Origin of the sequence: Mesorhizobium sp. M1217 (assembly GCF_040318275.1) — a bacterium.
GTDB lineage: Bacteria > Pseudomonadota > Alphaproteobacteria > Rhizobiales > Rhizobiaceae > Mesorhizobium.
This window is the reverse complement of record NZ_JAMYMA010000011.1, coordinates 163,013-217,800: the sequence shown is the minus strand read 5'-3', so window position 1 is coordinate 217,800 and position 54,788 is coordinate 163,013. Positions and strand designations below refer to the sequence as shown.

At 62.1% G+C, this 54,788-nt stretch carries 60 protein-coding genes and 1 tRNA gene (2 of these 61 running past the window's edge); 39 read left to right on the top strand and 22 right to left on the bottom strand.

Annotated elements, in window-relative coordinates:
• Positions 1-285 carry the final stretch of a carbohydrate ABC transporter permease gene (locus NKH37_RS20320; RefSeq protein WP_352495346.1) on the top strand. It extends 540 nt beyond the left edge of the window, so only the last 285 of its 825 coding nucleotides appear in the window; its start codon lies beyond the left edge, outside the window; the stop codon is at positions 283-285.
• Between the two features lie 212 nt (positions 286-497).
• Positions 498-2,288 carry an aspartate--tRNA ligase gene (gene aspS, locus NKH37_RS20315; RefSeq protein WP_352495347.1) on the top strand — a complete coding sequence of 597 codons (1,791 nt, stop codon included), beginning with the start codon at positions 498-500 and terminating at the stop codon, positions 2,286-2,288.
• An 80-nt stretch (positions 2,289-2,368) separates the two neighbouring features.
• On the opposite strand, the gene NKH37_RS20310 is transcribed toward aspS, so the two are convergent.
• Entirely contained in the window at positions 2,369-3,562 is a 1,194-nt protein-coding gene (locus NKH37_RS20310; protein WP_023717248.1) for an aq_1923 C-terminal domain, read from the bottom strand.
• 364 nt (positions 3,563-3,926) lie between these two features.
• On the opposite strand from NKH37_RS20310, the gene parC reads away from it, so the two are divergent.
• Both parC and NKH37_RS20300 read left to right on the top strand, forming a co-directional pair.
• Positions 3,927-6,179 carry a DNA topoisomerase IV subunit A gene (gene parC, locus NKH37_RS20305; protein ID WP_352481243.1) on the top strand — a complete coding sequence of 751 codons (2,253 nt, stop codon included), beginning with the start codon at positions 3,927-3,929 and terminating at the stop codon, positions 6,177-6,179.
• A gap of 303 nt (positions 6,180-6,482) precedes the next feature.
• Positions 6,483-7,703 carry an AI-2E family transporter gene (locus NKH37_RS20300; RefSeq protein ID WP_023717250.1) on the top strand — a complete coding sequence of 407 codons (1,221 nt, stop codon included), beginning with the start codon at positions 6,483-6,485 and terminating at the stop codon, positions 7,701-7,703.
• Here NKH37_RS20300 and NKH37_RS20295 read toward each other — a convergent pair.
• The 3 genes from NKH37_RS20295 to NKH37_RS20285 all read right to left on the bottom strand — a co-directional run bounded on the left by NKH37_RS20295 (position 7,691) and on the right by NKH37_RS20285 (position 10,081).
• Positions 7,691-8,587, bottom strand: a complete 897-nt coding sequence (locus NKH37_RS20295; RefSeq protein ID WP_353005540.1) for a DMT family transporter — start codon at positions 8,585-8,587, stop codon at positions 7,691-7,693. The two genes, NKH37_RS20300 and NKH37_RS20295, sit on opposite strands and share 13 nt — an antisense overlap.
• Before the next feature lie 122 nt (positions 8,588-8,709).
• Positions 8,710-9,474 (bottom strand): arginyltransferase, encoded by a 765-nt coding sequence (locus tag NKH37_RS20290; RefSeq protein WP_023717252.1) that lies wholly within the window; start codon positions 9,472-9,474, stop codon positions 8,710-8,712.
• A gap of 136 nt (positions 9,475-9,610) precedes the next feature.
• Positions 9,611-10,081: an RDD family protein gene (locus NKH37_RS20285; RefSeq protein ID WP_353005539.1), complete on the bottom strand. Its 471-nt coding sequence runs from the start codon at positions 10,079-10,081 to the stop codon at positions 9,611-9,613.
• Between the two features lie 209 nt (positions 10,082-10,290).
• Here NKH37_RS20285 and sthA point away from each other — a divergent pair, with 209 nt between their 5' ends.
• A complete protein-coding gene (gene sthA / locus NKH37_RS20280; protein ID WP_023717254.1) occupies positions 10,291-11,679 on the top strand; it encodes a Si-specific NAD(P)(+) transhydrogenase in 1,389 nt (462 codons plus the stop codon).
• A gap of 9 nt (positions 11,680-11,688) precedes the next feature.
• On the opposite strand, the gene NKH37_RS20275 is transcribed toward sthA, so the two are convergent.
• Positions 11,689-12,540, bottom strand: a complete 852-nt coding sequence (locus NKH37_RS20275) for an alpha/beta hydrolase (RefSeq protein WP_353005538.1) — start codon at positions 12,538-12,540, stop codon at positions 11,689-11,691.
• A 28-nt stretch (positions 12,541-12,568) separates the two neighbouring features.
• Here NKH37_RS20275 and NKH37_RS20270 point away from each other — a divergent pair, with 28 nt between their 5' ends.
• Entirely contained in the window at positions 12,569-13,744 is a 1,176-nt protein-coding gene (locus NKH37_RS20270) for an OpgC family protein (protein WP_353005537.1), read from the top strand.
• 22 nt (positions 13,745-13,766) lie between these two features.
• Here the strand turns inward: NKH37_RS20270 and NKH37_RS20265 are convergent, their stop codons facing one another.
• The gene (locus NKH37_RS20265; RefSeq protein ID WP_353005536.1) at positions 13,767-14,849 is read right to left on the bottom strand and encodes a LacI family DNA-binding transcriptional regulator; all 1,083 of its coding nucleotides are present in this window, start codon (positions 14,847-14,849) and stop codon (positions 13,767-13,769) included.
• Positions 14,850-15,013: 164 nt separating this feature from the next.
• On the opposite strand from NKH37_RS20265, the gene NKH37_RS20260 reads away from it, so the two are divergent.
• Positions 15,014-15,157, top strand: coding sequence for a hypothetical protein (locus NKH37_RS20260; RefSeq protein ID WP_353005535.1), 144 nt, complete (start codon positions 15,014-15,016; stop codon positions 15,155-15,157).
• Positions 15,158-15,221: 64 nt separating this feature from the next.
• Complete coding sequence (locus tag NKH37_RS20255) at positions 15,222-15,365, top strand: hypothetical protein (protein ID WP_352481237.1); 144 nt, start codon at positions 15,222-15,224, stop codon at positions 15,363-15,365.
• Positions 15,366-15,415: 50 nt separating this feature from the next.
• Here the strand turns inward: NKH37_RS20255 and NKH37_RS20250 are convergent, their stop codons facing one another.
• Both NKH37_RS20250 and NKH37_RS20245 read right to left on the bottom strand, forming a co-directional pair.
• Complete coding sequence (locus tag NKH37_RS20250) at positions 15,416-15,787, bottom strand: DUF423 domain-containing protein (protein ID WP_352845125.1); 372 nt, start codon at positions 15,785-15,787, stop codon at positions 15,416-15,418.
• 53 nt (positions 15,788-15,840) lie between these two features.
• A complete protein-coding gene (locus NKH37_RS20245) occupies positions 15,841-17,100 on the bottom strand; it encodes a multidrug efflux MFS transporter (protein ID WP_353005534.1) in 1,260 nt (419 codons plus the stop codon).
• A 180-nt stretch (positions 17,101-17,280) separates the two neighbouring features.
• Between NKH37_RS20245 and NKH37_RS20240 the strand changes: the two genes are divergently transcribed.
• The gene (locus NKH37_RS20240; protein WP_023717262.1) at positions 17,281-17,943 is read left to right on the top strand and encodes a GntR family transcriptional regulator; all 663 of its coding nucleotides are present in this window, start codon (positions 17,281-17,283) and stop codon (positions 17,941-17,943) included.
• A 96-nt stretch (positions 17,944-18,039) separates the two neighbouring features.
• A complete protein-coding gene (locus tag NKH37_RS20235) occupies positions 18,040-18,297 on the top strand; it encodes a DUF982 domain-containing protein (protein WP_023674477.1) in 258 nt (85 codons plus the stop codon).
• A gap of 52 nt (positions 18,298-18,349) precedes the next feature.
• On the opposite strand, the gene NKH37_RS20230 is transcribed toward NKH37_RS20235, so the two are convergent.
• A complete protein-coding gene (locus tag NKH37_RS20230) occupies positions 18,350-18,508 on the bottom strand; it encodes a hypothetical protein (RefSeq protein ID WP_292656176.1) in 159 nt (52 codons plus the stop codon).
• Positions 18,509-18,631: 123 nt separating this feature from the next.
• Positions 18,632-19,675, bottom strand: a complete 1,044-nt coding sequence (locus tag NKH37_RS20225) for an aldo/keto reductase (RefSeq protein ID WP_353005533.1) — start codon at positions 19,673-19,675, stop codon at positions 18,632-18,634.
• A 280-nt stretch (positions 19,676-19,955) separates the two neighbouring features.
• Here NKH37_RS20225 and ppk2 point away from each other — a divergent pair, with 280 nt between their 5' ends.
• The gene (gene ppk2, locus NKH37_RS20220) at positions 19,956-20,876 is read left to right on the top strand and encodes a polyphosphate kinase 2 (protein ID WP_353005532.1); all 921 of its coding nucleotides are present in this window, start codon (positions 19,956-19,958) and stop codon (positions 20,874-20,876) included.
• A gap of 51 nt (positions 20,877-20,927) precedes the next feature.
• Here ppk2 and NKH37_RS20215 read toward each other — a convergent pair whose 3' ends face one another.
• From NKH37_RS20215 to NKH37_RS20205, 3 genes are all read right to left on the bottom strand, one after another.
• Positions 20,928-21,575: a dihydrofolate reductase family protein gene (locus NKH37_RS20215; RefSeq protein ID WP_353005531.1), complete on the bottom strand. Its 648-nt coding sequence runs from the start codon at positions 21,573-21,575 to the stop codon at positions 20,928-20,930.
• A gap of 398 nt (positions 21,576-21,973) precedes the next feature.
• Positions 21,974-23,005, bottom strand: a complete 1,032-nt coding sequence (gene hemB, locus NKH37_RS20210) for a porphobilinogen synthase (RefSeq protein WP_023717267.1) — start codon at positions 23,003-23,005, stop codon at positions 21,974-21,976.
• Positions 23,006-23,092: 87 nt separating this feature from the next.
• On the bottom strand, positions 23,093-23,914 hold the full coding sequence (locus tag NKH37_RS20205) for a DUF2066 domain-containing protein (protein WP_023717268.1): 822 nt from the start codon (positions 23,912-23,914) through the stop codon (positions 23,093-23,095).
• A 196-nt stretch (positions 23,915-24,110) separates the two neighbouring features.
• On the opposite strand from NKH37_RS20205, the gene NKH37_RS20200 reads away from it, so the two are divergent.
• The 16 genes from NKH37_RS20200 (at position 24,111) to NKH37_RS20125 (ending at position 38,893) form a co-directional block, all read left to right on the top strand.
• A complete protein-coding gene (locus NKH37_RS20200) occupies positions 24,111-25,154 on the top strand; it encodes an enoyl-CoA hydratase/isomerase family protein (RefSeq protein WP_353005530.1) in 1,044 nt (347 codons plus the stop codon).
• Positions 25,151-25,573 carry a DUF6163 family protein gene (locus NKH37_RS20195; RefSeq protein ID WP_352640059.1) on the top strand — a complete coding sequence of 141 codons (423 nt, stop codon included), beginning with the start codon at positions 25,151-25,153 and terminating at the stop codon, positions 25,571-25,573. The genes NKH37_RS20200 and NKH37_RS20195 overlap by 4 nt, the downstream gene beginning before the upstream one ends.
• Positions 25,574-25,776: 203 nt before the next feature.
• Positions 25,777-26,292 carry a transcriptional regulator LdtR gene (gene ldtR / locus NKH37_RS20190; protein ID WP_023674486.1) on the top strand — a complete coding sequence of 172 codons (516 nt, stop codon included), beginning with the start codon at positions 25,777-25,779 and terminating at the stop codon, positions 26,290-26,292.
• A 338-nt stretch (positions 26,293-26,630) separates the two neighbouring features.
• The gene (locus NKH37_RS20185; RefSeq protein WP_023717271.1) at positions 26,631-27,884 is read left to right on the top strand and encodes a L,D-transpeptidase family protein; all 1,254 of its coding nucleotides are present in this window, start codon (positions 26,631-26,633) and stop codon (positions 27,882-27,884) included.
• A gap of 295 nt (positions 27,885-28,179) precedes the next feature.
• Positions 28,180-29,493 (top strand): serine hydroxymethyltransferase, encoded by a 1,314-nt coding sequence (gene glyA / locus NKH37_RS20180; RefSeq protein WP_353005529.1) that lies wholly within the window; start codon positions 28,180-28,182, stop codon positions 29,491-29,493.
• Between the two features lie 69 nt (positions 29,494-29,562).
• A complete protein-coding gene (locus NKH37_RS20175) occupies positions 29,563-30,144 on the top strand; it encodes an invasion associated locus B family protein (protein WP_353005528.1) in 582 nt (193 codons plus the stop codon).
• 153 nt (positions 30,145-30,297) lie between these two features.
• Positions 30,298-30,807: a transcriptional regulator NrdR gene (nrdR, locus tag NKH37_RS20170; RefSeq protein WP_353005526.1), complete on the top strand. Its 510-nt coding sequence runs from the start codon at positions 30,298-30,300 to the stop codon at positions 30,805-30,807.
• Positions 30,808-30,809: 2 nt separating this feature from the next.
• The gene (gene ribD, locus NKH37_RS20165) at positions 30,810-31,940 is read left to right on the top strand and encodes a bifunctional diaminohydroxyphosphoribosylaminopyrimidine deaminase/5-amino-6-(5-phosphoribosylamino)uracil reductase RibD (RefSeq protein WP_352640061.1); all 1,131 of its coding nucleotides are present in this window, start codon (positions 30,810-30,812) and stop codon (positions 31,938-31,940) included.
• 30 nt (positions 31,941-31,970) lie between these two features.
• Entirely contained in the window at positions 31,971-32,588 is a 618-nt protein-coding gene (locus NKH37_RS20160) for a riboflavin synthase (protein ID WP_352449304.1), read from the top strand.
• A 130-nt stretch (positions 32,589-32,718) separates the two neighbouring features.
• Positions 32,719-33,213 (top strand): 6,7-dimethyl-8-ribityllumazine synthase, encoded by a 495-nt coding sequence (gene ribH, locus NKH37_RS20155; protein WP_023717278.1) that lies wholly within the window; start codon positions 32,719-32,721, stop codon positions 33,211-33,213.
• Entirely contained in the window at positions 33,210-33,710 is a 501-nt protein-coding gene (nusB, locus tag NKH37_RS20150; RefSeq protein WP_023717279.1) for a transcription antitermination factor NusB, read from the top strand. The genes ribH and nusB overlap by 4 nt, the downstream gene beginning before the upstream one ends.
• On the top strand, positions 33,707-34,924 hold the full coding sequence (locus tag NKH37_RS20145; protein WP_352845114.1) for an MFS transporter: 1,218 nt from the start codon (positions 33,707-33,709) through the stop codon (positions 34,922-34,924). The genes nusB and NKH37_RS20145 overlap by 4 nt, the downstream gene beginning before the upstream one ends.
• Positions 34,925-35,082: 158 nt before the next feature.
• Positions 35,083-35,994, top strand: a complete 912-nt coding sequence (gene osmF / locus NKH37_RS20140) for a glycine betaine ABC transporter substrate-binding protein OsmF (protein ID WP_352845113.1) — start codon at positions 35,083-35,085, stop codon at positions 35,992-35,994.
• A gap of 42 nt (positions 35,995-36,036) precedes the next feature.
• Positions 36,037-37,203, top strand: a complete 1,167-nt coding sequence (locus NKH37_RS20135; RefSeq protein WP_353005525.1) for an ABC transporter permease — start codon at positions 36,037-36,039, stop codon at positions 37,201-37,203.
• Between the two features lie 5 nt (positions 37,204-37,208).
• Entirely contained in the window at positions 37,209-38,147 is a 939-nt protein-coding gene (locus NKH37_RS20130) for an ABC transporter ATP-binding protein (protein ID WP_353005524.1), read from the top strand.
• Positions 38,144-38,893 (top strand): ABC transporter permease, encoded by a 750-nt coding sequence (locus NKH37_RS20125; RefSeq protein ID WP_352481227.1) that lies wholly within the window; start codon positions 38,144-38,146, stop codon positions 38,891-38,893. Before NKH37_RS20130 ends, NKH37_RS20125 begins: the two co-directional genes overlap by 4 nt.
• A 25-nt stretch (positions 38,894-38,918) precedes the next feature.
• Here the strand turns inward: NKH37_RS20125 and NKH37_RS20120 are convergent, their stop codons facing one another.
• Entirely contained in the window at positions 38,919-39,152 is a 234-nt protein-coding gene (locus tag NKH37_RS20120; RefSeq protein WP_353005523.1) for a hypothetical protein, read from the bottom strand.
• Positions 39,153-39,231: 79 nt separating this feature from the next.
• On the opposite strand from NKH37_RS20120, the gene NKH37_RS20115 reads away from it, so the two are divergent.
• Entirely contained in the window at positions 39,232-39,732 is a 501-nt protein-coding gene (locus NKH37_RS20115; protein WP_353005522.1) for a DUF2165 family protein, read from the top strand.
• A 253-nt stretch (positions 39,733-39,985) separates the two neighbouring features.
• Complete coding sequence (locus tag NKH37_RS20110; protein WP_023717286.1) at positions 39,986-42,127, top strand: sodium-translocating pyrophosphatase; 2,142 nt, start codon at positions 39,986-39,988, stop codon at positions 42,125-42,127.
• A gap of 121 nt (positions 42,128-42,248) precedes the next feature.
• Here the strand turns inward: NKH37_RS20110 and NKH37_RS20105 are convergent, their stop codons facing one another.
• Entirely contained in the window at positions 42,249-42,782 is a 534-nt protein-coding gene (locus NKH37_RS20105; RefSeq protein ID WP_023717287.1) for an outer membrane protein assembly factor BamE, read from the bottom strand.
• 114 nt (positions 42,783-42,896) lie between these two features.
• Here NKH37_RS20105 and NKH37_RS20100 point away from each other — a divergent pair, with 114 nt between their 5' ends.
• The 7 genes from NKH37_RS20100 to NKH37_RS20070 all read left to right on the top strand — a co-directional run bounded on the left by NKH37_RS20100 (position 42,897) and on the right by NKH37_RS20070 (position 47,824).
• Entirely contained in the window at positions 42,897-43,454 is a 558-nt protein-coding gene (locus NKH37_RS20100) for a ubiquinol-cytochrome C chaperone family protein (RefSeq protein WP_023717288.1), read from the top strand.
• Between the two features lie 22 nt (positions 43,455-43,476).
• On the top strand, positions 43,477-44,025 hold the full coding sequence (locus NKH37_RS20095) for a YceD family protein (protein WP_023717289.1): 549 nt from the start codon (positions 43,477-43,479) through the stop codon (positions 44,023-44,025).
• A 121-nt stretch (positions 44,026-44,146) separates the two neighbouring features.
• Positions 44,147-45,217, top strand: coding sequence for a phosphate acyltransferase PlsX (gene plsX / locus NKH37_RS20090; RefSeq protein WP_353041299.1), 1,071 nt, complete (start codon positions 44,147-44,149; stop codon positions 45,215-45,217).
• 9 nt (positions 45,218-45,226) lie between these two features.
• Positions 45,227-46,198 (top strand): beta-ketoacyl-ACP synthase III, encoded by a 972-nt coding sequence (locus NKH37_RS20085; protein WP_023717291.1) that lies wholly within the window; start codon positions 45,227-45,229, stop codon positions 46,196-46,198.
• 104 nt (positions 46,199-46,302) lie between these two features.
• On the top strand, positions 46,303-46,626 hold the full coding sequence (locus tag NKH37_RS20080) for an integration host factor subunit alpha (protein WP_023717292.1): 324 nt from the start codon (positions 46,303-46,305) through the stop codon (positions 46,624-46,626).
• Positions 46,627-46,873: 247 nt separating this feature from the next.
• The gene (locus tag NKH37_RS20075; RefSeq protein WP_023717293.1) at positions 46,874-47,416 is read left to right on the top strand and encodes a MerR family transcriptional regulator; all 543 of its coding nucleotides are present in this window, start codon (positions 46,874-46,876) and stop codon (positions 47,414-47,416) included.
• Between the two features lie 75 nt (positions 47,417-47,491).
• A complete protein-coding gene (locus NKH37_RS20070) occupies positions 47,492-47,824 on the top strand; it encodes a hypothetical protein (RefSeq protein ID WP_352815971.1) in 333 nt (110 codons plus the stop codon).
• Positions 47,825-47,945: 121 nt separating this feature from the next.
• Here the strand turns inward: NKH37_RS20070 and NKH37_RS20065 are convergent, their stop codons facing one another.
• Positions 47,946-48,137 (bottom strand): hypothetical protein, encoded by a 192-nt coding sequence (locus NKH37_RS20065; RefSeq protein ID WP_023717295.1) that lies wholly within the window; start codon positions 48,135-48,137, stop codon positions 47,946-47,948.
• Between the two features lie 317 nt (positions 48,138-48,454).
• Here NKH37_RS20065 and NKH37_RS20060 point away from each other — a divergent pair, with 317 nt between their 5' ends.
• Positions 48,455-48,733: a helix-turn-helix domain-containing protein gene (locus NKH37_RS20060; protein ID WP_023674515.1), complete on the top strand. Its 279-nt coding sequence runs from the start codon at positions 48,455-48,457 to the stop codon at positions 48,731-48,733.
• A 118-nt stretch (positions 48,734-48,851) separates the two neighbouring features.
• On the top strand, positions 48,852-49,310 hold the full coding sequence (locus tag NKH37_RS20055) for a YbaK/EbsC family protein (protein ID WP_353005521.1): 459 nt from the start codon (positions 48,852-48,854) through the stop codon (positions 49,308-49,310).
• A 38-nt stretch (positions 49,311-49,348) separates the two neighbouring features.
• Here the strand turns inward: NKH37_RS20055 and NKH37_RS20050 are convergent, their stop codons facing one another.
• Both NKH37_RS20050 and NKH37_RS20045 read right to left on the bottom strand, forming a co-directional pair.
• Complete coding sequence (locus tag NKH37_RS20050; RefSeq protein WP_353005519.1) at positions 49,349-49,543, bottom strand: hypothetical protein; 195 nt, start codon at positions 49,541-49,543, stop codon at positions 49,349-49,351.
• Positions 49,544-49,696: 153 nt separating this feature from the next.
• Complete coding sequence (locus tag NKH37_RS20045) at positions 49,697-49,930, bottom strand: hypothetical protein (protein WP_031193496.1); 234 nt, start codon at positions 49,928-49,930, stop codon at positions 49,697-49,699.
• A gap of 499 nt (positions 49,931-50,429) precedes the next feature.
• Between NKH37_RS20045 and NKH37_RS20040 the strand changes: the two genes are divergently transcribed.
• Complete coding sequence (locus NKH37_RS20040) at positions 50,430-50,729, top strand: DUF1236 domain-containing protein (RefSeq protein WP_023717301.1); 300 nt, start codon at positions 50,430-50,432, stop codon at positions 50,727-50,729.
• Positions 50,730-51,442: 713 nt separating this feature from the next.
• On the opposite strand, the gene NKH37_RS20035 is transcribed toward NKH37_RS20040, so the two are convergent.
• From NKH37_RS20035 to NKH37_RS20020, 4 genes are all read right to left on the bottom strand, one after another.
• Positions 51,443-51,519 (bottom strand) — tRNA-Pro (locus NKH37_RS20035).
• Complete coding sequence (locus NKH37_RS20030) at positions 51,510-52,844, bottom strand: O-antigen ligase family protein (protein ID WP_353005518.1); 1,335 nt, start codon at positions 52,842-52,844, stop codon at positions 51,510-51,512. Before NKH37_RS20030 ends, NKH37_RS20035 begins: the two co-directional genes overlap by 10 nt.
• Positions 52,841-54,376, bottom strand: coding sequence for an undecaprenyl-phosphate glucose phosphotransferase (locus tag NKH37_RS20025; protein WP_352481219.1), 1,536 nt, complete (start codon positions 54,374-54,376; stop codon positions 52,841-52,843). The genes NKH37_RS20030 and NKH37_RS20025 overlap by 4 nt, the downstream gene beginning before the upstream one ends.
• Positions 54,377-54,499: 123 nt before the next feature.
• Positions 54,500-54,788: the final stretch of a glycosyltransferase family 4 protein gene (locus NKH37_RS20020; protein ID WP_352640066.1), read on the bottom strand. It continues 836 nt past the right edge of the window; the window shows 289 of its 1,125 coding nt (coding positions 837-1,125); its start codon lies off the right edge, out of view; its stop codon occupies positions 54,500-54,502.

Here is a 54,788-nt window from a genome sequence, read left to right as displayed (position 1 = left end):
CGCGTTTTCCTGCCGCTGATGTGGCCGGCGCTGGCGACCACCGGGCTTCTCGCCTTCATCGGTGCGTGGAACGAATTTCTGTTCGCGCTTACGTTTACCTCCAACAACGAGCAGCGAACCGTGCCGGTCGCCATTGCGCTGCTCTCCGGCAGCTCGCAGTTCGAGATCCCGTGGGGCAACATCATGGCCGCATCGGTGATCGTCACCGTGCCGCTCGTCATCCTCGTCCTGATCTTCCAGCGCAAGATCATCTCCGGCCTCACCGCAGGCGGGGTCAAGGGATGAGGTGCATAATTGAACTGCTGGACAGAGCAGCGAACTCGGATTAACGCCTCTGGCATAAATTGATGCCGGTGGGACAGGGGCGGGAAGAACGCGAACTCGTCCCGGGCGCCGCTTGCCTTGACAAATGCACACTCTCATGTGCTTTTCGCGCAAATTTTCAGGCCGGGCCATCGTGCTTTGGCCGCAACCAACATCCGGACCTAGCAATGACAATGCATCGTTACCGCAGCCATACCTGTGCCCAGTTGAGAAAGAGCGACGTCGGCTCCGCCGTTCGCCTGTCGGGCTGGGTGCATCGCGTGCGCGACCATGGCGGCCTGCTGTTCATCGATTTGCGCGACCATTACGGCCTGACCCAGATCGTCGCCGATCCGGATTCGCCCGCCTTCAAGATTGCCGAGACCCTGCGCGGCGAATGGGTCGTCCGCGTCGACGGCGAGGTCAAGGCGCGCCTCGCCGACACCGTGAACCCTAATTTGCCGACCGGCGAGATCGAGATTTTCGCGCGCGAGATCGAGGTTCTGTCGGCGGCCAGGGAATTGCCGCTGCCGGTCTTCGGCGAGCCGGATTATCCGGAGGACATCCGCCTCAAATACCGCTTTCTCGATCTGCGGCGCGACACGCTGCACAAGAACATCGTCGCGCGGACGAAAATCATCGCCGAGATGCGCAAGCTGATGGGCGAGGTCGGCTTCACCGAATTCTCGACGCCGATCCTGACCGCCTCGTCGCCGGAAGGGGCGCGCGACTTTCTGGTGCCGTCGCGCATTCACCCCGGCACTTTCTACGCGCTGCCGCAGGCCCCCCAGCAGTACAAGCAGCTGATCATGGTGTCCGGCTTCGACCGCTATTTCCAGATTGCGCCGTGCTTTCGCGACGAGGACCCGCGCGCCGACCGTCTGCCGGGTGAATTCTACCAGCTCGACGTTGAGATGAGCTTCGTCGAGCAGGAGGACGTGTTCACCACCATGGAGCCGGTGATGCGGGGCGTGTTCGAGACCTTTGCCGCCGGCAAGCCGGTGACGCAGAAGTTTCCGCGCATCGCCTATGATGTCGCCATGCGCAAATACGGCACCGACAAGCCGGACCTGCGCAACCCGATCGAGATGCAAGCCGTCTCCGATCATTTTCGCGATTCCGGCTTCAAGGTATTTGCCAACATCCTTGCCAACGATCCGAAGGCCGAGGTCTGGGCCATTCCGGCCAAGACCGGCGGTTCGCGCGCCTTCTGCGACCGCATGAACTCATGGGCGCAAGGCGAGGGCCAGCCCGGGCTGGGCTACATCTTCTGGCGCAAGGAGGGCGAGAAGCTCGAAGGCGCCGGGCCGCTGGCCAAGAACATCGGCGAGGAGCGCACGGAGGCGATCCGCCAACAACTCGGCCTTGCCGATGGCGATGCCGCTTTCTTCGTCGCCGGCGACCCGAAGAAATTCGTCTCCTTCGCGGGTGCGGCGCGCACCCGCGCCGGCGAGGAGCTCAACCTTGTCGACCGTGATCGCTTCGAATTGTGCTGGATCGTCGACTTCCCGTTCTTCGAATGGAACGAGGAGGAGAAGAAGATCGACTTCGCGCACAATCCGTTCTCGATGCCGCAAGGTGGCATCGATGCGCTTAACGGCGAGGATCTGCTCGGCATCAAGGCGTTCCAGTACGACATGGTCTGCAACGGTTTCGAGATCGCCTCAGGCGGCATTCGCAACCATCTGCCGGAAACCATGGTCAAGGCGTTCGAAACGGTCGGGCTGGACCGCGCAACCGTCGAGGAACGCTTCGGCGGCCTTTACCGTGCCTTCCAGTATGGCGCGCCGCCGCATGGCGGCATGGCGGCCGGCATCGACCGTGTCGTCATGCTTCTGGTCGGTGCCAGGAACCTGCGCGAAGTGACCATGTTCCCGATGAACCAGCAGGCCTACGACCTGTTGATGAACGCCCCGTCGGAAGCCAGTCCGCAGCAGCTTCGCGAATTGTCGCTGCGCGTCGTGGCAACGAAGAAAGAGGTTTAGGAAACGCTCCGAACCGGTCCTGTGGATTCATAAAAAAGCCCGGCATCGCTGCCGGGCTTTTTGCTTGAAGGCTGTCTCGGTCAGTCTTCGTTCGCGGTAACCGTCACGCCAAGCGTTTTCGGCAGGTCGAGCGGGTTGGACATGGCGCCCGCCATGATCAGCGCGAACGGCACCGCTGCCGGCGGCTCGGCCGAGACCTCGATGCTCTGCGGATCGTCGAGGAACTTGTTGACCGCGGCCGAAACCTGCGCCGTCAGTTCCGGATTGTTGAGCTGCGCCATGCCGAATGGCACGATCGCCTTGGCCTGGTTGGCAATGTCCTTGCCGGACATGCCTTGCTGCTTGCCGGCATAATCGAGCACCTTCTTGGTCAGCGAATCGTCGTCGAAGCGGATCGAGGCGCTGTTGAACGATAGCTGCTGCAGCAGCCCGAGCATGGCCATGCCTTGCGCCGAATTGTCGGCGCCTTCAGGCTGAGCTGCCATCTTCTTCTGCATCTCCTGCATCGATTTGATGACATCCAGAGTGTAGCCGCCGAGATTGAAGGTCATACCGAATGTGCCGGCATTGTCGACCGAAATTTCGTATTTCGACAAATCCATCTTGCCGTCGGTAGGCTGCCAGGTGCCTTCCATCTCAAGATTGCCCGATATGTTCTGGTAGCCGAGTGCGTTGATGACTTCCTTGGACTTCGGATCTTCGACCAGCGTCAGGTCGGCAGTGAACTTTTCCGTGGTGCCGGAGAACGCCATGGCCTTGCCGTCGGCCGGCGGCGTGATTGCGATGGCAAGCCCGTCCATCGAGAAGGCAGGCTTGTCGGCGACCTTGACGGTCATGTTTTCGAGCTCGGCCGATTTGTACATCATCAGCGAGCCCAGCGGACCGCTTGCGCCTTCGGCCGGAACCGTCATGTCGTGGATGACGAAGGGGCTGAGATTGAGCGTGACGCCATCTTCGCTGTGTTCGAACGGCGAAGTCGATACGGTCGCGATTTGATAGCCGCCATTGGCTTCGGTCACGCCTTCGAGCTTGACGTCGCCGATCTTGAGCGCCTCCTTTTCGGCCGCCGGTCTGACCGCTACGCCTTGCAGAACCATGCTGGAGGTGTCGCCGGTTACTCCGGTCCAGGAGAGGTCGACGCCCTGGGCGGCGAGGGCAGCCTTCAGCCGGTCGGCGACCGCGGTATCCTGCGCGAACGCCGCATTCAGCGGCAGCGTCAGCAAAAAGGTCGAAAAAGCCAGTCTTTTAATAAGTGTCGAGTGTCTGATCGTCATCGAGAGCTCCCCTGAGAGTGTCCTGAAATTCTTTTCAATTCGTCGCGTCGTCACCATTCAGCGACGAACTGGACCGGAAAAAGGCGGGCCTCGGCACAATGGTCGAAAATCGCGGCCAAAGGCAAACCCGATCCATCAGGCTTGCGATAGAAGCCGGATGTAACGGATTGATGTTGGCCGGCGTCGCGACGCTTCCAATTCCTGTTGCACAATGCAGGTCGCGCAAAAGTGTGCAGCGGTTTTGCGCGACATGGATCAAAACAAGGACCTAAAGCGCGCGCATAAGGCCGGTCGAACGCGACGCGCTTTAGGAGGTATGCCGGCGCCTCTTGCCGCGAATCACCCGCTCGGCTAGTGCCAGCCCATGGGAAAAAGGCTTTTGCCGCCTGAAACTGGCGGCGGCGACAATATCGAGCCGGTCGATCTGAAGAAGGCGCTGGAAGAGCGCTATCTCGCCTACGCGCTGTCGACCATCATGCACCGGGCGCTGCCGGACGTGCGCGACGGGTTGAAGCCGGTGCATCGCCGCATAATGCATGCCATGCGCTTGTTGCGGCTCAACCCCGACCAGGGCTTTGCCAAATGCGCCCGCATCGTCGGCGAGGTGATGGGCAAGTTCCATCCACATGGCGACCAGTCGATCTACGACGCATTGGTGCGGTTGGCGCAGGATTTTTCGATGCGCTACCCGCTGGTCGACGGGCAGGGCAATTTCGGCAATATCGACGGCGATAACGCCGCCGCCATGCGCTACACCGAAGCGCGCATGACCGACGTGTCGACGCTGCTGCTGGAAGGCATCACCGAGGACGCGGTCGATTTCCGCCCGACCTACAACGAGGAAGACGAGGAGCCGGCCGTGCTGCCCGGCGCCTTCCCGAACCTGCTTGCCAACGGCTCGTCCGGCATCGCCGTCGGCATGGCGACCTCGATCCCGCCGCACAATGCGGCCGAGCTTTGCGACGCCGCGCTTCACCTGATCGATCATCCGGATGCGCCCGTCACCAAGCTGATGGACTTCGTGCAAGGTCCGGATTTCCCGACCGGCGGCATCATCGTCGACAGCCGAGCCTCGATCCTCGAAGCCTACGAAACGGGTCGCGGCGGCTTTCGCGTCAGGGCGAAATGGAGCCAGGAGGACCAGGGCAGGGGCACCTGGAACATAGTCGTCACCGAGATCCCCTACGGCGTCCAGAAGGCCAGGCTGATCGAAAAGATCGCCGAGCTCTTGATTGCGCGCAAGCTTCCGTTGCTCGAGGATATCCGCGACGAGAGCGCCGAGGACATCCGCGTCGTGCTGGTGCCGAAGAGCCGCTCGGTCGATCCCGGCATCATGATGGAATCGCTGTTCAAGCTGACCGAGCTCGAAAGCCGCTTTCCGCTCAACATGAACGTGTTGTCGCGCGGCAAGGTGCCGAACGTGCTGCCGCTGAAAGGCGTGCTCAAGGAGTGGCTTGAGCACCGCCGCGACGTCTTGATCCGCCGCTCCAAGCACCGTCTCGGCGAGATCGAGAGGCGGCTGGAGATCCTCGCCGGCTATCTGATCGCCTACCTCAACATCGACGAGGTGATCAGGATCATCCGCGAGGAGGACGAGCCCAAGCAGGTGATGATGGCCCGCTGGTCACTCACCGACACCCAGGCCGAAGCCATCCTCAACATGCGGCTGAGGGCGCTGCGCAAGCTCGAGGAATTCGAGATTCGTGAGGAATTCAACGGCCTGACCGGCGAGAAGAAGCAGATCGAGGCGCTACTTGCGTCCGACGCCAAGCAGTGGGCGACGATCAAGTGGGAAGTCGCCAATGTTCGCCAGAAATATGGGCCCGAGACCGAGATCGGCAAGCGCCGGACCGAGTTCGCAGATGCACCCGAACATGACCTGACCGATATCGCCCACGCCATGATCGAGCGCGAGCCGGTCACCGTCGTCGTATCGGAAAAGGGCTGGCTGAGGGCCATGAAAGGTCATCTGACCGATCACTCGGCCCTGACCTTCAAGGAAGGCGACAGCCTCAAGCTCGCCTTCCATGCCCAGACGACCGACAAGGTGCTGGTCTTCACCACCGGCGGCAAGTTCTACACGATCGGCGCCGACCGGCTGCCGGGTGGGCGTGGCCATGGTGAGCCGATCCGCATCATCGTCGACATGGACAACGACCAGGATATCGTCACCGCCTTCGTCCATGATCCCAAGCGCAAGCTGCTGCTGGTTTCGCATGACGGCAACGGTTTCATCGTGCAGGAAGAGGAGGTCGTCGCCAACACCCGCAAGGGCAAGCAGGTGATGAATGTCAAGGCGCCCGACGAGGCCCAGCGCTGCGTGACTGTCGCCGGCGACCATCTCGCCATTGTCGGCGAGAACCGCAAGATGCTGGTGTTCCCGCTGGCCGAGATCCCGGAGATGGGACGCGGCAAGGGCGTGCGCCTGCAGAAATACAAGGATGGCGGTGTCCTCGACCTCAAGACCTTCACGCTCGCAAGCGGTCTGTCCTGGCAGGATTCGGCAGATCGCACCTTCACCAAATCGCGTGACGAGCTTGCCGAATGGATCGGCGCCCGCGCCTCGGCCGGCCGCATGGTGCCAAAGGGCTTTCCGCGCACGGGCAAGTTCGGGTAGGCGCGCGAAGGAGCATGACCTTTCGGGGGGCGGTCAGGCGAGGTGGTGAAAGGGAATTCGTGTTTTCGTGCCCGGCGGCGCATTTTGTTCTTGCTTTGTGCCGGCAGCTATGCTACTAATTTCGCTATGGTGCTGATTCGCACCGACGACCCGCCTGCCAAGGCGGGTTTTTTGTTTCGGGCTCCTTTCGACCAAATTGGAATGCCGTCACGATTGCTGCACTATATCAGTGCATAAGCTTCGCCATGGGAAATCGCGGGGATAACGCATCTGGACGACACGGGGCGTTGGGGAGGTAGTCGCTTGAAGGAAGTCAGGATACAGAAGCCGGAGCGGCAGCAGCGCCTGTTTGGCCTGTCGACGCCGCTCAGGGCCGCTGTCATTCCGCCGCTGTCGGCGGCGCGCTGGCTCCTGGTGCTGATCGTCGCCGCCGGCGTTTATTTCTTCCACGGCTTCCTATTCCCGGTCCTTGCCGCCCTGGTGATCGCTTTCGCCAGCTGGCCGCTCTATCGGCGGCTGCTCGCCGGCGTCGGCGGCAACCGCACGATCGCCGCGACCCTTGCGATCCTGTTCATCCTGACCTTCCTGGTGGTGCCGATCGCGCTTGCCGGCACCTATGCCATCAACGAGGTGCGCGAATGGGTCGGCTGGGCGATCGAGACCAACCGCTACGGCGCGCCGACGCCGCACTGGATCGCCACGCTGCCTGTGGTAGGCGAATGGCTCAATGAACAATGGACGGTCAACGTTGGCCATCCAGGCGGTATCGGCGAACTGATCCAGCTGATCAGCGGCGCCAATATCGGCAGCATCTATCGCGGCGTGCTTGCCGCCGGCGGCAGCGCCTTCGGCCTTTTGCTGACGCTGCTGTTCATGATGATCGCGCTGTTCTTCGCCTATCGCGACGGCGAGCATTTCGCCGGGCAGGTCGATCGCCTCGGCGAACGCATCCTGCCGGCCAGATGGGAACGGATCTCACGCGTGGTGCCGGCGACGATCTCCTCGACCGTCACCGGCATGACGGTTATCGCCATCGGCGAAGGGCTGGTGCTGGGCATCGCTTACTGGTTGGCCGGCGTGCCGTCGCCGGTGACGCTCGGCGCACTGACCGGCATCATGGCGCTGATCCCCGGCGGCGCGCCGCTGTCGTTCACGCTGGTCTCGATTTATCTCGCCGCCAGCGGCTCGCCGATGGCCGGCCTGGCGCTGTTCATCTGGGGCGCCGTCGAACTCTTCGTCGTCGACAAGACATTGCGCCCGAAGCTGGTTGGCGGGCCGATAAAGCTGCCCTTCCTGCCGACTTTCTTCGGCCTGATCGGCGGCGTCAAGACAATGGGCTTTCTCGGCCTGTTCATCGGCCCGGTGCTGATGGCCCTGCTGGTCGCGATCTGGCGCGAATGGCTGCGCGAGGTGGAGCTGACCGATGAACTCGCTGCCGCCGAACCGGCGGAGCAGGAAGATGCACCGCCGCAGATCGAAATTGTCGCCGAACGCGCCGCCGCGAAAAAGAATCAGGCCGGGTGACTGACGGCGAGCGTGGCGCGGCGCTTACGCCCCTCGTGCAACTGCCAGAGCGAATGGCCGATCAAGGTGACGATGAGGATCGTGCCGCCGATCAGGCTGTTGCGCGACGGGGTCTCGGCGAAGATCATCCACACCCAGACCGGCGCCAGCACGGTTTCTAACAGGTAGAACATCGCCACTTCCGGCCCGGAAATGTATTTCGGACCGTTGGCGAGGCAGAAGAACGAGATCGGCATGATGACGGCGCCGTTGAAGACGATCCACCACGGTGCGTTGACGTGAAAACCCACCTTGGAAACCATCAGGGCGGCGATGGCCAGTGGCAGCACGACTCCGATCAGCGCGGTGAAGCCCATATCCTTGCCGCTGGCGCGCGAGATGGTGATGGCCGCGGCGATCATGAAGGCGGAGCATAGTGCCATCAGGTCGCCGAAGAGATGCCCGGTTCCGACGGAATCACCGACAATCATCACGACGCCGGCGATCATCAATGCCAGCGCTGCGACCGTCAGGGGCTGTGGCCTCTCCTTCAGGAATAGCCACGACAAAAGGGCCGCGAACATGGTGGTGAAGGCCAGGATGAAAACGAGGTTGGCGGTCGAGGTGTTGTAGACGCCGGTGGTGAAGGCGATCGAGCCGAGTCCGTAGAGGGCGGCAACGATGAGCCCTGACCAGCCCGGGATAAGCTGCGGTGCCTTTGCGCTCAGCGAGCGCCAGATGGCCCAGATGACGAGCGTGGCGACGAAGGTCGTGCCGGTGCGCAAGAGCAGGATCGTCCATGCCTCGCCGTCGGCGAGCCGGATCAGCGGAATGTCGACGGTCAGCGTCAACCCGCCGATGGCGGTGATCAGAAGGCCTCTCTGGTGGTCGTTGTGCGAAGACATGCAGCAATTCTCGCGATAGGCTTGGAGGCGCAAAATTGACCCGCCCGGTCTTCCGCCGATCGGCCGGAAGCCCAGCGGCATCCTCCTCGAAACAATTTAAGGGTGAATACCGAAAGCGGAAATCAGCGCGAAACCGCTTCGTGATTGTAGCGTTCCCAGCCTTTCGGGCCGAGATGCTCCTGCGGCTGGAAGCGCATCTTATAATTCATCTTGCGCGAGCCGTTGACCCAGTAGCCCAGGTAGACATGGGGCAGGCCCATCGCCCTGGCGCGGGCGATGTGGTCGAGGATCATGAAGGTGCCGAGGGAACGGTCCTCGAAATCCGGGTTGAAGTAGGAATAGACCATCGACAGGCCATCGGCCATCTTGTCGGTGAGCGCCACGGCGATCAGTTCGCCCTGACCCTTGCCGGTGATGAAGCTGTCAGGTCCGCGGCGACGGTATTCGATGACCTTGGTGTCGACATGGGTATCCTCGACCATCATGGCGTAGTCGAGCACGGTCATATCGGACATGCCGCCACGGCGGTGGCGGGCGTCGAGATAGCTGCGGAACAGCGAATACTGCTCGGTGGAGGGTTCGGCGTCGTGCATGGCGCCGACCAGATCCGAATTATGCTGTATGACGCGTTTCATGTTGCGGCTGGCGGTGAACTCCTGCGCCAGGATGCGCACCGACACGCAGGCGCGGCAGGTCTCGCAAGCCGGCCTGTAGGCGATGTTCTGCGACCGCCTGAACCCGCCCTGCGTCAACAGATCGTTCATCTCGGGGGCCTTGTCGCCGACCAGGTGGGTGAACACCTTGCGCTCGAACTGGCCCTCGAGATAGGGACACGGCGAGGGCGCGGTCAGAAAGAACTGTGGCGACTGGGTCGGGTGCTGCGTCATCGAGCCTTGGAAACACTCCTGCGAATCGCTCTACCTTTGGCGCGGACGCCGAAAAATTCAACAGGATTGTGAAAGCCTGTGTGAATGGACGTCTTCACTTTTGTGCGCAAAGGCTGCGGCCGCGCTTCAAAGCCGCTCAGCGGCCGCTGCGGCTGACGACCGTGCCGAGCAGCAGGTCGTGCAGCATGCGCTTGCGGTCGGAAAACAGGCTCACCAGCAGGACCAGCGGCGAGAGGATGACATTGCCGGCCCAAAACAACACCGAATGGACGACGGCAGTCAACCCGTCGATGCGGCTGCCGTCGAGCCGGTCGAGCCGGATGCCCATCATCTTCATGCCAGCGGTGGCCTGATCTTTACTGCCGAGCGTGTTCCAGATGTAGAGGATGGCGACGGCCGGCACGAGAATGGAAAACAGCATCCAGCCGAGGCCGAGCGTCAACAGCCCAAACAAGAACACCAGGATCGCGAAAGGAATGGTGAGCAGCGCGACGATGAAATAAACGATGACGAAGGCGAGAATGCGCCGCGTGCGCACGCCCTCATAGGCGCGGACGTCTTCGAGCCTGCTGGTGATGATTTCGCCGTCGAGAACGCGAGCGTTCATGTCATTTCCTCGTAATCGAACCCGGGTTAATGCACGGGCCGCGTATTGATGAAATGGTGAAGGTTCGCGGTGGAATCAAGATCGAACCATTCGCCACCGTAGATGGTGACGGAGTGCCCGGCGCCGTCTGACTTGTTGAATTCATGGCGCGGATAGCGTTAGCTTGCTGCGGCGCAACAAAAGGTGCCGAGCCGAGGGGACGGGGCGACATGGACTACGACATGCTGGTCATCGGCAGCGGCCCATCCGGGCGCCGCGCCGCGGTGCAGTCGGCCAAGCTCGGCAAGTCGGTGCTGGTGGTCGACAGGGGCCGGCGTCTCGGCGGCGTGTCGGTACACACTGGCACCATACCGTCGAAGACGTTGCGCGAGACGGTGCTCAACCTCTCCGGCTGGCGTGAGCGCGGCTTTTATGGACGCGGCTACCGGGTCAAGCAGGACATTTCGGTCGGCGATCTGGTCGAGCGCCTGCACAAGACGCTCGACCATGAGGTCGAGGTGCTGCAGCACCAGTTCATGCGCAACACGGTCAAGAGCGCTCGCGCCGCGGCAAAATTCCTCGGCCCCAATAAGGTCAGCCTGACCACCGACACCGGCGACTACAGCGAGGTTGGCTTCGCCCATGCACTGATCGCGGTCGGCACCCGGCCGCACCGGCCGCGCGACGTGCCGTTCGACAAAACACGGATTTTCGACAGCGACGAGATGCTGGAGCTCGACCGGCTGCCGCGCACGCTGACGGTGATCGGCGCCGGCGTCATCGGCGTCGAATATGCGACGATCTTTTCCGCGCTCGACGTTCCGGTGACGCTGGTCGAGCCGCGCAATACCATGTTGGATTTCGTCGACCGCGAGATCGTCGACGACTTCATCCATCAGATGCGCGACCGCGGCATGACCATCCGCTTGGGCAGCGCCGTCAAGGAGATCGCCTCCAAACCCGATTATGCCGAGGTGATGCTGGCAGACGGCCGCACCATACGTTCCGAGATGGTGCTTTATGCTGCCGGGCGTACCGGCAATGTCGGCAGCCTGGGCTTGGAAGCGGTCGGCATCGAGTCCGATTCCAGGGGCCGCATCAAGGTCGATCCGCAGACCTTCCAGACCAGCGCGCCCAACATCTATGCCGCCGGCGACGTCATCGGTTTTCCGAGCCTGGCCTCGACCTCGATGGAACAGGGCAGGGTGGCCGCCTGCCATGCGTTCGGCGTGCCCTTGCCGCCGCCGCCCGAAACCTTTCCCTACGGCATCTACGCCGTGCCGGAAATCTCCACCGTCGGCCAGTCGGAGGAGCAGGTGCGCGAGAGTGGTGCTGCCTACGAGGTCGGCGTGGCGCGGTTTCGCGAGACATCGCGCGGCCACATCATGGGCGTCAATACCGGCTTCCTGAAGCTTCTGTTCTCGATCGAAACACGCCGTCTGCTCGGCGCCCATATCGTCGGCGAGGGCGCGACCGAACTCATCCACATTGGCCAGGCGGTCATCAATCTCGGCGGCACCGTCGACTTCTTCGTCAACAACACCTTCAACTATCCGACGCTGGCCGAAGCCTACAAGATCGCCGGGCTGGACGCCTGGAACCGCATGGGGCGAGGATAGCTTCGAGGCTCATCGATCTGACGTTGCAACGGCGACCGCAGGATCCGCCAGCCATTGCCTGACGATCTCGGCGTCCGGATCGCCGATTTCATGGCCGGAGGCAATGGTTTGGGTCTCGACCTTGGCGCCATGCGAACTCAGCAGGGCGGCCAACACCGGCGCGAATGGCGCATAGGTCAGGTCGGCGGCGCCGGCGATGATCAACGCCCGCGCCTTCGACAGGTCGGCCGGCGGCACCTCGTCAAGCACCGGCATCGGACGCAGCAATGCGGCGCGCTCGATCAGGCCCGGATGCAGCAGCATGACGCTTGAGACCAGATTGGCGCCGTTCGAATAACCGACAAAGGTCGCGCGGCTGAGATCGAAGCGGTGGCGCTTCGCGATGCCGTCGACGAAGCCCGCGAATGCGTCCGCCTCCGCACGGATGCTCGCCTGTTCGAAACGCGTCGGGGTGATTCGCGTGAACCAGCGGAACCCGCCCTCCTGAGGGATGCGGCCACGGACCGCAACCAGCGCCGCATGCGGCGCGATTTGCCGACCAAGCGGCAGCAAGGTCGTCTCATCGACTCCCGATCCATGCTGCAGGAACAGCCAGTCACCGGGTAAATTGGCGGGTCGATGGAGCCGGTAGAAAAAGCCTGAATTTTCCTGCAAAATACCGTCTTCGAGGCTCTCCTCGGCCATAGTCACATCCTTTTGATTTCGCGTTACTTTCGTTAATTTGCCGGCTTCAAAACGAAATATTTTCAAGCTCCGCGAAAGTTGATTGAACCGGGCGCATTTCAGTCCGTTTCTTTGCCGATATAATCCCCGCGGGAGGGATCGAAGCAGTGTGCGCCGGGTGGTCGCATTGCCGCGCATGAACAACCAGCTTTAAGGCCTTTTATCGATGACGATGCCAGTTTCGCCGGAACGCGATACGCGTATTGACGTGTTCCGGGCTCTCGCCCTCCTGACCATATTCATCGACCATGTGCCGGGCACCGTTTTCGAAACCCTGACCTACAAGAATTTCGGGTTTTCGGATGCGGCCGAGGCCTTCGTGCTGATCTCCGGCATGTCCGTCGCTCTCGCCTACGGCACCAAATTCCAGCCGGGAAACCGGCTGATTGCGACGCTGAAAATGTGGCGCCGCGCCGGCGTGCTCTATGTCACCCACATCGTCACGACGATGGTGGTCATGGCTATCTTCTGCGCGGCGGCGGTGTTTGCGAAACGGCCGGACCTTCTGACGCTGATCAACATCGAGCCGCTCGTCAGAAACCCGCCACAAGTCCTGGTCGGCATCGTCACGCTCGGCCATCAGCTCGGTTACAACAACATACTGCCGGTCTATGCAGCGCTGCTGTTGATGGCGCCGGCCTTCCTACTGTTCATCAGCTATCGGCCACTGGCGGCGCTTGCCGTATCCGCAGCCCTTTGGCTGCTTGCCGGAATCTACCAGATCGCGCCACCGAACTACCCGGAGCCCGGGTTCTGGTTCCTCAATCCGCTGTCATGGCAATTGCTGTTCAATATCGGCATGGCCAGCGTGTTGCATGTGCGGCGCGGCGGCACCATCCCGGTCAATCGCTGGCTGGTCGGCGCGGCCGCCGCCTATGTGCTCACAGCGCTCGTCTGGGTGCACAGCCCGCTGTGGGGGCATGTGTCATGGCTCGACCTGCCGGTGGTGCTGACCGGTTTCGACAAGACGTTCCTGTCGTTACCGCGACTGCTGCACATTCTGGCGATGAGTTACCTGGTCGTCGCCTTGCCTTCCGTCTCGAACCTGTTCCGCACCGGTCGTGACAATCCGCTCGCCATATTGGGCAAACGTTCGTTGCCGGTTTTCATTGCCGGAACGGTGATTGCCATGGCGGCGCAAGTGATGAAGCTGATCAACCCGGGCGGCATTGCCTATGACAGTCTGCTGCTCGCCGCCGGCATCGCCATGCAGTTCGCGCTCGCCTTCTACCTGGAATGGCTGTCTGCCATCGGCTGGTCCGGCAAGGGCAAGCCGGTCCGCAACGAAGCGCCGCCTGTCCGTCCATCCTTTGGCATCGGTCCCATGGCGGCCAATAGATAAGATTTGGAGCCGATCTGCCCAGTCAGCCTGTACTTGGCGGCGGTCCGGACGATGCCCTGACGACAAGTTCGACGTCGAGCGTTTCTCGCCGCACTGTGCCGTCGAAGTCGAGGATTCTTCGCGCTGCCCGGCGGCCGATCTCGGCGATCGGCTGAGCGATGGTGGTGAGCGGAGGCTCGCAAATTGCGGCTTCAGGCACGCCGTCGAAGCCGACGACGGAAACATCGCGGGGAACCGCGATGCCCCGTGCGTTGAGCCATTCCAATGCCACCATCGCGATCCGGTCCGACATCGCCAGGATGGCGGTCGGCGGTTCCGCCGAGGCGAAGATGGTTTCGAGACCAGCCCTTGTGCTCGCCTTGTCGTTTTCGGTCTCGTAGACCGGCACCTTGGCGGTGTCGACACCAAATTGGGAAAGCTCTTCGAAATAGCCGAGGAGGCGGTCACGGGTCCCGGTGTAGGCCGCCGTCCGGACTTGCTCGGGCGAGACAAGACCGGTGCTGTCGTCGGCGAAGGCCAGCGACAATACGGCGAAGCGGCGATGTCCAAGTTCCGCCAGATGGCGCGCCGCGAGCCGGCCGCCGGCAACATTGTCGATACTGATCGCCGAGACCGTGTCGTCCTGCGAGCCGAGCTCGAGCGCGACGAAGGGGAGCTTTCGTTCGCGTGTCAGCTCGACGAGGCGCGGACCGCCCTCGATGCAGAACAGGATGAAGCCGTCGACCAGGGCGCTCTGGATGTTCCAGGCAAGTTTTTCCTCGTTGCCAGCCGACACTAGGGCAATTCCCGCGCCGGTGGCGTCGCATGCCTCCGAGATGCCGGCCATCATCACGCGGGCAAAGGGGTCGTCGAAGAAATAGGACAGCGGCTCGGTGGTGGCGACGCCGATCGCATTGACCTTGCCGGCGCGCAGCAGTCGGCCCTTGGGATCGGGGCCGGCGTAGCCCAGCGCCTCGGCCGCCGCCTTGACCCGCTCGCGGACTTCCTCGCGCACGATTTCGGGACGGCTGAAGACATTGGAGGCAGTGCCGTGTGATACGCCCGCGGCTTTGGCGATGTCGGCCAGCCGGATGGGCCTCTTGCTGCCTTCGGTGAGTGATGCCATTTGTTTGTCTCCGGGACTCCGGTCCAACAGTATCGCCGATTACCTAACACCTTCCTTGGATCGATTCAAATTTTTGCTTGACATTTATGGTGCGGCGCGTATTCTTTGAATCGATCCAAGCGCGCTTTCGTCCGCAGGTTGGATCGATACAAGAGGAGAGTGCCATGCACCCCGTCAATTATCTGTTCGAGGACATTTACCGGAACGACTGGAGCATCCGCGCCAGCGCGGAGGCCCGGAAGCGGCGCGACAGGACCGGTCCGTGGATTCGCGACCTGCGTTTCCTGACGCGACGCAAGCGGAGCTGATCGGCAGCGTATTTTTTGCGCCTGCTGATTGGATCGATTCAAATAAGCTAGAGGAGATTAAGCCATGCACCCGATCAAGCATCTGTTCGAAGACATCTATCGCAATTATTGGGGCATCTCGCCGGCCACCGAACGGCCGGAGCGACGGCGTGTGGTCAAGACGACCAAACGCGACGGCCAAGTTCGGCCCGAACGTCCGCGAGACTGAGCTGGCAAGACAGAGCTCGTGGATCGAGGGCGCCGCCATTGGTTGCCGCATCAATGGCGGCGCGGACGCACTAGCGCCGAGGCGGCCATCACCAGCCAGCCGCCGATCAGCAAGGTGCCGCCGATCGGCGCCGACATCGGGAACAGCCGCGAGCCAAGGAAGTCGCGAGCGAGGAGATCTCCCGAGAACAGCAGAAGCCCGACGAGGAGGATGAGGCTTCCGCTTCGCAGGATGATATTTCCTCCGAGCAGCCCGACGACAAGGAAGACCGGCGCATGCATAAGCAGGAAGGACGCGGCCGTGCCGACGAAAGCGCCGCCGAGATGTGCCGACGCCGCCGAAAGCACCACGCCGGTTGCGCCGCATAGGCCGCCGGCAAATATCAGAATGCGGCCGCCTGCCGCGTGTTCATCCGTGCTCATTTCCACGCCTCCGTAATTGCTGGCGACCGCCTGAGATAGCGCTGCGAACCGTGTCAGGATTTGCCGGCTTCCGCCAGCATGTCGCGTTCGCGGCGCGACTGGACCAGCCAGTTATAGGCCGCTCCGCCTGCCATCAGCACGGATGTGCCGAGAAACACCGCGCGCATGCCGAAATGGCCACCAACGAAGCCGCCGAGCAGCGGTCCGGCGACCTGACCGACATATTGCGCCGAGATCGACAAGCCCAGCACATTACCGCCGACGCCGTCGGGCACATTGTGGCGGATGACGCTGGTGATGCAGGGCAAAAGACCGCCAAGCGCCACGCCCATCAGGAAACGCAGGCCGACGAGCTGCCAGCCTTGCGTGACGAAGGCCTGCGGGATCAGGAGCAGCGCCGAGACTGCGAGCGCGGCAACGATGACGTTCCAGTGGCCGATACGGTCGGCGAGCTTGCCGAGCCGCGACGCCGACAGGATGGCGCCGAGCGCTGCCGCCGACATGACGATGCCGGAGACCAGCGTGACCTGGCTCGGATCTTCGATGAGCTGCTGGACATAGACGGTGATGATAGGCTCGATCGACATGGTGGCGAAACTCAACAGCGTCCCGGTCGCCAGCATGGCGACGACGGGGCGCTTGTCGGGAATTTGCGACCAGCCGCCTTTCGCCTTTTCTTCTGACGCGGCCTTGGCGGCAACCGGGCGAGGGGCCTCCTTGATCAGCAAGGTGGTTGCCAGAAAGGCCAGGAAAATGACGCCGCCGGCGAGCAGGAATGTGGCGCGGATGCCAATCAGCGGCGGCAGCGCGCCGCCGAGCAGCGGACCGACCAGGGCACCGGCCGTGATTCCGGCCGACAGCACGCCCAGCGCCCAGCCGGAGCAATCCTTCGGCGTCTGCATGGCAACCAGGATGGTCGAGCCCGAAGAATAGCCGCCGGCAAAGCCGATCAGCAGGCGCAAGAACACCAATTGCCAGACAGTCTGCACCATGCCGGTCAGCGACATGCACAGCGCCATGCCGAAACTGGCGCGCACCAGCATCAGTTTGCGGCCGTAGCGGTCGCCTAACCGCCCCCACAGGGGTGCGACCAGCGCGGCAGCAAGGAAGGTGGCGCCGTAGGCGATGCCCGACCACTGCACGATCGCCGCATGGCCCTCGGCGCCCAGCTGTTCGACGTAGAGCGGCAGGAACGGCAACAGCAGCGTCATCGCTGCGAGCGTGCTGAACGAGCCGGCAAAACACACGGCGAGATTGCGGCGCCAGTGGACGTTATGGGTGCCTTGCACGGCGAGGGTGGCGTCTTGCGGCATGTCCTGTCCTGTCCGGCCAGTTCGCATGAAAACTTGCTGCGGATACCATTTTGGGATACCAAGCTGGTGTCCGTCATGGACGCAAGACTGGTTGCTGTCAATGCGATCCCTGCAAAGTGATCGCCAGTAATGGCCGGTAAACAGAGGGCCAATGAACCGGCTCCAACAAACGGAACGCCAATGTCGCAGATGCAGAACGTCGAAAAGCAGCTTCGCGAGATGATCCTCGGGCTCGAGATCGGTCCCGGCGAGCGGCTGACGGAGCGCTGGGTCGAAAGCCGCTTCGGCGCCTCGCGCACGCCGGTCAGGGCGGCGTTACTGCGGCTCGAGACCGAAGGCCTGATCTGCCGCGACGGCCGCGGCTGGACGGTCTCGCCCATCAATCTTGCCGAGCTGGAGCAGATCGCCGTCTATCGCGAGGCGGTCGAGGTCGCGGCAGTCAGGCTGACTTGTGCCTTGCAGGACAGGGGTGCCGTCGAAATCATCGAGGCGATGCTCGATTCCTGCGACGACCAGACGCCGCGCGAGGAATGGCATCGTGTCGGCATGGATTTTCATATCGAGCTGGCGCGCCTGTCAGGCAACGAGTTCCTGTTCAGAGCGGTTCGTGATGCGATGACGCGCCTGTCGCGCGCCCGCTGGCTCGAGGTTCGCGACGAGGCAGCGCTTGGCCGTGCCTGGGCCGAACACCATGACATTCTGTCGGCGGTGCGGGCCGGCGATGCCGACGGGGCCGCCTGCCTGCTTTCATCTCATATCGACGGTAGCCGCGACCGGCTGGTGACGTCGTTGCGCAACGACCGGCGCGGCCTGCGCGCCAGGGGATTTGCCGTCGTCGCTTGAGTGAGGATCGGCGGCCATTGATCACGAAAAAGGCAGATGAGCGAAGAAAGCTACTTTCGGTCTCGCTTCGCAAATGCCGATGGCGTAAGAGCGGCGATGGAAAACAACCGATTTGACACACCCGTGACCGTCAAGGGCGCGGCGGGAAGCAATCAGCTCTTGCGTACGGCCCGCGAGGCTTCCGACTACCTCCTCAACAATTGGCCCGGCAAGCGCAGCCCCAAGCACCGCGAAGCGCTGCAAGCCTGTCATGATGCGCTGGCCGGCGACAAGCCGGCCATGAACGCAAGACGGGCCTTCATTGCCGCCGCCCGCGAAGTGAACGTCTTCGTCAGCGACAAGGCGCCGGCCTGAGGCATAGCGGGGACTTGATCGAGACCCGGGCCGCCTGACAGGCCTGATATCATCACTCGGCCGTTTCGGTGTTGGTTTGGGACTCGCTTTCGCCCTCGGGCTTCGAGCGCTCCTTGGCCGCGACCTTGGCAGCCTGCTTTTCCGCCTTCTTGGCAGCCTTCTGCCGGTCGCGTTCCTTGCGTTCCTGACCGTAGTTCGGTGCTCGTGCCATATCGTTTCCTTTCATTGTGCTTGGCCTTTGCCTAGGAGCATTGGGCCACAAACACAACACCGCAAGGCACGATCGGCTCCATATCTCGTCGCAGTCCGGGGAGCCCCGCTTCAGGGCGTTTTTTCAGGCGCCGTCCCGGTCGAGGACGAGATCGGCGGGCCCGAACCGGTCCTTTGCCGTGAATTGCTGGTGCCAGTAGGGATAGAGCACGGGCGGCCTGCTGACCACGTCGAGGCGTGTGCGCTCCTCATCGCCGAGCACCAGGCTTGCAGCAGCGATATTGTCCTTGAAATGCGCTTCGGTTCGTCCGCCGATCACCAGCGAACTGACGGCGGGCCGGCCAAGCAACCAGGCAAGCGCCACCTGCGCTGCCGACACGCCGTGGTTCTTGCCGATATCGATCAGCACGTCGACGATCCGCCACAGCCGGTCCTCGTCGCGGATCGGCGGTTCCGACCAGCCGCTGAGCTGGCGGGCGGTCGGCTGGTCACGGTGATATTTGCCGGACAGCAATCCGCCGGCGAGCGGGCTCCAGACCAGCACGCCGAGCCCCTGGTCGACCGAGATCGGCAACAATTCATACTCGGCCTCGCGGGCTTCCAGCGTGTAGTGGATCTGCTGGGTGACGAAGCGCGGCTGGTGATGACGGTCACTGATACCGAGCCCCTTCATCACCTGCCAGCCGGAATAATTGGAACAGCCGACATAGCGGACCTTGCCCTGCGCGATCAGCGTGTCGAGCGCGGCGATGGTTTCCTCGAGCGGTGTCAGGCCATCCCACTCGTGCAGGAAATAGATGTCGATGACATCGGTCCTGAGGCGCTTCAGGCTCCTCTCGCATTCGCGGATCAGATGATAGCGCGACAGGCCTTCATCATTGGGGCCTTTGCCGATCCGCATGCGCGCCTTGGAGGCGATCAGCACGTCGCCCTTGCGCTTGCCGCCGAGCGCCTCGCCGATGATCTCCTCCGACACCCCGTTCGAATAAACGTTGGCGGTGTCGATGACGTTGATGCCGGCATCGATGCAAAGGTCGATCATCCGGCGCGCCTCGTCGAGGTCGGTCTTGCCGACCGCCGAAAACGCGCCGCCGCCGCCGAACGTCATGGTGCCCATGGTCAGCGTCGAAACCTTCAGCCCGGAACGGCCGAGAGTGCGGTATTCCATGTCGTATCCTCATGATTTTATCGGGAAAGGGCGTTTCAAACGACAGCCCTGAATGAACCGGGCATTTGTAGGATAATTCGTTCCGCTTGTCGCCCGTGTTGCAGGGCAACATCGATCACATCTTACGGATTGGACGCGCAGCCAGCGCAACAGCGGCTGCAATAAAACCGTCATTGCCGGCCTATACTAACATCGGTTCAGCGCTTCGATTTCCGGCCGCCGGGCCGGGCGGCAGAGCGCCTGACAGCGGCCGACACGGCCTGTAAGCGGAGCAGCGCAAATGACCGAGATAAAACAGAATTCCCCGGCCAGGGACTGGCTGGAAGCGGAACTCGCCGACACGCTCGACGAAGATTATGAGCTGGAAATCTCTGAGCCGGCGCTGTCGATGGAGATCGCCAAGATCTATAAGAATGCGCATCCGCCATCGATCGACCGCCTGCAATATTTTCGCGATCTGATCACGCTGCAATCCGAATTGATCAAGCTGCAGTCCTGGGTCGCCTATCACAAGAAGAAGCTCGTCGTGGTATTCGAGGGCCGCGACTCGGCGGGCAAGGGTGGCGTCATAAAGCGCATCACCCAGCGGCTCAATCCGCGCATCTGCCGCGTCGTAGCACTACCGGCGCCGACCGAGCGCGAGAAGTCGCAATGGTATTTCCAGCGCTACGTTCCGCATCTGCCGGCCGGCGGTGAGATCGTGCTGTTCGACCGCTCCTGGTACAACCGCTCCGGCGTCGAGCGGGTGATGGGCTTTGCCCAGCCGGATCAGGTCGAGGAGTTCTTTCGCGACGTGCCGGATTTCGAACGCATGCTCGTCCGCTCAGGCATTACGCTTGTCAAATACTGGTTTTCGATCACCGATGAGGAGCAGCAGATGCGCTTTTTGACGCGCATCCATGACCCGATGAAGCAATGGAAACTGTCGCCGATGGACCTCCAGTCGCGCGTGCGCTGGGAACAGTACACCAAGGCCAAGGAAGAAACCTTTGCCCGCACCAACATCCCGGAAGCTCCCTGGTTCATCGTCGAGGGCAACGACAAGAAGCGGGCGCGGCTGAATTGCATCGACCATCTCCTCAAGCAAATGCCCTATGAGGAGGTGCCGCACGAGGAGATCACACTACCGGAGCGCGTCTTCAATCCCGAATACGAACGTCAGGTGCTGCCGCGCGAACTGTATGTGCCGGAGAAATACTGACTAAAGCAGCGAGGAGGGGCGCTGCCTCCGTGGGCAGCGCCCTGCAACAAGCTAGGCGCGCTCGATGATGACATGCGTGGCCTTCGGCGTCGCGACCTGCTCGCTGCAGCGGTAGCCGAGCTTGGGCATGTCGATGCCGGCAAAAAGGCTCTCGCCTGAGCCGAGCAGGACAGGTGAGATCGCGAGATGCATTTCGTCGACGAGCTTTTCCTTGAGATACTGCCGGATCGTAGAAACGCCACCGCCCAGCCGTACATCCTTGCCGTCAGCCACTGCTTTCACCCTCTCCAGCGCTGAGTGGATACCGTCGGTCACGAAATAGAAGGTCGTGCCGCCCTCCATGACAATGGGATCCCGCGGATGGTGCGTCAGCACGAAGACCGGCACGTGGTATGGCGGATTGTCTCCCCACCAGCCTTTCCAGCTCTCGTCAGGCCATTCGCCGCGGATCGGCCCGAACATGTTGCGGCCGAGGATCCATGCACCGACATTCTCGAAGCTGCGCGCCGCGAACGCCTCGTCAGTGTCCGTGGTCCCGCCATCCTTGCCGAGGACCATCTTGCGGAAGGTGCGGGTGCCGAACATCCATTCGTGCAGGGCTTCCCCGCCGACACCGAGCGGGTTCTTCAGGTCTTGGTCGGGACCGGCGCCGAAGCCGTCGATCGACAAGGTGAAAGCGCTGACGCGAAGTTTGGACATGAGAGCCTCCTTGATAACCAATTGTGAGATGCAAGCAGTTATCGGGTAGCTTAACTGATTGCATTTGCAAGCGGTTTTTTGAATCGCCGGGGCAATCGCTTCCAAATCATGTTGGAATGACCAATCTCAATGTTGGCGCCGTCCCTCATCCGCCTGCCGGCACCTTCTCCCCGTATAGTGACGGGGCGAAGGGGCTGGCCGCAACCTCGGCGATGTTTTTGCAACGCTGGAGATTGGCGAAATCTTTTGCGAACGCGTCTTTCTCCCCGTCACTATACGAGGAGAAATGCCCGGCAGGGCAATGAGGGGCAGCGCAAACCTGAAGCGATTGCCCTGCGGTGGCCATGTCGCGCTTTGGACGAAGGAACGTTACTCGATGTGGGCGCTACGGAGGCGCATCACCCCTTCAGCATCTCAGCCACTTCCGGCGCGAAATAGGTCAGGATGCCGTCGCAGCCGGCGCGCTTGAAGGCGAGAAGCGATTCAAGCATCGCCTTTTCCCCGTCGATCCAGCCATTGGCGGCGGCGGCCTTGATCATCGAATATTCGCCCGACACTTGATAGGCGAAGGTCGGCATCTGCAACTCGTCCTTCAGCCGGCGGATGATGTCGAGATAGGGCAGGCCGGGCTTGACCATCAGCATGTCGGCGCCCTCGGCGAGATCCTGCTCGGCCTCGCGCACCGCTTCGTCGGAATTGGCGTGATCGATGTAATAGGTCTTCTTGTCGCCCTTGAGCAGGCCGGCGGTGCCGACCGCCTCGCGGTAGGGGCCGTAAAAGGCGGATGCGAACTTGGTCGCATAGGACATGATCGCTACATCCTGAAACCCATTGGCGTCCAGCGCATCGCGGATGGCACCGATCCGGCCGTCCATCATGTCCGAGGGGGCGATGATGTCGGCCCCTGCCGCCGCCTGGATGACGGCTGCTGCCGTCACCTGCTCCACCGTTTCATCATTGACGATAATGCCGTCGCGCAAGATGCCGTCATGGCCATGCGAGGTGAACGGGTCCAGCGCCGCGTCGGTGATGATGCCGATCTCCGGCACCGCGCGCTTGATGGCGCGGGTGGCGCGGTTGATGATGTTTTCCGGATCGAGGATGTGCGAACCGGTCTGATCGCGCAGGCCGAGCTCGACATTGGGGAAAGTGGCGATCGCCGGAATGCCAAGCTTAGCCGCGCGCTCAGCCTCCTTGACGGCGAGGTCGAGCGACAGGCGGAAGACGCCGGGCATGGCGGCGATCGGTTCGCGCACTTGTCTGCCGTCGACGACAAAGATCGGCCAGATCAGATCGTCGACCGAGAGCCGGTTCTCCTGGACAAGGCGGCGCGACCAATCGGCCTTGCGCATGCGCCGCAGCCGCCGGCTGCCGGTGATCTCGTCGACGCTGCGCGCGCCGGCAGGCTTTGCAGGGGTGAATTTGTTCATCGCCAAAACTCCGGATCGGGCGACTTTTACCACGAGCCTCCGCTGCTGACCAATGCGACACGATTGCGCCAGCGGTCCTGTCGGGCGCTATTCTGGTTGGCCATTGCCTGACAGGATCTGCGCAGCACCCCGCATGGCGACGCGGAATGCCTCGTCGAAGTTGACGCCGCGCACTTGCCACTTGTAGGTCTTGCCGGCCATGGCAAGCCGCCAATCGGCGATCCAGCCCAACTCCTTGTCGCTCCAGACCAGGCTGCCGGCCAAGAGCTCTTGGTTGCCGACAGTTCTCGCCAGCAATTCGGGTGAGAGCGCACGCACCTGTTCGAAAATCGCCCCGGCTTTTACGAGAGCGGCCTTGCTTGGAATGACGATCTTCATCGCCAACGGTCCGGCTGCCGATTGAAAGGACTCTGCCATATAGGGGCTTTCGTCTCCGTCGCTCGCCAAGACAAAATGCTGGCGTGCATCTTGCACAGCCAGCAGTACCGAGATGATCGGCCGCTCGCCGAGCCACGGCTTGCTGCCGAGCTCAGCAAGCACTTTATCGATCACCGGCGGCGTGTACTGGCAAGTGAGATCGTGCGGCCGGTCGTACGTGCCTTGATCATCATGGTTGGGGATACCTTCCATGCGATCGCGATAGCGGAAGCTGCTGACGAAGCTGCCGGCCTTGTCGCGCAGTGCTGTCATCTGAGGTTTCGCCGGCAGGCGCTGGTCGCCGGATACCCGCACCAGCACTTTGTCGAGGCAGACCTTGAAGCCGGCCTGACGATGTTCTTCTCCCTGGCCATTGACGATGGTTTGCGACTGGTAGAGTTCGGCGAGGCTTGTCGCCAAGGCTGGATGGCCAGCCAGGCAGGTGCAGACTAACCCGATTGCCACCAGTGCAAGGCGCGAAAATCGAATCATAGACGACGTCCCCGTCGGTGCCGCGTTGCAACGCGCCTGCCATGACTTTTTCGTCATTACTGCCTCTAGCCGTCGATTGTTAGCACCGGCTTCCGGTCCGGGCCAGAGGCTGCGCTGGCGTGCCCGCCATTGACGCGGCCATGCGCCACGCTTTAGCACTTCACTCCCGGCGGGCGCGGGGAGGGATTCTCTGGCGATGGATTTTGGCGGAGGCGACGAGATTCGCTTCGAAAGATTGGGCAGGGCCGGCGTCGTCACGCTGACGCGGCCGCAGGCGCTCAATGCCGTGACCCACCGCATGGTCAAAGCGCTGGACAAGGCGCTGCGCAGCTGGGAGCGTGACGACGGCGTTGACGTCGTTGTCGTCAAGGCCGAGGGCAGGGCGTTTTCGGCAGGCGGCGACATCCTTCATATCTATGAGGCCGGCCGGGCAGGAAAGCCTCCGGTCGATTTCTTCGCCGACGAATACCGGCTGAACGCCCGTATCGCCCGTTTCAAAAAACCCTATGTCGCGCTGATCGACGGCATCGTCATGGGCGGCGGCGTCGGCATCTCCTTCCATGGCTCGCAGCGGGTGCTGACCGAGAACGCCCAGTTCGCCATGCCCGAGGTCGGCATTGGCTTTTTCCCGGATGTCGGCGCCAGCCATCTGTTGCCGGATCTCGGCGGCAGCTTCGGCATGTATCTTGCCCTGACCGGCAACCGCATCCGCCATGGCGATGCTTTGTGGTCGGGCCTGGCCACGCATACGATCAAGGCGGAGGATCAAGCTGGCTTTCTCGACCGGCTGGCGGCAAGCGGCGACCCGAAATCGGTGCTGCGCGGCTGCTTCGTCCCGGCCAAACGCGAGACCGACAGGCCGACGCTGGAAGTCATCGCGAGGCATTTCGCGCAGCCGTCGCTGGCCGATATCGTCGCCAGCCTGGAGCGGGCAGCCACCGCCGACGAGTTCGCGGCAAAGACGCTGGCCACCATCCGCACCCGGTCGCCGACCAGCCTGCATGTCGCCTGGCGCCAGATCAGCGCCGGGCAGACGTTGTCGATGGACGAGTGCATGAAAATGGAGTTCCGTATCCTCAACCGCATGCTTGCCGGGCACGACTTCTATGAAGGCATCCGCGCTGCCATCATCGACAAGGGCGCGAAGCCGCAATGGCGGCCGGCAGGCATCGATAAGGTCAGCGCCGTCGACGTCGATGCCTATTTCGCACCGCTCGGCGAACAGGAACTGAAGCTGTGAGCGAGGTCGCCTCGAGACGCGTGGTGCTGCAGCCCTCGACGGTCGAGGTCATCTTCGCCTGGTTCCAGCGCGTCATCGCCGGCTATTGCCTGCTGTTCGGCATCTTGTACTGGATCCGGCTGATCGGCTTTTACCCCGGCCCGTTGTGGCGCTTCGACCTGATGCCGGTGCACTGGCAGGTGGCGGCGGTGGTGCTGGCGGTGTTTTTTCCATTCGCCGCCGCCGGCCTGTGGATGCTGGCGTCCTGGGGGCCGGTGATCTGGTTCATCTGCGCGGTGACCGAGACGGTCATGTATGCCGGCTTCCCCGAGCTGTTCGGTCACCGGCTGCTGATCGTCGCCTCGCACCTTGCGGTGGCGCTGCTCTACATCGTATTCCGCGTGGTGATCTGGATCCAGAAGCGGCAGGCCCGGCGATAGCAATTCCGGTCAAGGATCGGTGGCTAAATCTTTAGGTTAATTATCCTTGCTCGGGTGACCGTCCGTTAAGCCTCTTTCGAAACCCCTTACCGGTAAGCTCTTGTTAGCCTTGGCGTTTAAGTCGAATTTTATGAGTATTCGATAGTGTCGCGATCAAGGTGAAGAACAAAAAATCACCGGGCGACAAACGAGAGGCAAAGACAATGATCAATTCGCGTCCGGCGGCGAAGACCGCCAACGTATCCGATGACCGCCGCGAGGCGATCCGTTCGCTGTACATGGAATCGCTGCAGCTGGTCGAGCGGCTGCACCGCCGTCTGCTTGACGTGATCAAGGACGAATTCGACCGCAACGGCCGCTCCGACATCAACGCCATCCAGGCGCTGCTCCTGTTCAACATCGGCAATTCGGAGCTGACGGCCGGCGAGCTGCGCTCGCGCGGCTATTATCTCGGCTCGAATGTCTCCTACAATCTGAAGAAGCTGGTCGATCTCGGCTTCATCAACCACCAGCGCTCGCGCATCGACCGCCGTTCGGTGCGGGTTTCGCTGACGCCGAAGGGCAATGAGGTGGCGGAGGTCGTCGCCGGCCTATACGAGCGCCATGTCGGCTCGATCGAGCAGGTCGGCGGCATCAACACCGAAGAGTTCAAGCAGATGAATCGCGCCCTCCAGCGGCTGGACCGGTTCTGGAACGATACCATCGCTTACCGGATGTAGTCGCACCCGCCGCATAAAAATCCGAAGCTGGACCACGGGAGCGCTGCCGCGGAGCGGACCAAAGGCCGGTGCCGAAAAGCACCGGTCTTTCCGTTTCGTCAGGCCGGCCGATCCAAATTCGAGCAACAGCCACGTTGCCGCCATATTCCAGTGGAACCGAAGATGCGGGTGATGCTGGGGCCAAAGCCGTGCATTTGTCCTGTGCTCAAATCACTTCCCATGTGTTTTTACACCGAAGTGATGCGGGCCATGGTTGGCTAATTGTTAAGAAGCCAACTCTAGAGTGCGGGCGAGACCGCCCGGTAGGTTGAATTGTAGCAAGAATGTCTGGACCGTCCATGAGAACCAGCCGCCGTTTCTTCCTTTCAGGAGCCTCCGCGCTCGCAGCCGCTATGGTCGCCGGCCGTGCCAGTGCGCAGGATGTGATCGGAGATATCCTGAAATCCTCGGCCCGCGGCAATTGGGACGACCAGTTCGACGCCCGCCCAAGCCAGGGCGGCAAGGTGGCCTCGACGCTGCCGATCTTCAGCCTGCAGACCGTTTCGTTTACCGAGCAGGCGGTCGCGCAATACCAGAACATTGTCGCCCAGGGCGGCTGGGAGCCGGTTCCCGACACCAAGAAATTGCAGCTCGGCGTCGACGATCCCGACGTGGTCCCGCTGCGCAAGCGTCTGATGATTGCGGGCGATCTGGCGCAGAGCGCCGGCATTTCGACAGCCTTCGATTCCTACGTCGACTCCGCGGTCAAGCGCTTCCAGGCGCGCCATGGCCTGCCTGCCGACGGGACGCTGGGCCAATATTCTTATGCCGCGATGAATGTTTCGGCGCCAATTCGGCTCGGCCAGTTGCAGACCAATCTGCAGCGGCTGCGCGAGCGCGCCGGCACGCTGGGCAACCGTTACGTGCTGGTCGACATCCCGGGCGCCCAGATCGAAGCCGTTGAGAACGATCGCGTCGTGCTGCGCCATACCGCAATCGTCGGCAAAATCGACCGGCAGACGCCGATCGTCAATTCCAAGATCAACGAGATCATCGTCAATCCCTACTGGAACGCGCCGGTCTCGATCGTGCGCAAGGACATCATTCCGCTGATGCGGAAGGACCCCAACTATCTCAAGGACAGCCACATCCGTCTGTTCGCGCCGGATGGCAGCGAGGTTGATCCGCTGACCGTCGACTGGTCGACCGACGACGCCGAGAAGTACCGCTTCCGCCAGGATCCGGGTGCTGGCAACGCGATGGCCTCGGTCAAGATCAATTTCCCCAGCCCGGACGGCGTCTACATGCACGACACGCCGCAGCAGAGCCTGTTCGGCAAGATGATGCGCTTCGATTCATCGGGCTGCGTGCGCGTCCAGAATGTGCGCGATCTCGTCACCTGGATTCTTCGCGATACGCCGGGTTGGAACCGTCAGCACTTCGAGGCAGCGATCAAGAGTGGCGAGAACGTCCCGGTGCAGGTCACCAATCCGGTGGCGGTCTATTTTCTCTACATCTCGGCCTGGTCGACAGGGCCGGGCGTGGTGCAGTTCCGCGACGACATTTACGGCCTCGACGGGGCCAACGAGCTGCAGATCACATCCGCGCTCTAAACAGCTGAGTTCATTTGCAAAAGGCCGCCGGAAGGGCGGCCTTTTTTATTGTCGCCGTCGCGCTCTGAGCTTTGCGCATGATTCCGAAAATCGGTTCGCCACGGACCATATGCAAACCACGCGGCGCTGTTCAGGAAATCACGCGAAGCCCTGCTGTCGGCCGGCAGGCGAGGAAATAATGTGCTTTCAGGGCGCTGGCGCAATCCGGCCAGCAAATTTCGCGCAGCAAACGTGGCGGGCCGAAAGCAACTGTGTTAATGGCGCGACAGACCCCGAACCTTGAGGATTTCAGCCCATGGCAACAGCAGCGGCAGTGTCGAACAAATTCGAATCCTTCTTCGAAACCACGCTTGCCGATGCCGACCCCGAGATTTTCGGCGCCATCCGCAACGAACTCGGCCGCCAGCGCCACGAGATCGAGCTGATTGCCTCGGAAAACATTGTCTCGCGCGCCGTGCTTGAGGCGCAAGGGTCGATCATGACCAACAAATATGCCGAGGGCTATCCGGGCAAGCGCTACTATGGCGGCTGCCAATTCGTCGATGTCGTCGAGGAACTGGCCATTGAACGCGCGAAAAAGCTGTTCGGCTGCAACTTCGCCAACGTCCAGCCGAATTCCGGCAGCCAGATGAACCAGGCGGTGTTCCTGGCGCTGCTGCAGCCCGGCGACACCTTCATGGGCCTCGACCTCAATTCCGGCGGGCACCTGACGCATGGCTCGCCGGTCAATATGAGCGGCAAATGGTTCAAGGTTGTCTCCTATGGCGTGCGCAGGGATGATCATCTGCTCGACATGGATGCGATCGAGAAGACTGCCCATGAGACCAAGCCGAAATTGATCCTGGCCGGCGGCACCGCCTATTCACGCATCTGGGACTGGAAGCGTTTTCGCGAGATTGCCGATTCGATCGGTGCCTATCTGATGGTCGACATGGCCCACATCGCCGGCCTGGTCGCCGGCGGCGTGCATCCTTCGCCGCTGCCGCATGCTCATGTGGTGACCACCACGACGCACAAATCGCTGCGTGGGCCGCGCGGTGGCATGATCCTTTGCAATGACGAGGAGATTGCCAAGAAGATGAATTCGGCCGTCTTCCCCGGCCTGCAGGGCGGACCGCTGATGCATGTCATCGCCGCCAAGGCGGTGGCTCTGGGCGAAGCGCTGAACCCGAGCTTCAAGATATATGCGGAGAGCGTCGTCGCAAATGCCAAGGCGCTGGCCTCCAGCCTGCAGGAAACCGGTCTCGACATCGTCTCCGGCGGTACCGACAACCATCTGATGCTGGTCGATCTGCGTCCCAAGAACGCCACCGGCAAGCGCGCCGAAGCTGCCCTTGGCCGCGCTAACATCACCTGCAACAAGAACGGCATCCCCTTCGATCCGGAAAAGCCCTTCGTGACCTCGGGCGTTCGGCTCGGCACGCCGGCCGGCACCACGCGCGGCTTCGGCCAGGCCGAGTTCCGTGAGATCGGCAAGCTGATCGCCGAAGTGCTGGATGGACTGAAAGTCGCCAATTCCGACGAGGGCAATGCTGCCGTCGAGGCAGCCGTGAAGGCCAAGGTAGCGGTATTGACGGATCGTTTTCCGCTTTATCCGTATCTTGGTTGACGCAGGGCGTCGTTCCCCAACTGTGACGGCGCCGATCAACTGGACACGGCGGCATCTCGGAGAGGCTTGATGATGATGCGAATTTTCCGTTTCGCCAGCGTTGGCGCCTTGCTCACCTTAGCCATCTCGCACCAGTCCGGCCTCGCTTTGGCACAGATCGAGCTGACCCCGGCAGCACCCAAGACAGAGACCTTCGGCAGATGGTCCACCACGGTGGACGTGGTCAACACCGGTGAGGATGTGCGCAAGACCTGCGCCGCCTCGACGGTCTTTTTCGACGCAAACGGCACCAACGGCACCCTTACGCTAGCCATCTCGAATGGCGACGTACTGCCGCCCGAGGGCTATCCGAGCCTCATCATCGCCGTGAGAAACGGTGACTTGCCTAAGGGCGACAACATCCCGGCGGTGTTCCGCGACGTCAACGACAAGATCAAGGCTGGTTTTCATCTTATCGCCGACGGCCAGTGGATAGTGAACAACAAGCCCGAGACAACGCTCGCCATACTGCGTGCCATGCGCCGTACCAGCGCCCTCGATGTCAGCTTCGCCGACAAGCCGGTCGCGACCATATCGATGGACGGCTTCACCAAGGCCTATCGCTATCTCGGCACGTCCTGCGGCTTCCCGACCGGCGACGTCGCTCCCTGATTGGCGTATTGCCGTCCAACTGATTGCCGCTCTCGCAATTTTCCTCGTGCCTCGCTATCTCTGAGGCGCGATCGGTCATCGGCCATACTTTGCCATCGTGGCAAAAACCTCTAAGCCTTTCGCTCCACGAGAATCGCGAACCGAAGGCTCTCCATGCGCTGCCCTTATTGCCAGTCCGAAGATACGCAGGTGAAGGATTCGCGCCCTGCCGAAGACGGCGCGGCGATCCGCAGGCGGCGCATCTGCCCAGATTGCGGCGGCCGCTTCACCACTTTCGAGCGGGTACAGCTGCGCGACCTCGTCGTGGTGAAGAAGTCGGGACGCAAGGTGCCGTTCGACCGCGACAAGCTGCTGCGTTCGGTCGAGATTGCGGTACGCAAGCGCAACGTCGACCCGGAGCGCATCGACCGCGCGGTGACCGGCATAGTGCGCCAGCTGGAGAGCTCGGGCGAGACCGAGGTCGCCTCCGGCGAAGTCGGCCGGCTGGTCATGGAGGCGCTTAAGTCGCTCGACGATGTCGCCTATGTGCGCTTTGCCTCCGTTTACCGCAATTTCCGCGAGGCCAAGGATTTCCACGACGTGTTGGGCGAGCTCAAAGGCGACGAGCTCAAAAGTGACGAGCCCAGGGGCGGAGAGCTGAAGAGCGAAGAGGACGCCGGCTGAGCATGGCAGGGTCCGAGCGCAGCACGGCGAAGCAAGAGGTCCTCGATCGCCGCTATATGGCGGCAGCCCTCAGGCTGTCGCGCAAAAATGCCGGCCGGACGTCGACCAATCCTTCCGTCGGCACGCTCATCGTACGCGATGACGGCGACGGGCCAATGATCGTCGGCAGCGGCGTCACGGCCGTCGGCGGCCGGCCGCATGCCGAAACAGAGGCGCTGGCCGAGGCCGGTGAGCTGGCGCAAGGCGCCACCGCCTATGTAACGCTGGAGCCTTGCGCCCATCACGGCCGCACGCCGCCTTGCGCCAATGCGCTGGTCAGCGCCGGCGTGGCGCGGGTGGTTGGCGCTGCCAGCGATCCGGACCCGCGTGTTTCCGGCAAGGGCTACGCCATCTTGCGTGCCGCGGGCGTCGAGGTGATGGAAAAAGTGCTGGCGGCCGAGGCCGCGGAGCAGATGGCCGGCTATTTGATTCGATCTCTGAAAAAACGCCCGGAAGTGATTCTGAAGCTTGCGCTTTCGAGCGACAATAAGATCGGCGTGAAAGGCGAGGGGCAGGTCTCCATTACCGGCGATATCGCGCGGCGCGAAGTCTATCTGATGCGCGCCGAAGCGGACGGCATATTGATCGGCATCGGCACCGCGCTGGAGGACGATCCGGCGCTGACGGTGCGGCTGCCGGGACTTGAGAACCGTTCGCCGGCGCGCATCGTGCTCGACCGCCAGATCAGGCTGCCGGAGACCTCGAAGCTGGTTTCCGGCGTCGACCGGGTCCCGCTCTATGTCGCCGCGTGTGCCGAGGCCGATCCACGTCGGCGGGCCGCGCTCGAACGCACCGGAGTGCGCTTCATCGGCACTGAGACGTATGAAGGCGATATTGCGCTGCCGGAACTGCTCGAGGATCTGGCGGCGCTGGGCATGGCGAGCGTGCTGGTCGAGGGCGGCGCCAAGGTGGCCAAGGCGTTCCTCGACGAACAACTCGTCGATCGCATCGTGCTGTTTCAGGGGCCGGATGCGATCGGCGAGGACGGCATTGCATCGCCGATAGATGCCAACCATATCCCGCCGGGATTTCGCAAATTGCGCGACATGCGTTTCGGCGAAGACACATATGCCGAATGGACAAGAGACATTTAGGACCGAACTGATGTTCACTGGGCCAAAGTAATGTTCACTGGAATCGTCACCGATGTCGGCACCGTCGCCGCCGTGAAGCCGCTCAGGGAAGGCGTCGGTTTGCGCATCGACACCGCCTACGATCCGCAGACCATTGCCATTGGCGCTTCAATTTCGTGCGGCGGCGTCTGCCTGACGGTAACGGGATTGCCGGAAGACGGCGCGAACGCACGCTGGTTCGAAGTCGAGGCCTGGGAAGAAGCACTCAGGCTGACGACCGCGATGGGCTGGAAATCCGGCACGCGCATCAACCTGGAGCGGGCGCTGAAGATCGGCGACGAGCTTGGCGGCCATATCGTGTCAGGCCATGTCGACGGAATGGCCGAGATCGTGGCCCGCAAGGAAGAGGGTGACGCCGTTCGCTTTACCCTGGAAGCACCGCGCGAGCTTGCCAAATTCATCGCCCCCAAGGGTTCCGTCGCGCTCGACGGCACTTCGCTCACCGTCAACAAGGTCGAAGGCACCCGCTTCGACGTGCTATTGATCCACCACTCGCTGACGGTCACCACCTGGGGCGAACGCCAGGTCGGCGACCGCGTCAACCTCGAGATCGACACCATGGCCCGCTACGCGGCGCGACTGGTGGAGGCGGCCAAAGAGGGACTTTGAGGCGATCGCCCATAAAGTCCATTCCCTGATGCGGCCGCCACCGGGTTGGCCTTGAACGTTCCTTCAGCAATCTTCCGCTTGCGATCAAACCGGCTTCGGCCTAAGTCACCGGCGATCCCCGGAGACATCTATGGCTGGCACATCCCAACACGGCAAAGCGTTCATCCGTCCGAAGAAGAAGGCCCACCTTCTTGTCATCGAGGCGCGCTTTCACGACGACCTTGCGGACGCGTTGCTCGAAGGCGCGACCAGCGCGCTCGACGAAGCGGGCGCGACATACGATGTCGTCACCGTTCCGGGCTCGCTCGAAATCCCGGCGGTGATTTCCTTCGCGCTCGACGGTGCTTCCGAAGGCGGGACGAGCTATGACGGTTTCGTCGCCCTCGGCACGGTGGTCCGCGGCGACACCTATCATTTCGATATCGTCGCCAATGAATCCAGCCGTGCCCTGATGGACCTGTCCGTGCAGGATTCAGTCTGCATCGGCAATGGCATCCTGACCACCGAAAACGACGAACAGGCCTGGACACGGGCCAGGCGCTCCGAAGGCGACAAGGGCGGCTTTGCGGCGCGTGCGGCGCTGACCATGATCGCCCTAAAGGAACAACTGGGAGAGCGAACGTGAGCGAACCCGCTTCGCCCGGCCAGCCTGCGGTTCGCCATGCCAACAAGCGCGGTGCTGCTCGCCTGGCGGCTGTGCAGGCGCTCTACCAGATGGATGTCGCCGGCAGCGGCGTGTTTGAGATCACCGCCGAATACGAGGCGTTCAGGCTCGGCAAGGAAGTCGACGGCGCGCTCTATCGCGAGGCCGATGCGCAATGGTTTCGCGCCATTCTTGCCGGCGTTGTCGAGCACCAGAAGACCATCGATCCGATTATCCGCCAGGCGCTGACCGAGGACTGGCCGCTGTCGAGGCTCGATTCGACGTTGCGCGCCATATTGCGTGCCGGCGTCTACGAATTGATGAAACGCGAGGACGTGCCGGTGGCGGTCATCGTCTCCGAATATGTCGACATCGCCAAGGCATTTTACGAAGAAGACGAGCCGAAACTGGTCAATGCGGTGCTTGATCGCGTGTCGCGCCGCGTGCGTGGCGAGGGCCGCGGCAAGGACGCCTCATGACTGCTATCGGCGTCGTTGAGGCCGGCAAGGAAGCGCGTCGCACCGCTTTCATCCTCGCAGCCTCGCAGGCGATCATCGGTTCGGCGGCACCCATCGCCATTTCCATGGGCGGACTGGCCGGGCAGTACCTCCTCGAAGCCGACAAGTCGCTGGCAACCGCGCCGATCACCGGCTTCAATGTCGGCGTGGCGCTCGGTTCCCTGCCGGCCGCGGCGATCATCCGCCGGCTCGGCCAGCGCGACGGCTTCATGACCGGCACTGCGGTCACAGCGCTTGGCGGGCTGGTCGCTACGTTGGCGCTGTTTCATGCCAGCTTCTGGCTGTTCGCTTTCGGCCTTGCCGTGATCGGGATCGGCGGTGCCTTTGTCCAGCAATTCCGCTTTGCCGCCGCCGACAATGCTCCGCCTGAATTCAAGGCGCGCGCCATCTCCTTCGTGCTGGCCGGCGGCATCGTCACCGCCATACTTGGGCCGCAGATCGTCATTTTCACCGGCGACCTGTTCTCGCCGGTGAAGTTTGCCGGCTCGTTTGCGTCCATCCTGGTGCTGGCGGCGGTTGGCGCCGCCATCCTCTCTTTATTGCGCATCCCAGCCAAGGCCACCGAGAAGGTGGAAATCGCCGACAGCGACGCCCGGCCGCTCTTAGAAATCGTCACCAGGCCGCGCTTCGTCGCGGCGCTGTTTTGCGCCATCGGCAGCTACGCGCTGATGAGCTTCGTCATGACCGGCGCGCCGCTGGCCATGGTCGGCTGCGGCCTTTCGACCGACGACGCCACGCTCGGCATTTCCTGGCATGTGATGGCGATGTTCGCGCCGAGCTTCTTCACGGGGTCGCTGATTTATCGTTTTGGCGCGGAGCGGATCGTGGCCATCGGCCTGGTGCTGCTCATTGGCTGCGGTATAGTCGCGCTGTCGGGGTTGGCAGTGTGGCAGTTCTGGACAACGCTGATCCTGCTCGGCCTCGGCTGGAACTTCAGCTTCATCGGCGCCACCGCCATGGTGGCTGACAGCTACCAGCCATCCGAAAAAGGCAAGGTCCAGGGGTTCCACGATTTCGTCCTGTTCGGCTCCGTCGCCTTCGCCTCGCTGATGTCGGGCGCGGTCTACAATGCCTGGGGCTGGGAGATGCTGAACTGGATGATTTTTCCGGTCGTCGCGCTGTGCTTCGTGGCACTGGGCGTGTTGAAGATGACGGGCTTGCGTGCGGCCAGCTGACGCCACGCTGTCGGACGAGACAACAGCGGATTCACCCAAATCCGAACAAAATTATTGCGTCCATCACCCTTCTTATGAAACCGTGTACCCCGACGGGGCATCGAAGCCATGCTCATATGCGGCAGCCATATTCCGGTTCACAGCAAGGGATTTGTGAGATGTTTTCAATCAAGGTTCTGGCCGGCACCGTGCTGGCGCTCGGCATCACGGTGGCCTCGGCGAGTGCCCAGGTGGTGGTGTCGTCGAAGATCGACACCGAGGGCGGCGTGCTCGGCAACATCATCCAGCTGGTGCTGAACGCCAATAATATCCAGACCACCGACCGCATCCAACTCGGCGGCACGCCTGTGGTACGCAAGGCAATTACGGCCGGCGAGATCGACATCTATCCGGAATACACCGGCAACGCCGCATTCTTCTTCGAGAAGGCCGACGATCCGGTGTGGAAGGATGCCGCTAAGGCCTACGAGACTGCCAAGAAGCTCGATTACGACGCCAACAAGATCGTCTGGCTGTCCCCGTCACCGGCTAACAACACCTGGGCGATCGCCCTGGGTAAGGAGGTCGCCGATACCAACAAGCTCGTCACCCTTTCCGACTTCGGCAAATATGTCTCGGGCGGCGGCAAGGTGGTGCTGGCGGCGTCCGCCGAGTTCGTCAATTCGGCGGCCGCGCTGCCCGCTTTCCAGAAGACCTATGGCTTTACGCTGAAGCCGGACCAGTTGATCACGCTGTCGGGCGGCGATACGGCGGCGACCATTGCCGCTGCGGCCAACCAGACCAACGGCGCCAACGCGGCCATGGTCTACGGCACCGACGGCGGCATCGCGCCCTCCGGCCTCGTCGTGCTTGAGGACGACAAGGGTGTGCAGCCGGTCTACCAGCCGGCGCCGATCATCCGCGAGGCGGTGCTGAAGGAGCACCCGGAAATCGAGACGCTGCTGAAGCCGGTCTTCGCCAAGCTCGATCTCGTCACGCTGCAGGAGTTGAATGGCCGCGTCCAGGTTGGCGGCGAACCGGTCAAGGGCGTCGCCGAAGACTTTTTGAAAAAGAACGGCTTCCTCAAGTAAGGCGATTCCGGCGCGCCGCTTTCGAGGTGCGCGGATCGGCCGATGGGGGAGGGCGTGCGCATCCGGTTTGACAAGCTCGGCGTGGTTATCGCGGCGATATCAGCCTATGCGGCTTTTGCGGCACCATTCGCCACGTTCCGCGCCAATCGCATCGTACCCGGCGAGGTGCGCTCGATCCTCGAATCTTTGCCTGCGGCGGTCGGTCCGCTATTGATGGCGATTGTTGTCGCAGCGGCGCTCATTGCATTGCTGAAAACGCCGCTTGCTCTGCGCCTCGCCGCCAGTGTGGTTGCACTTGCGGCGCTGGCGCTGCTGATCGGCGTTGCCGGCAGCTTCCTGACGCCCGCCGGCAACACCTTCGCCCGTATCTCGCCGGCTTCGGGCTTCTGGCTGTTTATCTTCGCCTTCACGCTTCTGCTCGCCGACGTGCTTACAAGGCTGAACCTGTCGCCGCAGGCACGGGTCGGCGTGCTTGTTGTCGCCGCAGCGGCGATCGGCCTGCTGCTGGTCTCGGGGAGCTGGAACAGCCTGTCGATCCTCAAGGAATATTTCAATCGCGCCGATAGTTTTTGGGCGGAAGGCTCCAAGCACGTGACGCTGGCGCTGGGTTCGCTGGCGGCAGCAGTGATTATCGGCCTGCCGCTCGGCATCCTCTGCCACCGCGTCGAGAAATTGCGGGCCGGCGTGCTCAACGTGCTGAACATCATTCAGACCATTCCTTCGATCGCGCTGTTCGGCCTCTTGATCGCACCGCTCGGCTGGGTCGCTTCGCATGTGCCGGGTGCTGCCGCGCTCGGCATTCGCGGCATCGGCACGGCGCCGGCTTTCGTCGCCCTGTTCCTCTATTCACTGCTGCCGGTGGTGGCCAACACCGTGGTCGGCCTTGCCGGTGTGCCGCGTGCCGCCAACGACGCAGCGCGCGGCATGGGCATGACCGACCGCCAGCGGCTGTTCGGCGTCGAGTTTCCGCTGGCTTTCCCGGTGATCCTCACCGGCATTCGCATCGTGCTGGTGCAGAATATCGGCCTCGCCACCATTGCCGCGCTGATCGGCGGCGGCGGCTTTGGCGTATTCGTATTCCAGGGGGTCGGCCAGACGGCGATGGACCTGGTGCTGCTCGGTGCCGTGCCGACGGTGGCGCTGGCCTTTGCCGCCGCCATCATCCTCGATGCAGTGATCGAAATGAGCGCCAGCAAGCGCAGGGTTTAAACGGCATGATCGAGATCGAAGGCATCACCAAGCGCTACGGCGAGACGACAGTGGTCGACGACGTGTCGATAGTAATCGATCCGCGCAGCATCGCCGTCATCGTCGGCACCTCCGGCTCCGGCAAGACGACGCTGCTTCGCATGATCAACCGGCTGGTCGAGCCGACATCGGGCGTGATCAAGCTCGACGGCGTCGACAACCGCTCGGTGCCTGATTATGAGCTGCGTCGCAGCATCGGCTATGCCATCCAGGGCCACGGTCTGTTTCCGCATCGCACGGTGGCACAGAACATCGCCACTGTGCCGGTATTGCTCGGCTGGGACGCCAACCGCATCAAAGCCCGCGTCGACGAGCTGATGACGCTATATCAGCTCGACCCGCAAGCCTACGGGCCACGCTATCCGCATGAGCTTTCCGGCGGCCAGCAGCAGCGCGTCGGCGTCGCCCGGGCGCTTGCCGCGGAACCCAACGTGCTGTTGATGGATGAGCCGTTCGGCGCGCTCGATCCAATCATCCGCAACAAGGCGCAGGAGGATCTGCTGGCGATCCAGAAGCGCTTCGGCACCACCATCATCCTAGTCACCCATGACATGGAAGAGGCCGTTCACATGGGCGACAAGATCGCGGTGATGGACGGCGGCAAAGTAGTGCAATATGCCGCGCCGGCCGAGATACTGGCGAAACCGGCCAGCGCGTTTGTCGAGACCCTGGTTGGCGCCAGCGAAAAACCGTTCCGGCTGTTATCGCTTGGCCGGGTGCGCGACGCGGTGGAAAAAGGCACGGCCGAAGGCGAGGCGATCCCCGGTGATGCCAGCCAACGCGACGCGTTGGCCGAACTCCTGTGGTCGGGCCGCCCGGCACTGCCGGTGAAAGATACTGATGGCAAATCGCTTGGCCGCATCACTGTGGATGGACTGGTTAAACGCGCGGCGAGGCCGGCATGAAAGCCTGGCTTCCATCACTGCTCAGGCTTGCCCTGGTGGTGCTGCTTATTGCCTTCGTCACCAATCCCGGCTGGTTCGAACCGCTGCTGAAGCCGCTGACAGAGAACAACGCGCCGGTAATCTACAATCAGGGCAGCCTTTTGACGTTGACGCTGCTGCATCTGCAGACCGTCCTGATCGCAACGGTTGCCGCGACGATCGTTGCGGTCGCGCTCGCCATTCTGGTCACCAGGCCAGCCGGCGCCGAATTCCTGCCGCTGTCGCGCAGCCTGGTCAATATCGGCCAGACCTTTCCGCCGGTGGCGGTGCTGGCGCTTGCCGTGCCGGCCGTCGGCTTCGGCGAAAAGCCGACGCTGATTGCGTTGTTTCTCTATGGCCTGCTGCCGATCTTCGAGAACGCGCTGACCGGCCTGACGACGCTGCCGGCCAATGTCGTCGAGGCGGCGCGTGGCGCCGGCATGACCGGCTGGCAAAGGCTGGTCAAGGTCGAACTGCCGCTCAGCGCGCCGATCATCCTCGGCGGTATCCGGCTGTCGGTGGTGATCAGCCTCGCCACCGCGACCATCGGCTCGACAGTGGCGGCGAGGACATTGGGCGAGGTGATCATCGCCGGCCTGCTGTCGAACAACCTCGCCTTCATCCTGCAGGGCGGCCTGATCGTCGCCGCCCTTGCCGTGCTGATCTATGACGGGCTGTCGGCGATCGAGCGCTACACGGGCCGGCGCATGGGGCGCGAGGTGGAGTAGCCCCTCGGGGCAAAGTTCGCTTCTTTCAACGGCCACTCGAACGCGCCGGATGATCGAGCGTCAGTTCAAGCGTGGTGCGCGTCTCGCTGGCGATCCAGCGGCGGCGGATGATGGCGAAATCGTGCTGTGTGCCGGCTCTAACCACAGAGACTAAGTCGCCCACCGCGCAATAGCTGTCGAGATCGAGGGTTTCGAGAATCGCGGCAATGTCTTGCTTCCCGGCATAATGTCTCGCGACAGTCGTGAGCACTATGATCACTGGTCCCCCCGATGCGCGATCTTCGGGACTCGGCGATTGATGAGTGCGATGCCCCGATCTTTCAGCAGGAGTTCTTGCCATGACCGCGCGTTTCTCCAAGATCGTCATGTGTTTGTGTCTGGCGGCTTTCGCCTTCCTTGTCGCCTTCGGCAACATCACCGATTACGGCTCAAACTTCGCCTTTGTCCAGCATGTGCTGAGCATGGACACGACCTTTCCCGGCGACGCCCTGATGTACCGCTCGATCACCAACCCGTCGCTGTGGACGGCGGGCTACTGGCTGATCATCATTGGCGAGGCGCTGACCTGCTTGCTCTACCTAGTCGCCGCCTGGCGACTCTGGCAGGCGCGCAACGCCAGCGGACAGGCATTCAACGATGCCAAGAAGTTCGCCATCATAGCCGCCACCATGGGTTTCCTCGTTTGGTATTTCGGCTTCATGGTCGTTGGCGGCGAGTGGTTTGCCATGTGGCAGTCTTCGACATGGAATGGTCAGGAGGCGGCGTTCAAATTCTACATGACAATGCTGGTGGTGCTGATCTTCGTCGTCCAGCCGGACGGCGACCCGCGCAAAGTTTGACGGCCGTTCGCCGATTTCAATCGATCTAATCGGATGGCAGTGTCGACAGGCGCGCTGCCGTCCAGCCTTTTGGATGAAACCCGGGATCTTTTGAGCGAAAACCGGACAAAAACCGAACAATATCTTGACGTTCCGAGCCCTGTTTCGCATAAGCCGCTGCGAAGGGACGGATTCCGGTTGCGGAAAATTCGTCCCCTGTCTCAACGGCCCGGGGAGGGGTTCTTTTGGGCCACCAATCGAGGAAAATTCGGCAATGACCATACTTTCAGCTGTCATCGCCTGCGGTCTGCTTTCAGTCCTTTACGCCATCTGGGCGACACGTTCGGTCCTCGCGGCCGATCAGGGCAATGCACGCATGCAGGAAATTTCCGCGGCCATCCGCGAAGGCGCGCAAGCCTATCTGGCGCGTCAGTACACCACCATCGCCATCGTCGGCGTCGTGGTCCTGCTGCTCGCCTGGTGGCTGCTTTCGATCACCGCCGCCATCGGCTTCCTGATCGGCGCCGTTCTATCGGGCGCCGCTGGCTTCATCGGTATGCACGTCTCGGTGCGCGCCAATGTGCGCACCGCGCAGGCGGCGTCCAACAGCCTCGCTGCCGGCCTCGAGATCGCCTTCAAGTCGGGCGCCATCACTGGCATGCTGGTTGCTGGCCTGGCCCTGCTTGGCGTATCGATCTATTACCTGATCCTCACCCAGTTCATGGGCCTTCAGCCCGATGACCGTGTCGTCATCGACTCGTTGGTTTCGCTTGGCTTCGGCGCCTCGCTGATTTCGATCTTCGCTCGTCTCGGCGGCGGCATCTTCACCAAGGGCGCCGACGTCGGCGGCGATCTCGTCGGCAAGGTTGAAGCCGGCATTCCCGAAGACGATCCACGCAATCCGGCCACCATCGCCGACAATGTCGGCGACAATGTCGGCGATTGCGCCGGCATGGCCGCCGATCTGTTCGAGACCTATGCGGTGACCGTGGTCGCCACCATGGTCCTTGCCGCCATCTTTTTCGGTGGCACCGCCGTTCTCGGCGCGACCATGCTCTATCCGCTGGCCATCTGCGGCGCCTGCATTCTCACCTCGATCGCCGGCACCTTCTTCGTCAAGCTCGGTTCCAGCGGCTCGATCATGGGCGCTCTCTACAAGGGCCTGATCGTCACCGGCCTGCTGTCAATTGTCGGCCTTGCCGTCGCCACTTCGGCATGCATCGGCTGGGGTGAGATCGGCACCGTCGCCGGCATGGCCATCACCGGCACGAACCTGTTCATCTGCGGCCTGGTCGGCCTTGTGGTGACAGGCCTCATCGTGGTGATCACCGAATATTATACCGGCACCAACAAGCGTCCGGTGAACTCCATCGCCCAGGCCTCGGTCACCGGTCACGGCACCAACGTCATCCAGGGCCTGGCGGTCTCGCTCGAAGCGACGGCGTTGCCGGCGATCGTCATCGTCGGCGGCATCATCTCGACATACCAGCTCGCCGGCCTCTACGGCACGGCGATCGCGGTGACGACGATGCTTGGCCTCGCCGGCATGATCGTCGCGCTCGATGCCTTCGGCCCAGTCACCGACAATGCCGGCGGCATTGCCGAAATGGCCGGCCTGCCCAAGGAAGTGCGCCAGTCCACCGACGCGCTCGACGCTGTCGGCAACACCACCAAAGCGGTAACCAAGGGCTACGCCATCGGGTCGGCCGGCCTCGGCGCGCTGGTGCTGTTTGCGGCCTACTCTAACGACCTGAAGTTCTTTGCCGCCAATAGCGACAAATACCCCTACTTCCAGGGCATGGGCGACGTCTCCTTCGACCTCTCCAATCCTTATGTCGTCGCCGGCCTGATCTTCGGCGGCCTGATCCCGTATCTGTTCGGCGGCATCGCCATGACCGCCGTCGGCCGCGCCGCCGGTGCTATCGTCGAGGAGGTGCGCAAGCAGTTCCGCGAGGATCCGGGCATCATGGCCGGCACCTCGAAGCCGAACTATGCGCGCGCCGTCGACCTTCTGACCAAGGCAGCGATCCGGGAGATGATCGTTCCATCACTGCTGCCGGTGCTGGCGCCGCTGGTGGTCTATTTCGGTGTCCTCCTGATCTCCGGTTCGAAGGCATCCGCCTTTGCCGCGCTCGGCGCCTCGCTGCTCGGCGTCATCGTCAACGGCCTTTTCGTTGCCATCTCGATGACCTCCGGCGGCGGTGCCTGGGACAACGCCAAGAAGTCGTTCGAAGATGGTTTCGTCGACAAGGACGGCCTCAAGCACCTCAAGGGCTCCGAAGCACACAAGGCCTCTGTGACCGGCGACACGGTCGGCGATCCCTATAAGGATACTGCTGGGCCGGCGGTCAACCCGGCGATCAAGATCACGAACATCGTCGCGCTGCTGCTATTGGCCGTGCTCGCGCACGGCTAAGCTCGGTCGCCACGGCTCAAGACAAAAACCCGCGGGATCGCTCCCGCGGGTTTTCATTGCCTGAGATGTGCCGCCGCTTACAGGGAAGCGAAAAGAAAAGAAGCCGACACCGTCGAGTGGATCAGGTGCCGCCGAGCGTACTGCCGCCGCTGGCGCCCGGAACACCAGGCGTCAGCTTGCTGGCGCCACTGATGATCTGGCTGAGGAAGTTCTGGTCCTTGCCGCCGGTCGGCGTGGTGCGCGAGATGAAGTCAAACACCTTGCCGTCCTTCAGGCCGTAATTGGCGATCTGGGTGACGCGCCCGTCATCGCCAAAATAGACCGCCAGCACATGCTGGTCGACTAGCCGCGGCTTGTCGAAGGCGACATATCGCTTGCGCGTCTGCGAAATGTAATAAAAGGCCTCGTTGTCGAAGGTCGCCTTCGTCGAGGGAGTGCCGAGCGCCAGCAGCACCTGTTCGCGGCTCGAGCCGACCGGCACCAGGTCGATCGCCTGCTGGTCGATGACGTAGCCCTGCGTCAGCGTCTCGCTCGGATTGAGATCGCCGATCATCTTGGACGAATTGCAGGCGGAAAGCGCCGCAGCGATCACCAGCAGCGAAACCGCACCGGCGGGCCTAGGCAGGAAAGTCGACTTGAATTTCAGCGCGCGCAACTACAACTCCATAAGCTGGCCGCAACTTGCGCTGGGCCGCAAAACCGGTAAACCAGCTTGCTTGCCGATGCAACAAGGCCACTTCAACAAACGGTCCCGGGAGACCACCCTCAAATGTTCCAGCGCCTCTTTGGCCGCGAACGTCACGCCAACCGCGCCATCACCGAGGCGCTTTACGCACAAATCGTGGCGGCGGCGCGGCAACCGGTGTTTTATTCCGCCTGGAACGTGCCGGACACGCCGCTCGGCCGCTTCGAGATGCTGTCGTTGCACATGTTCCTGTTCCAGCACCGGTTGCGCGGCGAGGGCGGTGCTGCGGCAGAGGTTGCGCAGGTGCTGATCGACGAGTTCTTCATGGATGTCGAACATTCGTTGCGGGAATTGGGCATTGGCGACGTCGGCGTGCCGAAGCGAATGCGGAAACTGGCGAAGATGTTCTATGGCCGTACCGCCGCCTATGACGATGCGCTGAAACGAAATGACCATGATGCGCTTGCCGCCGCCCTTTCCCGCAATGTCAGGCCGGATGCCGGCGCCTGGCCGCAAGCGTCGCAACTGGCACTCTATGCCGCCGATGCATCAAGGCAACTCACGCAACAGCCGACCGAATCGATCGTTTCCGGCACGGTGGCATTTCCAGTGGCCAACTCTGAGCGAAGGCAGGCCGAATGAAGGCGGCGAAGTGGAGGCGAAGATGAAACATCCTGATACCCACAGCCCAGTGTCATTCCTGGCAAATGTCGCCCGGATGCCGCAAAAAGGGCTGCCGGTGGTGATCGATGCCGACGCCGGGCAGCGCGCCATACTGGCCGTCGAGCATGAGTTGCTTTCGGTCGAGAACTATCGCGCCGAACTTCTGATCGAGCCGTGGAAGCGCAATGGGGTGAAAGTCAGCGGCCATGTCGAGGCCGATATAACGCAGGCCTGCATCGTCACTCTCGACCCGGTCGAGGCGCATATCGACGAGCCGGTCGAGGCGCTGTTCCTGCCGGAACAATCCAAGCTCGGGCGGCAAGGTTTCGACGGTGGCGGTGAGATCCTGCTCGACGCCGAAGGGCCGGACAGCCCGGAAACCTTTTCCGGCGACGCGATCGACGTCGGGGCGCTTGCCGAACAGTTCTTTGGCTTGGCGATCGATCCCTATCCGCGCAAGCCGGGTGTGTCGCTGGAGGCCGCCGGCGATGCCGAGCCTGTGGAGAATGAATTCCAGCAAAAGCTCAGATCACTGCTGGGAAAATCCTGATGGCTGACCCAATTTGAGAAAAGTTGGTTGTGCGGCAGCCCAAAACCGTTATTTTCCGAACCTTCGCGAGCCCCGTACCTTGGCAAGCCCGCTGGCCAAGCAACCGTGAGATGAACACCGCGTGATCAGGATTTCCATCGATGCCATGGGCGGCGATCACGGGCCAAGCGTGGTCATCCCGGCGCTCATGACTGTCGCCACCCGCCGTCCGGACATACGCTTCGTCATCTATGGGCGCGAAGAAGCGGTAAGGCCTGAACTCGCCAAATTCCCCAAGCTAGCGGAGGTGAGCGAGTTCATCCACTGCGAGATCGCAGTCCGGATGGACGACAAGCCGAGCCAGGCACTGCGCCATGGCCGCTGGAAGTCATCGATGTGGAAAGCCGTCGAAGCGGTCAAGGCAGGCACGGCGGACGCCTGCATCTCGGCTGGCAATACCGGCGCACTGATGGCGATGTCCAGATTCTGCCTTCGCACCATGGCGACCATCGACCGCCCGGCGATTGCGGCGCTCTGGCCGACATTGCGCGGCGAAAGCGTGGTGCTGGACGTCGGCGCAACCATCGGTGCGGATGCGCATCAACTGGTTGATTTTGCCATTCTGGGTACCGGCATGGCGCGCTCGGTTTTCGGCATCGAACGGCCGAGCGTCGGCCTGCTCAATGTCGGCGTCGAGGAGATCAAGGGTCAGGAGGAGGTCAAGGAAGCAGGCCGTATGCTGCGCGAGGCCAACATGGCCTCGATGAACTACCATGGCTTTGTCGAGGGTGACGACATCGGCAAGGGCAGTGTCGACGTCGTCGTTACCGAAGGATTTGCCGGCAATATCGCGCTCAAGACGGCGGAAGGCACGGTCAGGCAGATCGCCGGCTACCTGCGCGCCGCGATGAACCGGACACTGATGGCCAGGATCGGCTATATCTTCGCCAAGACCGCCTTCGATCGCCTGCGCGAGAAGATGGATGTCGGCCGCTCCAATGGCGGCGTCTTCCTGGGATTGAACGGCATCGTGGTGAAAAGCCATGGCGGGGCTGATTCGGATGGCTTCGCTGCGGCGATCGAGCTCGGCTACGACATGGTGCGCAACAATCTGCTTGACCGCATCGAGGCCGATCTCGACCTGTTCCATGCCCGCAATCCGAATGCCCAGACAATCCGGAAATCCGACGTCGTCATCGGCGCAAAGGAATAGGAAAGAGCATTGATCAGATCAGTCGTGCGCGGCACGGGCGCCGCGCTGCCCCGCCGCATTATGAAGAATGCCGATTTTGAAGGCATGGTCGAGACCTCGGACGAATGGATCGTCCAGCGTACCGGTATTCGCCAGCGCCACATTGCGGCCGACGACGAGACGACGGCCTCTCTGGGTGAGGCGGCAGCGCGCGCAGCCCTCGACAGCGCCGGCCTGACGGCTGACGACATCGACCTGATCGTGTTGGCGACCTCGACGCCCAACAACACCTTTCCCGCGACCGCAGTCGAGATCCAGAACCGGCTCGGCATGCACCACGGTTTTGCCTTCGACCTGCAGGCGGTCTGCTCGGGTTTTGTCTATGCGGTGACGACCGCCGACCTCTATATCCGCGGCGGCTTGGCCAGACGGGTGCTGGTGATCGGCTCGGAAACGTTTTCGCGCATTCTCGACTGGAACGACCGCTCGACCTGCGTTTTGTTCGGCGACGGCGCCGGCGCGATAGTGCTGGAAGCAGGCACGGGGGCAGGCGGCATCGCCGACCGAGGCGTTCTGGCGGCCAGCCTGCGCTCCGACGGCATCCACAAGGACAAGCTTTTTGTCGACGGTGGGCCGTCGACTACCGGAACGGTCGGGCACCTCAGGATGGAAGGCCGCGAAGTGTTCAAGCATGCGGTCGGCATGATCACCGACGTCATCGAGGCGACGTTCGCACAGGCCGGCATCAGCGCCGCTGATCTCGACTGGTTCGTGCCGCATCAAGCCAATAAACGAATTATTGATGCTTCGGCCAAAAAGCTCGGGATAGAGGAGCGGAAGGTGGTGGTGACCGTCGATTTGCACGGTAACACATCGGCTGCTTCCGTGCCGCTGGCACTATCCGCGGCCGTCGCCGACGGCCGCATCAAAAAGGGTGACCTGGTGCTGCTTGAGGCGATGGGCGGCGGCTTCACCTGGGGCGCCGTCCTGCTGCGTTGGTAAGTGCCGAACTAACGGGTTCGGGTCCTTGACCTTGACGGATCAATTACTTAGGTTCTGCCGTTGCTTGTATCGATTTTATTTTTTGAGCTGATGGGACGGTTCGTATGGGGGGAAAGACACTTACGCGCGCCGACCTCGCCGAAGCCGTTTACCGCAAGGTTGGGCTGTCGCGTACTGAATCGGCCGAGCTTGTCGAGGCGGTGCTGAATGAGATCTGCGAGGCGATCGTTCGCGGTGAGACGGTGAAACTGTCGTCCTTCGCGACCTTCCATGTCCGTTCCAAGAACGAACGCATCGGGCGCAATCCCAAGACCGGTGAGGAAGTGCCGATCCTGCCGCGCCGGGTGATGACCTTCAAGTCATCGAACGTGCTGAAGAACCGCATCCTGCGCTCCCATCAAAACAGCAAGGCCAAGGGCAGCAAGTAGATTCCCGATCTCCCTTGCCGAGAATCCATGCTTCAGGCTTCGGTTGAAAAACGAAGCCTGCTTTTACGCCGGGCTTGAATATTGTTTCATAAACCGCTGAAATAAGATGCGATTCGGCAGGCCGGATCGGTATTTGGGTGTGATCCGCCCCGGTGGACGGAAAAGCTGCTCTCTTTGTTTTACCGTGATGTTGCCCAAAAACCGGTCCCCGCCTTTCGCGATCATGCTCTAGCGTGAGGATTCGCCCATGGACAAGAGCCCCGATGCTTTCCGCACCATCAGCGAGGTCGCGGAGGATCTGGATTTGCCGCAGCACGTGCTGCGCTTCTGGGAGACGCGTTTCAACCAGATCAAGCCGATGAAGCGCGGCGGCGGCCGCCGCTACTACCGGCCGCAGGACGTCGAGCTGATCAAGGGCATTCGCCACATGCTCTACGATCAGGGCTATACGATCAAGGGCGTACAGAAGCTGTTGCGCGAGAACGGCAACCAGTTTTTGATCGCCGTCGGCAATGGCGACATGGCGGCGGTCGAGGCGATCTCGCAGCGCCGGCAGGCTGACGCGGTACCGCTGACGCAAGCGGCGCAGCCGCGCGGCCCGGACGACGAGATGCTGGTCGGCCAACCGAGGGTGAAACCCAGCCGTCGTTTTTTCGGCATCGGCAAGACCGACGAGGAAGGCCCGGTTCCACCGGACACGTCAAAACTTTCCCGTGACAATCGCGCATTGCTGCAGGAGGCGCTGTTCGACCTGCTGGAATGCAAGCGCCTGCTCGATCAGGTTCGCTAGAGCCCGCCGGGACTGACCGGAACGGTCTTCAGGGTCATGCGTTAGGCTTCCTTCTGCAGATGAAGGAACCACGTCATGGCATCGCTTTCGAGCATCTCCGAGACCGATCTGAACAAGCAGGTCGCCGCCCTGACCAGGGAACTGGCCACTTTGAAGAAAGCCGTGTTGAAGCGGGGCGGCGCCTATTACGAAGACGGTCGCGATACCGCGTCGGACTATTATTCGGATATCGCCGAGCGTCTCGGCGACACCTTGCCGGCAATCAGAAGGCAAGGTCGGGCGATCGAGAAGACCGCCCGTGATCACCCGGCGACGGCGGCCGCTGTCGGGCTGGTTCTGGTCGGGCTGGTCGCCAGTCTCTTCCTCGGTGGCCGGCAGCAAAAAGCGCCGCGAGCGCGTTCAAGGTAGAGGAAATGCGGTGGTCAGCGGGACCGCCGCCATTTCGTCGACGCGGCAAACCCGGCAAGCTGGCCGCCCTTGATCAAAGACCAAGAACGCCTGCTTGCCGGCTGTCTGTCCCAAGGCGTTTTCAGTACTTCTTCGCCACGACCTTCTTGTGATGATGGCGATAGTGGTGGACGCGGTGATGGTAGTGATGGCGGTGATGCTTCTTGACGGTGGTGTGCATCGTCGCTGCACTCGCGCTGCTCGCGCCGATGATCGGCATCGAAAGGGCAAGTGCGATTGCAAGTCCAAGGGCGGAGAGAAGAGACTTCTTCATGACATCGTTTCCTTTTTGCGCAGGGCGAATTTGAGCGTCACCGATTCAGGTCGGTGACTCGAGCACTGCGGTCAGGACTATCGCCTTGGAGTTTTTCGGCAGTTTTTCCGGCCTGTAGAATTTTGTTTCCGAACTGTGTCTGCCGACGATCAAGCCAGATATGAGCGCGCCGGCATCCGCCATTCATTCCGGCGTCGGTTCACGATGCCGTGACGCTATCTTTGATGCTTGGCAAATCACCGGCGAGCGGGCATTCTCCCGATCGTCTCAGGCAACAACATGATTTGATCTAACTCTTTCATCCCACGGAGTTGCCAATGCCCCAAATAGCAAAACGCGAACCTTACTCCGAATTGGCGGCGAGCGCGGTTACGCCTGAACGCAGTGCCGTCCGAACCGCCCGGGAAGCCCGTGGATACAGCATCGAAGAGCTGTCCCTGGCGTGCGGGCTGGCAGCCTATGAGATTGCCGACATCGAAAGCGGCAAGGATGCCGATCCTTCGAAACGTCGGCGTATTGCCTCCGCGCTTCAGCTTCCGGAAAGCGCTCTGTTCGACGAAGCCGTGTTGCCTGCGAAAAGGCGGTCCGTGTCGTAGCGGCGTGCCATGCGTTTATTCGACGAGCTCGCCATGGGTTGCCCTGGCGAGCTTCGTTTTCCAGCCACGTAGCGGACTTGCCGGCCGCCACGGCGACGCGAGACGGAAATCGCCGGAGATGAGCCTCGAATCCGTTCGCGCTTTCTTCGTCGCCCACGCGCCCGAAATCGACGTCATCGTTACGCAAGCCAGCTCGGCGACGGTGCCTCTGGCTGCCGAAGCGCATGGCGTAGCGCCGGCGCAGATTGCCAAGACGATCTGCCTGCGCGCCGGCGACCAGACGATGCTGATCGTGGCCAGCGGCATCTCCAGGCTGGACAATCGCAAATTCAAGGACCGGTTCGGCGGCAAGGCGCGAATGCTGGATGCCGAGCAGGTGCTCGCCGCGACCGGTCATCCCGTCGGTGGGGTGTGCCCGTTCGGCCTACCGGCACCGCTCCCGGTGTACTGCGACGTCTCGCTGCGCGCCTTTGACGAGGTCGTCCCCGCCGCAGGCGCGACGAACGCCGCCGTCCGGCTCAGCCCGGAACGCATGGCCGAACTCGTCGACGCCGAGTGGGTGGATGTCTGCCAGTAGCCCTTTATCCGGGTCGTGGGATCCGGTGAGCGTTACCGCTAGTCGGTCTTCTGTGGCTCTTCTTTCTTGATCGTCTGAGCGTCCGCGGCTGTCGACATATCGGCCTTCTCGACGCTCGCTGTCCTCGTCTGCGTGTCGACCGATGCCTGGACCTTTGAATGCGCGGGGCAATCCGCAGAGGCAGCGGATATGGACAGGGTCAGTGCGGCGGCTGTTGCGAGGAATGTCTTCATGATCATTCTCCTCTTTCATTGGATATTCGTTGGGAAGATTAGCCCGTCTGGCACCGACCGCAAAATCACATTTGTTCACGCGCGCCCTTGCGTGCACGGAAGCCTACGCTGGACCAATAATTCAAATGGTTGCGCGGATAGCCGCTTGCCGTATCAAAACCCACTGCCTCCGGCCGGAGGATTTTTGGCGTAAAAAATCTCGCCGCTCAGAGCCAGTCTCAAATCTTCGGCGCTGAGCTGACCGCTTTCGAACAAATCCATCACCCTGCGGCCGAGCACTTCTCTGCCTGGATCGCCGTCAGCGAGGCCTAGTTCACGGCATCGGGCATCAAGTGCTTTGGCCAACATGGTCAGCTCGGCAGGACAGGTAGCTCCTTGAAGCGACATTGCATCTCTCCCGAAAAGGCCGAAAGGGCGTGTCATCTTCGAAGCGTCCGCTCGCCCTTACAACTGCGGACGACGGCAATTCAACTAGAGCCAACCTTTTTCGAACTCAACATTCGAACGTATTAAAAACGCCGCCCGCGCTCCAATGGGAGGATCCTGCTACAATACGGTATGGCCGTCCGTATAGCGGTTGTCCTAATGCTTCTTTTCGCCTTCGCCTACGGTTTCGCAAAACTCGTGGAACATTATGGCAGCGTTGGCGACAGGCCCTCTCCGTGTGAAGAATTGCCCTATCCTGATTGTCCTGACCCAAAAGCTCCTCCCCGGGAAGAAACTAAGCCTTGAGCAGGTGCTTGTTTGTAGGCGGCCTCATGGCCATGGCACCGGAGTTCGCCCACCGCCAGCGGAACAACAAGTCTTTCGGCTCGTTTAGGTAAGTAGCCCCGCACGGAAGCATCAAGCACCGTAGCGGAAGGTTGCCTCGCTGGAGGATTGCTATATGGGAAAGCAACTTTTATCTGCTGCGACAGGAATCTTTCTTTTCGTAGGTATCGGAACCGCCGCTGCTCAGGACGTCATCATTCAGCCTGAGCAAGACACGGTGATCCGGGAGTATGTAAAGAAGAAGCCGGTAGCATCCCTGAGCCTTCCCGGTGTTGAGCTCAACATTGGCACCGCTCTGCCCGACACAGTCGAGCTTTACGAAGTGCCGGACGTTCAGTACCGCTATGTAGTCGTCGAGGGACGAACCGTCCTGGTTGATCCAGGTACCCGCAAAATTGTTAAGATCTACGATTGATTTTCTGCCTGAAGCCCGCCGTGCCGAAAAAGCGGCGGGCTTGTTTGCGTTCAGCCGCCAATCGCGGTAGCGGACGATGCGCTCGCGTCCTCACGGAAACCGGCGGGGTGAGCTGCCACGTTTCGTTCCCAGGCCGCCAGGATCCAGGTTGGGTTCTTCATGCTTGCTGCCATTGATCCTTCCGGCATTCCCGCAAGCAACGAGGGCCGGGCACGTTGCGCTTGCTCGACTTTCCTGACCCCGTCGCTGCCGCCCTGAAAAAGTTTCAGGCCAAGCCGGCCGCCGGCGTTGAACCAGTTCGTTCCAACCGCCGGTTGGTGGACGCGCTACCGCTCATGCGCCTAATGTCGACTTGATCCGCGCGCACCTGGCAAGCCCGCCCACCCGAGTCCCCCGCCTGGTGCAACAGCGCTTGATCGGCCCCGCCGTACTTCATGTGCGGCGGGTTTTTATTTGCTCGATGGAACAACCCGGCTGGCGCGACGGTTCATCTCAACGCAGCAAGTCCCTCCTCATAAGAATTGCTGCCAGATCGGGTTGCACCGATCTGCTCGCGTCCTTCTCCCGGAAGGCGCGAGCTTTTTGCATGCTGGTTTGGGCTATTCCACATTGACCTGGCGAGCGAAGCCCTTGGTCGAAATCGTGTTGCGCTGGCTGCAATGCGGCTATTCTGTATGGCCAGTTGGGGGAACTGGCTAAGCCTTTGGATTTAATGGTCGGAGTGGCCGGATTCGAACCGACGACCCCTTGACCCCCAGTCAAGTGCGCTACCGGGCTGCGCTACACTCCGGACCGGTCGCGATGTATCGTGATAGACTGGGTCCGGTCAACCGAATTCGGCTGCTGTCCGGCCTGAAGCAACAGCAACGGAGGTTGCGGGCGCCGCGCCGCCCGAAACTGCCACTGATGGCGGTATTCGAGCGCGATGGCGCCCCAGATCAGGCCGAGCAGCAGGTAGACATGGCGCCAGTGGTCGATGTCGATGAAGGTGCCGAGCCCGATATTGCCGATGAAGGCGACATAGGCGCATAGTAGATAAGGCTGCCAGGGCCGGTCGCGCAGCAGAATGCGGAAGCCGGCGGCGATCGTCCAGCACGTCAGCGTCAGGAACGACACGAAGCCGAGCCAGCCGTAATCCATCAGCATCTTCAACCAGATGTCGTGTGTGTCCTCGCCGAACATCTTGCCGAAGACGAGCGGGCCGATGCCGAACGGATGCTCCAGCGCCATCTGAAAGCCGATCGTGTAGCGGGCGAAGCGGCCGAGGCGGGCGGTGTCGTAGCTTTGTTCGAGTTGCGCGCGATTCGAGAACATCTCCGCCACGCCCGGCAGTTGCAGGATGACGATCATCGCAATGACCAGCAGTCCGACGGCGGCGATGGTCATGACGACAACGCGCAGCCGGAATTTGCCGCTGGCACTCTGCAGGAACAAGGCCCCGGTCAGCAGGATCGCCGAAACTGCGAACATGCCCCAGGCGCCGCGCGAAAAGGAAAAGAAGATGCCGGCGGTGATGATCAGCAGCGGCACCGCCAATAGAGGCATGCGCACGATCGAGCCGGTAAGCAGCAGATAGAGCAGGTAGATGCCCGGCAGCACCAGGAACGGCCCGAACACGTTCGGGTCCTGGAAGGCGCCGGCGGCACGGTCGTATTTGGTGAAGATCTCCGCTCCTGGAAAGGCATGGAAATAGCCGGCTATGCCGACCAGCGAAGTCAGCACTGCCGACACGACATAAGCGACGAAGATCACGCGGTAGAGACTGGGCTGGACGGCCGTTACGGAAGCGAAGAAAACCGCGGTGAGGGTCAGGAACAGCGAGACGGCGAGATAGAGCGGCGTGCCGGCGAGGTCCGACATCTGCGTCATCGAGATCATTCCGCCGATGTTCATGATTACCGGCAGCACCAGAAGTGGCACCGCCGCGCGCTGGATGCGCAGGCCGAACAAGGGCCACACCACGATCAGCCCGATCATATAGAGGTCGTATGGCGCCGGCTCGGCAATGACGAAACCGGACAGGAAGACGCCGAGGAAAACTGCCCCTGACGCAATCAGCGCAATGAGCTTGGCGTTGACCGCCGCCGCCGGCAATTCGTAGGCCGTCGCGCTCAATACGCATTTTCCGTGTTGAGCAGGCGGATCGGCGTCAGGAACAGGATTCTCAGGTCGAACAACAGCGACCAGTTCTCGATGTAATAGAGGTCGTATTCCGTGCGCATGCGGATCTTCTCGTTGGTGTCCATCTCGCCGCGCCAGCCATTGATCTGAGCCCAGCCGGTCACGCCGGGCTTGACCTTGTGTCGGGCGAAATAGCCGTCGACCACCTCATTGTAGAGAAGGTTGTGCGACTGCGCGGCAATGGCGTGCGGGCGCGGCCCGACCAGCGACAGTGAACCGAACAGCGAATTGAAGAACTGCGGCAATTCGTCGATCGAGGTCTTGCGGATGAAGCGGCCGACGCGGGTGACGCGCGGATCGTTCTTGGTCACGGTCTGCTTCGCCGTCGGGTCCGCCTTGTCGGTGTACATCGAACGGAACTTATAGACGTCGATGATTTCGTTGTTGAAGCCGTGCCGCTTCTGGTGGAACAGCACCGGGCCCTTGCTGTCGAGTTTGATCGCGATCGCGGTCGCCAGCATCACCGGCGAGAACACGATGATGCCGATGATCGAAAAGACGATGTCAAAGGCGCGTTTCGCGACCGAATCCCAGTCGTTGATAGGCTTGTCGAAGATATCGAGCATCGGCACCGAGCCGATGTAGGAATAGGCGCGCGGCCTGAACTGCAGCGCATTCGAATGCGCCGACAGCCGGATGTCGACCGGCAGCACCCACAGCTTCTTCAACAGTTGCAGCACGCGCGATTCGGCGGTCAGCGGCAGCGAAACGATCAGCATGTCGATGCGTGCGATGCGGGCAAATTCAATGAGCTCGGAAATCGTGCCGAGCTTGGGATAGCCGGCGACAACCGGCGGCGAACGCTTGTCACCACGATCGTCGAAGATGCCGCAGATGCGGATGTCGTTGTAGGGCTGCTTTTCGACCGAGCGGATCAGCACCTCCGCCGCCTTGCCGCCGCCGACGATGACGGCGCGGCGCTCCATCCGCCCGTCGCGCGCCCAGCGCCGGATCAGCTTCGACATCACCAGCCGGAGACCCAGGATCAGCACGAAGCCAATAACGAACCACGTGCCGAAGAGCAGGCGCGAATAGTCTTCCGACATTTTCATGGTGAAGGCGGTGAGCGCCATCAAGGCGAAGGTTCCAGCCCAGACCAGCAGGAGGCGGCCGAAATTGGCGATCGGCCGCATCAGCGCGACGATCTGGTAGCAGTCGGTGACGTCGAGCAAAACGACCGCGAGGAACGAGGTGGCGGCGATCGTCAGCGAGTATTGCCAGGCAAGATAGCTGAAAAAGCCGACATAGTAGAAATAGACGGCAAGACCCGACACCAACAGCAGCGCGAATTCCGCCATGCGCAGGACGCCGCTGACCATGATCGGCGACATCGTATCGCGCCGGTATTGCGAGGCGACCTGGCGGGCAACGTCGTTCATGCCGCCGGCCGTGTTGTTCTCGGCAGGGGCGTCGAATTTGCGCACCGCGTCTAGCGAAAAACGGCGCGCGGGGTCGATTTCGTTCATGGGGCGTCCGTAGGTTTCCCTCAGGTGAATAGCAAAAGAGAGCTAAGAAACCCTTGAAACAACAGATGGCTTTGGAGACGCTTTCACCGGGGGCCTTTTGCAGCCGAGTGGATATCAGTTGCTCTACTGTTTGAGCGCGGCGAAATAGGCCTTTTCGATTTCGGCGGCCATTACATCCGCGCCGAACCGTGCCTTGAGGTCGGCGGCACCGGGCATCAGGCCTTTGTAGGCGTCGAGATCGGCCAGAGCGGCGCTTATCTTGTCGCCAAGTTCGCGCGGGTCGGGCCGGATCAGGGCAGGGGAGCCGGTGTCGAAGATTTCCGGTATGCCCCCGACCGACGTCGCGATTAGCGGCTTGCCGGCGGCAAGCGTTTCCAGAACGATATAAGGCATGGCTTCCGCGCGCGAGGGA

Excerpts from the sequence above, each read along its gene's own strand:
- aspS (WP_352495347.1), top strand. The coding sequence starts at position 498 with ATGCATCGTTACCGCAGCCATACCTGTGCCCAGTTGAGAAAGAGCGAC.
- NKH37_RS20310 (WP_023717248.1), bottom strand. The coding sequence starts at position 3,562 with ATGACGATCAGACACTCGACACTTATTAAAAGACTGGCTTTTTCGACC.
- parC (WP_352481243.1), top strand. The coding sequence starts at position 3,927 with ATGGGAAAAAGGCTTTTGCCGCCTGAAACTGGCGGCGGCGACAATATC.
- NKH37_RS20295 (WP_353005540.1), bottom strand. The coding sequence starts at position 8,587 with ATGTCTTCGCACAACGACCACCAGAGAGGCCTTCTGATCACCGCCATC.
- NKH37_RS20290 (WP_023717252.1), bottom strand. The coding sequence starts at position 9,474 with ATGACGCAGCACCCGACCCAGTCGCCACAGTTCTTTCTGACCGCGCCC.
- NKH37_RS20285 (WP_353005539.1), bottom strand. The coding sequence starts at position 10,081 with ATGAACGCTCGCGTTCTCGACGGCGAAATCATCACCAGCAGGCTCGAA.
- sthA (WP_023717254.1), top strand. The coding sequence starts at position 10,291 with ATGGACTACGACATGCTGGTCATCGGCAGCGGCCCATCCGGGCGCCGC.
- NKH37_RS20275 (WP_353005538.1), bottom strand. The coding sequence starts at position 12,540 with ATGCGCGGCAATGCGACCACCCGGCGCACACTGCTTCGATCCCTCCCG.
- NKH37_RS20270 (WP_353005537.1), top strand. The coding sequence starts at position 12,569 with ATGACGATGCCAGTTTCGCCGGAACGCGATACGCGTATTGACGTGTTC.
- NKH37_RS20265 (WP_353005536.1), bottom strand. The coding sequence starts at position 14,849 with ATGGCATCACTCACCGAAGGCAGCAAGAGGCCCATCCGGCTGGCCGAC.
- NKH37_RS20260 (WP_353005535.1), top strand. The coding sequence starts at position 15,014 with ATGCACCCCGTCAATTATCTGTTCGAGGACATTTACCGGAACGACTGG.
- NKH37_RS20255 (WP_352481237.1), top strand. The coding sequence starts at position 15,222 with ATGCACCCGATCAAGCATCTGTTCGAAGACATCTATCGCAATTATTGG.
- NKH37_RS20250 (WP_352845125.1), bottom strand. The coding sequence starts at position 15,787 with ATGAGCACGGATGAACACGCGGCAGGCGGCCGCATTCTGATATTTGCC.
- NKH37_RS20245 (WP_353005534.1), bottom strand. The coding sequence starts at position 17,100 with ATGCCGCAAGACGCCACCCTCGCCGTGCAAGGCACCCATAACGTCCAC.
- NKH37_RS20240 (WP_023717262.1), top strand. The coding sequence starts at position 17,281 with ATGTCGCAGATGCAGAACGTCGAAAAGCAGCTTCGCGAGATGATCCTC.
- NKH37_RS20235 (WP_023674477.1), top strand. The coding sequence starts at position 18,040 with ATGGAAAACAACCGATTTGACACACCCGTGACCGTCAAGGGCGCGGCG.
- NKH37_RS20230 (WP_292656176.1), bottom strand. The coding sequence starts at position 18,508 with ATGGCACGAGCACCGAACTACGGTCAGGAACGCAAGGAACGCGACCGG.
- NKH37_RS20225 (WP_353005533.1), bottom strand. The coding sequence starts at position 19,675 with ATGGAATACCGCACTCTCGGCCGTTCCGGGCTGAAGGTTTCGACGCTG.
- ppk2 (WP_353005532.1), top strand. The coding sequence starts at position 19,956 with ATGACCGAGATAAAACAGAATTCCCCGGCCAGGGACTGGCTGGAAGCG.
- NKH37_RS20215 (WP_353005531.1), bottom strand. The coding sequence starts at position 21,575 with ATGTCCAAACTTCGCGTCAGCGCTTTCACCTTGTCGATCGACGGCTTC.
- hemB (WP_023717267.1), bottom strand. The coding sequence starts at position 23,005 with ATGAACAAATTCACCCCTGCAAAGCCTGCCGGCGCGCGCAGCGTCGAC.
- NKH37_RS20205 (WP_023717268.1), bottom strand. The coding sequence starts at position 23,914 with ATGATTCGATTTTCGCGCCTTGCACTGGTGGCAATCGGGTTAGTCTGC.
- NKH37_RS20200 (WP_353005530.1), top strand. The coding sequence starts at position 24,111 with ATGGATTTTGGCGGAGGCGACGAGATTCGCTTCGAAAGATTGGGCAGG.
- ldtR (WP_023674486.1), top strand. The coding sequence starts at position 25,777 with ATGATCAATTCGCGTCCGGCGGCGAAGACCGCCAACGTATCCGATGAC.
- NKH37_RS20185 (WP_023717271.1), top strand. The coding sequence starts at position 26,631 with ATGAGAACCAGCCGCCGTTTCTTCCTTTCAGGAGCCTCCGCGCTCGCA.
- glyA (WP_353005529.1), top strand. The coding sequence starts at position 28,180 with ATGGCAACAGCAGCGGCAGTGTCGAACAAATTCGAATCCTTCTTCGAA.
- NKH37_RS20175 (WP_353005528.1), top strand. The coding sequence starts at position 29,563 with ATGATGATGCGAATTTTCCGTTTCGCCAGCGTTGGCGCCTTGCTCACC.
- nrdR (WP_353005526.1), top strand. The coding sequence starts at position 30,298 with ATGCGCTGCCCTTATTGCCAGTCCGAAGATACGCAGGTGAAGGATTCG.
- ribD (WP_352640061.1), top strand. The coding sequence starts at position 30,810 with ATGGCAGGGTCCGAGCGCAGCACGGCGAAGCAAGAGGTCCTCGATCGC.
- NKH37_RS20160 (WP_352449304.1), top strand. The coding sequence starts at position 31,971 with ATGTTCACTGGAATCGTCACCGATGTCGGCACCGTCGCCGCCGTGAAG.
- ribH (WP_023717278.1), top strand. The coding sequence starts at position 32,719 with ATGGCTGGCACATCCCAACACGGCAAAGCGTTCATCCGTCCGAAGAAG.
- NKH37_RS20145 (WP_352845114.1), top strand. The coding sequence starts at position 33,707 with ATGACTGCTATCGGCGTCGTTGAGGCCGGCAAGGAAGCGCGTCGCACC.
- osmF (WP_352845113.1), top strand. The coding sequence starts at position 35,083 with ATGTTTTCAATCAAGGTTCTGGCCGGCACCGTGCTGGCGCTCGGCATC.
- NKH37_RS20135 (WP_353005525.1), top strand. The coding sequence starts at position 36,037 with ATGGGGGAGGGCGTGCGCATCCGGTTTGACAAGCTCGGCGTGGTTATC.
- NKH37_RS20130 (WP_353005524.1), top strand. The coding sequence starts at position 37,209 with ATGATCGAGATCGAAGGCATCACCAAGCGCTACGGCGAGACGACAGTG.
- NKH37_RS20125 (WP_352481227.1), top strand. The coding sequence starts at position 38,144 with ATGAAAGCCTGGCTTCCATCACTGCTCAGGCTTGCCCTGGTGGTGCTG.
- NKH37_RS20115 (WP_353005522.1), top strand. The coding sequence starts at position 39,232 with ATGACCGCGCGTTTCTCCAAGATCGTCATGTGTTTGTGTCTGGCGGCT.
- NKH37_RS20110 (WP_023717286.1), top strand. The coding sequence starts at position 39,986 with ATGACCATACTTTCAGCTGTCATCGCCTGCGGTCTGCTTTCAGTCCTT.
- NKH37_RS20100 (WP_023717288.1), top strand. The coding sequence starts at position 42,897 with ATGTTCCAGCGCCTCTTTGGCCGCGAACGTCACGCCAACCGCGCCATC.
- NKH37_RS20095 (WP_023717289.1), top strand. The coding sequence starts at position 43,477 with ATGAAACATCCTGATACCCACAGCCCAGTGTCATTCCTGGCAAATGTC.
- NKH37_RS20080 (WP_023717292.1), top strand. The coding sequence starts at position 46,303 with ATGGGGGGAAAGACACTTACGCGCGCCGACCTCGCCGAAGCCGTTTAC.
- NKH37_RS20075 (WP_023717293.1), top strand. The coding sequence starts at position 46,874 with ATGGACAAGAGCCCCGATGCTTTCCGCACCATCAGCGAGGTCGCGGAG.
- NKH37_RS20070 (WP_352815971.1), top strand. The coding sequence starts at position 47,492 with ATGGCATCGCTTTCGAGCATCTCCGAGACCGATCTGAACAAGCAGGTC.
- NKH37_RS20065 (WP_023717295.1), bottom strand. The coding sequence starts at position 48,137 with ATGAAGAAGTCTCTTCTCTCCGCCCTTGGACTTGCAATCGCACTTGCC.
- NKH37_RS20060 (WP_023674515.1), top strand. The coding sequence starts at position 48,455 with ATGCCCCAAATAGCAAAACGCGAACCTTACTCCGAATTGGCGGCGAGC.
- NKH37_RS20055 (WP_353005521.1), top strand. The coding sequence starts at position 48,852 with ATGAGCCTCGAATCCGTTCGCGCTTTCTTCGTCGCCCACGCGCCCGAA.
- NKH37_RS20050 (WP_353005519.1), bottom strand. The coding sequence starts at position 49,543 with ATGAAGACATTCCTCGCAACAGCCGCCGCACTGACCCTGTCCATATCC.
- NKH37_RS20045 (WP_031193496.1), bottom strand. The coding sequence starts at position 49,930 with ATGTCGCTTCAAGGAGCTACCTGTCCTGCCGAGCTGACCATGTTGGCC.
- NKH37_RS20040 (WP_023717301.1), top strand. The coding sequence starts at position 50,430 with ATGGGAAAGCAACTTTTATCTGCTGCGACAGGAATCTTTCTTTTCGTA.
- NKH37_RS20025 (WP_352481219.1), bottom strand. The coding sequence starts at position 54,376 with ATGAACGAAATCGACCCCGCGCGCCGTTTTTCGCTAGACGCGGTGCGC.